General features: G+C 72.3%; 61 protein-coding genes and 1 pseudogene. 38 read left to right on the top strand and 24 right to left on the bottom strand.

Annotated elements, in window-relative coordinates:
* Window positions 1–91: 91 nt before the first annotated feature.
* From ACWED2_RS35740 to ACWED2_RS35765, 6 genes are read right to left on the bottom strand one after another with little or no spacing between them, the layout of a single operon-like run.
* Window positions 92–1,462, bottom strand: coding sequence for an ATP-binding protein (locus ACWED2_RS35740; protein WP_449694941.1), 1,371 nt, complete (start codon window positions 1,460–1,462; stop codon window positions 92–94).
* On the bottom strand, window positions 1,459–2,145 hold the full coding sequence (locus ACWED2_RS35745) for a response regulator (protein WP_449694942.1): 687 nt from the start codon (window positions 2,143–2,145) through the stop codon (window positions 1,459–1,461). Before ACWED2_RS35745 ends, ACWED2_RS35740 begins: the two co-directional genes overlap by 4 nt.
* Window positions 2,146–2,193: 48 nt before the next feature.
* The gene (locus ACWED2_RS35750) at window positions 2,194–2,391 is read right to left on the bottom strand and encodes a hypothetical protein (protein WP_449694943.1); all 198 of its coding nucleotides are present in this window, start codon (window positions 2,389–2,391) and stop codon (window positions 2,194–2,196) included.
* Window positions 2,388–2,786: a hypothetical protein gene (locus ACWED2_RS35755; RefSeq protein ID WP_449694944.1), complete on the bottom strand. Its 399-nt coding sequence runs from the start codon at window positions 2,784–2,786 to the stop codon at window positions 2,388–2,390. The genes ACWED2_RS35750 and ACWED2_RS35755 overlap by 4 nt, the downstream gene beginning before the upstream one ends.
* On the bottom strand, window positions 2,741–4,600 hold the full coding sequence (locus tag ACWED2_RS35760; RefSeq protein ID WP_449694945.1) for a CocE/NonD family hydrolase: 1,860 nt from the start codon (window positions 4,598–4,600) through the stop codon (window positions 2,741–2,743). Before ACWED2_RS35760 ends, ACWED2_RS35755 begins: the two co-directional genes overlap by 46 nt.
* Before the next feature lie 12 nt (window positions 4,601–4,612).
* Entirely contained in the window at window positions 4,613–5,143 is a 531-nt protein-coding gene (locus ACWED2_RS35765; protein ID WP_449694946.1) for a TetR/AcrR family transcriptional regulator, read from the bottom strand.
* A gap of 23 nt (window positions 5,144–5,166) precedes the next feature.
* Between ACWED2_RS35765 and ACWED2_RS35770 the strand changes: the two genes are divergently transcribed.
* The 3 genes from ACWED2_RS35770 (at window position 5,167) to ACWED2_RS35780 (ending at window position 6,785) form a co-directional block, all read left to right on the top strand.
* Complete coding sequence (locus ACWED2_RS35770) at window positions 5,167–5,592, top strand: SRPBCC family protein (RefSeq protein ID WP_449694947.1); 426 nt, start codon at window positions 5,167–5,169, stop codon at window positions 5,590–5,592.
* 38 nt (window positions 5,593–5,630) lie between these two features.
* Window positions 5,631–6,002, top strand: coding sequence for a winged helix-turn-helix transcriptional regulator (locus ACWED2_RS35775; protein WP_449694948.1), 372 nt, complete (start codon window positions 5,631–5,633; stop codon window positions 6,000–6,002).
* A gap of 75 nt (window positions 6,003–6,077) precedes the next feature.
* Window positions 6,078–6,785: a M50 family metallopeptidase gene (locus tag ACWED2_RS35780; RefSeq protein WP_449694949.1), complete on the top strand. Its 708-nt coding sequence runs from the start codon at window positions 6,078–6,080 to the stop codon at window positions 6,783–6,785.
* Here ACWED2_RS35780 and ACWED2_RS35785 read toward each other — a convergent pair.
* Both ACWED2_RS35785 and ACWED2_RS35790 read right to left on the bottom strand, forming a co-directional pair.
* Window positions 6,782–7,432, bottom strand: a complete 651-nt coding sequence (locus ACWED2_RS35785; RefSeq protein WP_449694950.1) for a response regulator — start codon at window positions 7,430–7,432, stop codon at window positions 6,782–6,784. The genes ACWED2_RS35780 and ACWED2_RS35785 overlap by 4 nt on opposite strands.
* Window positions 7,407–8,642: a sensor histidine kinase gene (locus ACWED2_RS35790; RefSeq protein ID WP_449694951.1), complete on the bottom strand. Its 1,236-nt coding sequence runs from the start codon at window positions 8,640–8,642 to the stop codon at window positions 7,407–7,409. Before ACWED2_RS35790 ends, ACWED2_RS35785 begins: the two co-directional genes overlap by 26 nt.
* A gap of 167 nt (window positions 8,643–8,809) precedes the next feature.
* Between ACWED2_RS35790 and ACWED2_RS35795 the strand changes: the two genes are divergently transcribed.
* Window positions 8,810–9,460, top strand: coding sequence for a GOLPH3/VPS74 family protein (locus tag ACWED2_RS35795; protein WP_449694952.1), 651 nt, complete (start codon window positions 8,810–8,812; stop codon window positions 9,458–9,460).
* A gap of 139 nt (window positions 9,461–9,599) precedes the next feature.
* Here ACWED2_RS35795 and ACWED2_RS35800 read toward each other — a convergent pair whose 3' ends face one another.
* Window positions 9,600–10,196 carry a TetR/AcrR family transcriptional regulator gene (locus ACWED2_RS35800; RefSeq protein ID WP_449694953.1) on the bottom strand — a complete coding sequence of 199 codons (597 nt, stop codon included), beginning with the start codon at window positions 10,194–10,196 and terminating at the stop codon, window positions 9,600–9,602.
* A 92-nt stretch (window positions 10,197–10,288) separates the two neighbouring features.
* On the opposite strand from ACWED2_RS35800, the gene ACWED2_RS35805 reads away from it, so the two are divergent.
* The 5 genes from ACWED2_RS35805 (at window position 10,289) to ACWED2_RS35825 (ending at window position 14,861) form a co-directional block, all read left to right on the top strand.
* The gene (locus tag ACWED2_RS35805; RefSeq protein WP_449694954.1) at window positions 10,289–10,786 is read left to right on the top strand and encodes a PH domain-containing protein; all 498 of its coding nucleotides are present in this window, start codon (window positions 10,289–10,291) and stop codon (window positions 10,784–10,786) included.
* Between the two features lie 26 nt (window positions 10,787–10,812).
* Window positions 10,813–12,321, top strand: a complete 1,509-nt coding sequence (locus ACWED2_RS35810; protein ID WP_449695036.1) for a PH domain-containing protein — start codon at window positions 10,813–10,815, stop codon at window positions 12,319–12,321.
* 10 nt (window positions 12,322–12,331) lie between these two features.
* Entirely contained in the window at window positions 12,332–13,096 is a 765-nt protein-coding gene (locus ACWED2_RS35815) for an isocitrate lyase/PEP mutase family protein (protein WP_449694955.1), read from the top strand.
* 42 nt (window positions 13,097–13,138) lie between these two features.
* A complete protein-coding gene (locus ACWED2_RS35820) occupies window positions 13,139–14,152 on the top strand; it encodes an aminotransferase class V-fold PLP-dependent enzyme (protein ID WP_449694956.1) in 1,014 nt (337 codons plus the stop codon).
* Window positions 14,153–14,264: 112 nt separating this feature from the next.
* Entirely contained in the window at window positions 14,265–14,861 is a 597-nt protein-coding gene (locus ACWED2_RS35825; protein WP_449695037.1) for a hypothetical protein, read from the top strand.
* A 36-nt stretch (window positions 14,862–14,897) separates the two neighbouring features.
* Here ACWED2_RS35825 and ACWED2_RS35830 read toward each other — a convergent pair whose 3' ends face one another.
* Window positions 14,898–15,833: a ferritin-like domain-containing protein gene (locus ACWED2_RS35830; RefSeq protein ID WP_449694957.1), complete on the bottom strand. Its 936-nt coding sequence runs from the start codon at window positions 15,831–15,833 to the stop codon at window positions 14,898–14,900.
* 118 nt (window positions 15,834–15,951) lie between these two features.
* On the opposite strand from ACWED2_RS35830, the gene rimP reads away from it, so the two are divergent.
* The 8 genes from rimP to ACWED2_RS35870 all read left to right on the top strand — a co-directional run bounded on the left by rimP (window position 15,952) and on the right by ACWED2_RS35870 (window position 23,172).
* Window positions 15,952–16,485: a ribosome maturation factor RimP gene (gene rimP / locus ACWED2_RS35835; RefSeq protein WP_449694958.1), complete on the top strand. Its 534-nt coding sequence runs from the start codon at window positions 15,952–15,954 to the stop codon at window positions 16,483–16,485.
* A complete protein-coding gene (nusA, locus tag ACWED2_RS35840) occupies window positions 16,482–17,528 on the top strand; it encodes a transcription termination factor NusA (RefSeq protein WP_043785288.1) in 1,047 nt (348 codons plus the stop codon). The genes rimP and nusA overlap by 4 nt, the downstream gene beginning before the upstream one ends.
* Before the next feature lie 77 nt (window positions 17,529–17,605).
* Entirely contained in the window at window positions 17,606–17,935 is a 330-nt protein-coding gene (locus ACWED2_RS35845) for a YlxR family protein (RefSeq protein ID WP_449694959.1), read from the top strand.
* 78 nt (window positions 17,936–18,013) lie between these two features.
* Complete coding sequence (infB, locus tag ACWED2_RS35850) at window positions 18,014–21,016, top strand: translation initiation factor IF-2 (RefSeq protein ID WP_449695038.1); 3,003 nt, start codon at window positions 18,014–18,016, stop codon at window positions 21,014–21,016.
* A gap of 72 nt (window positions 21,017–21,088) precedes the next feature.
* Window positions 21,089–21,382, top strand: a complete 294-nt coding sequence (locus tag ACWED2_RS35855) for a DUF503 domain-containing protein (RefSeq protein ID WP_003083991.1) — start codon at window positions 21,089–21,091, stop codon at window positions 21,380–21,382.
* Window positions 21,383–21,403: 21 nt separating this feature from the next.
* Complete coding sequence (gene rbfA, locus ACWED2_RS35860) at window positions 21,404–21,886, top strand: 30S ribosome-binding factor RbfA (protein WP_449694960.1); 483 nt, start codon at window positions 21,404–21,406, stop codon at window positions 21,884–21,886.
* A gap of 3 nt (window positions 21,887–21,889) precedes the next feature.
* Window positions 21,890–22,708: an alpha/beta hydrolase gene (locus tag ACWED2_RS35865; RefSeq protein WP_449694961.1), complete on the top strand. Its 819-nt coding sequence runs from the start codon at window positions 21,890–21,892 to the stop codon at window positions 22,706–22,708.
* Window positions 22,705–23,172: a hypothetical protein gene (locus ACWED2_RS35870; RefSeq protein WP_449694962.1), complete on the top strand. Its 468-nt coding sequence runs from the start codon at window positions 22,705–22,707 to the stop codon at window positions 23,170–23,172. The genes ACWED2_RS35865 and ACWED2_RS35870 overlap by 4 nt, the downstream gene beginning before the upstream one ends.
* Here ACWED2_RS35870 and ACWED2_RS35875 read toward each other — a convergent pair.
* The 3 genes from ACWED2_RS35875 to ACWED2_RS35885 are packed head-to-tail and all read right to left on the bottom strand — an operon-like array spanning window position 23,169 to window position 25,445.
* The gene (locus ACWED2_RS35875; RefSeq protein WP_449694963.1) at window positions 23,169–24,263 is read right to left on the bottom strand and encodes a hypothetical protein; all 1,095 of its coding nucleotides are present in this window, start codon (window positions 24,261–24,263) and stop codon (window positions 23,169–23,171) included. The two genes, ACWED2_RS35870 and ACWED2_RS35875, sit on opposite strands and share 4 nt — an antisense overlap.
* A 25-nt stretch (window positions 24,264–24,288) precedes the next feature.
* Window positions 24,289–24,906 carry a class I SAM-dependent methyltransferase gene (locus tag ACWED2_RS35880; RefSeq protein WP_449694964.1) on the bottom strand — a complete coding sequence of 206 codons (618 nt, stop codon included), beginning with the start codon at window positions 24,904–24,906 and terminating at the stop codon, window positions 24,289–24,291.
* Complete coding sequence (locus ACWED2_RS35885; protein WP_449694965.1) at window positions 24,903–25,445, bottom strand: TetR/AcrR family transcriptional regulator; 543 nt, start codon at window positions 25,443–25,445, stop codon at window positions 24,903–24,905. The genes ACWED2_RS35880 and ACWED2_RS35885 overlap by 4 nt, the downstream gene beginning before the upstream one ends.
* A 155-nt stretch (window positions 25,446–25,600) precedes the next feature.
* Between ACWED2_RS35885 and ACWED2_RS35890 the strand changes: the two genes are divergently transcribed.
* Both ACWED2_RS35890 and ACWED2_RS35895 read left to right on the top strand, forming a co-directional pair.
* Complete coding sequence (locus ACWED2_RS35890) at window positions 25,601–25,831, top strand: hypothetical protein (RefSeq protein ID WP_449694966.1); 231 nt, start codon at window positions 25,601–25,603, stop codon at window positions 25,829–25,831.
* A 17-nt stretch (window positions 25,832–25,848) separates the two neighbouring features.
* A complete protein-coding gene (locus ACWED2_RS35895) occupies window positions 25,849–26,997 on the top strand; it encodes an SPFH domain-containing protein (RefSeq protein ID WP_449694967.1) in 1,149 nt (382 codons plus the stop codon).
* Window positions 26,998–27,009: 12 nt separating this feature from the next.
* Here the strand turns inward: ACWED2_RS35895 and ACWED2_RS35900 are convergent, their stop codons facing one another.
* The gene (locus ACWED2_RS35900; RefSeq protein WP_449694968.1) at window positions 27,010–28,041 is read right to left on the bottom strand and encodes a TRM11 family SAM-dependent methyltransferase; all 1,032 of its coding nucleotides are present in this window, start codon (window positions 28,039–28,041) and stop codon (window positions 27,010–27,012) included.
* A gap of 25 nt (window positions 28,042–28,066) precedes the next feature.
* Between ACWED2_RS35900 and ACWED2_RS35905 the strand changes: the two genes are divergently transcribed.
* The 3 genes from ACWED2_RS35905 (at window position 28,067) to ACWED2_RS35915 (ending at window position 32,064) form a co-directional block, all read left to right on the top strand.
* Window positions 28,067–29,056: a DHH family phosphoesterase gene (locus tag ACWED2_RS35905; RefSeq protein WP_449694969.1), complete on the top strand. Its 990-nt coding sequence runs from the start codon at window positions 28,067–28,069 to the stop codon at window positions 29,054–29,056.
* Window positions 29,057–29,140: 84 nt separating this feature from the next.
* Entirely contained in the window at window positions 29,141–30,460 is a 1,320-nt protein-coding gene (locus tag ACWED2_RS35910; RefSeq protein WP_449695039.1) for an MATE family efflux transporter, read from the top strand.
* Between the two features lie 281 nt (window positions 30,461–30,741).
* Window positions 30,742–32,064, top strand: coding sequence for an MFS transporter (locus ACWED2_RS35915; RefSeq protein ID WP_449694970.1), 1,323 nt, complete (start codon window positions 30,742–30,744; stop codon window positions 32,062–32,064).
* Here ACWED2_RS35915 and ACWED2_RS35920 read toward each other — a convergent pair whose 3' ends face one another.
* Both ACWED2_RS35920 and ACWED2_RS35925 read right to left on the bottom strand, forming a co-directional pair.
* Window positions 32,065–32,445, bottom strand: a complete 381-nt coding sequence (locus tag ACWED2_RS35920) for a VOC family protein (RefSeq protein ID WP_449694971.1) — start codon at window positions 32,443–32,445, stop codon at window positions 32,065–32,067. It abuts the gene before it with no gap.
* A gap of 19 nt (window positions 32,446–32,464) precedes the next feature.
* Complete coding sequence (locus ACWED2_RS35925) at window positions 32,465–32,929, bottom strand: GNAT family N-acetyltransferase (protein WP_449694972.1); 465 nt, start codon at window positions 32,927–32,929, stop codon at window positions 32,465–32,467.
* A 224-nt stretch (window positions 32,930–33,153) separates the two neighbouring features.
* On the opposite strand from ACWED2_RS35925, the gene truB reads away from it, so the two are divergent.
* The 11 genes from truB (at window position 33,154) to ACWED2_RS35980 (ending at window position 42,802) form a co-directional block, all read left to right on the top strand.
* The gene (truB, locus tag ACWED2_RS35930; protein ID WP_449694973.1) at window positions 33,154–34,059 is read left to right on the top strand and encodes a tRNA pseudouridine(55) synthase TruB; all 906 of its coding nucleotides are present in this window, start codon (window positions 33,154–33,156) and stop codon (window positions 34,057–34,059) included.
* Window positions 34,060–34,086: 27 nt separating this feature from the next.
* Window positions 34,087–35,070: a bifunctional riboflavin kinase/FAD synthetase gene (locus ACWED2_RS35935; protein ID WP_449694974.1), complete on the top strand. Its 984-nt coding sequence runs from the start codon at window positions 34,087–34,089 to the stop codon at window positions 35,068–35,070.
* Between the two features lie 79 nt (window positions 35,071–35,149).
* Window positions 35,150–35,623 (top strand): helix-turn-helix transcriptional regulator, encoded by a 474-nt coding sequence (locus ACWED2_RS35940; RefSeq protein ID WP_310972580.1) that lies wholly within the window; start codon window positions 35,150–35,152, stop codon window positions 35,621–35,623.
* The gene (thpR, locus tag ACWED2_RS35945; RefSeq protein WP_449694975.1) at window positions 35,623–36,132 is read left to right on the top strand and encodes an RNA 2',3'-cyclic phosphodiesterase; all 510 of its coding nucleotides are present in this window, start codon (window positions 35,623–35,625) and stop codon (window positions 36,130–36,132) included. Before ACWED2_RS35940 ends, thpR begins: the two co-directional genes overlap by 1 nt.
* Window positions 36,133–36,278: 146 nt before the next feature.
* Window positions 36,279–36,548, top strand: a complete 270-nt coding sequence (rpsO, locus tag ACWED2_RS35950) for a 30S ribosomal protein S15 (protein ID WP_003084034.1) — start codon at window positions 36,279–36,281, stop codon at window positions 36,546–36,548.
* Between the two features lie 219 nt (window positions 36,549–36,767).
* Window positions 36,768–39,020, top strand: a complete 2,253-nt coding sequence (locus ACWED2_RS35955) for a polyribonucleotide nucleotidyltransferase (RefSeq protein ID WP_449694976.1) — start codon at window positions 36,768–36,770, stop codon at window positions 39,018–39,020.
* A 134-nt stretch (window positions 39,021–39,154) separates the two neighbouring features.
* Window positions 39,155–40,519 (top strand): M16 family metallopeptidase, encoded by a 1,365-nt coding sequence (locus tag ACWED2_RS35960; RefSeq protein WP_449694977.1) that lies wholly within the window; start codon window positions 39,155–39,157, stop codon window positions 40,517–40,519.
* Entirely contained in the window at window positions 40,516–41,256 is a 741-nt protein-coding gene (dapB, locus tag ACWED2_RS35965) for a 4-hydroxy-tetrahydrodipicolinate reductase (protein WP_449694978.1), read from the top strand. Before ACWED2_RS35960 ends, dapB begins: the two co-directional genes overlap by 4 nt.
* Window positions 41,253–41,699, top strand: coding sequence for a tetratricopeptide repeat protein (locus ACWED2_RS35970; protein WP_449694979.1), 447 nt, complete (start codon window positions 41,253–41,255; stop codon window positions 41,697–41,699). The genes dapB and ACWED2_RS35970 overlap by 4 nt, the downstream gene beginning before the upstream one ends.
* Window positions 41,700–41,773: 74 nt before the next feature.
* Window positions 41,774–42,607 (top strand): helix-turn-helix domain-containing protein, encoded by an 834-nt coding sequence (locus tag ACWED2_RS35975; protein WP_449694980.1) that lies wholly within the window; start codon window positions 41,774–41,776, stop codon window positions 42,605–42,607.
* Window positions 42,608–42,619: 12 nt separating this feature from the next.
* Window positions 42,620–42,802, top strand: coding sequence for a DUF397 domain-containing protein (locus tag ACWED2_RS35980; protein WP_449694981.1), 183 nt, complete (start codon window positions 42,620–42,622; stop codon window positions 42,800–42,802).
* Here the strand turns inward: ACWED2_RS35980 and ACWED2_RS35985 are convergent.
* A complete protein-coding gene (locus tag ACWED2_RS35985; RefSeq protein ID WP_449694982.1) occupies window positions 42,767–43,285 on the bottom strand; it encodes a hypothetical protein in 519 nt (172 codons plus the stop codon). The genes ACWED2_RS35980 and ACWED2_RS35985 overlap by 36 nt on opposite strands.
* Window positions 43,286–43,458: 173 nt before the next feature.
* Between ACWED2_RS35985 and ACWED2_RS35990 the strand changes: the two are divergent.
* Window positions 43,459–43,833: pseudogene (locus ACWED2_RS35990) on the top strand (GtrA family protein); the annotation flags it as partial.
* A 66-nt stretch (window positions 43,834–43,899) separates the two neighbouring features.
* Here the strand turns inward: ACWED2_RS35990 and ACWED2_RS35995 are convergent.
* On the bottom strand, window positions 43,900–44,457 hold the full coding sequence (locus tag ACWED2_RS35995) for an N-acetyltransferase family protein (protein WP_449694983.1): 558 nt from the start codon (window positions 44,455–44,457) through the stop codon (window positions 43,900–43,902).
* Between the two features lie 59 nt (window positions 44,458–44,516).
* Between ACWED2_RS35995 and ACWED2_RS36000 the strand changes: the two genes are divergently transcribed.
* Window positions 44,517–45,731, top strand: coding sequence for a winged helix-turn-helix domain-containing protein (locus ACWED2_RS36000; RefSeq protein ID WP_449694984.1), 1,215 nt, complete (start codon window positions 44,517–44,519; stop codon window positions 45,729–45,731).
* A 90-nt stretch (window positions 45,732–45,821) separates the two neighbouring features.
* On the opposite strand, the gene ACWED2_RS36005 is transcribed toward ACWED2_RS36000, so the two are convergent.
* Window positions 45,822–48,635 carry a BTAD domain-containing putative transcriptional regulator gene (locus ACWED2_RS36005; protein ID WP_449694985.1) on the bottom strand — a complete coding sequence of 938 codons (2,814 nt, stop codon included), beginning with the start codon at window positions 48,633–48,635 and terminating at the stop codon, window positions 45,822–45,824.
* Between the two features lie 88 nt (window positions 48,636–48,723).
* On the opposite strand from ACWED2_RS36005, the gene ACWED2_RS36010 reads away from it, so the two are divergent.
* From ACWED2_RS36010 to ACWED2_RS36020, 3 genes are read left to right on the top strand one after another with little or no spacing between them, the layout of a single operon-like run.
* A complete protein-coding gene (locus ACWED2_RS36010; protein ID WP_449694986.1) occupies window positions 48,724–49,110 on the top strand; it encodes a hypothetical protein in 387 nt (128 codons plus the stop codon).
* Window positions 49,111–49,138: 28 nt separating this feature from the next.
* Entirely contained in the window at window positions 49,139–49,609 is a 471-nt protein-coding gene (locus tag ACWED2_RS36015) for a peptidoglycan-binding domain-containing protein (protein WP_449694987.1), read from the top strand.
* 20 nt (window positions 49,610–49,629) lie between these two features.
* Window positions 49,630–50,067 (top strand): hypothetical protein, encoded by a 438-nt coding sequence (locus ACWED2_RS36020; RefSeq protein WP_449694988.1) that lies wholly within the window; start codon window positions 49,630–49,632, stop codon window positions 50,065–50,067.
* A 45-nt stretch (window positions 50,068–50,112) separates the two neighbouring features.
* Here the strand turns inward: ACWED2_RS36020 and ACWED2_RS36025 are convergent, their stop codons facing one another.
* The 5 genes from ACWED2_RS36025 to ACWED2_RS36045 are packed head-to-tail and all read right to left on the bottom strand — an operon-like array spanning window position 50,113 to window position 54,651.
* Window positions 50,113–50,559: a zf-HC2 domain-containing protein gene (locus ACWED2_RS36025; RefSeq protein ID WP_449694989.1), complete on the bottom strand. Its 447-nt coding sequence runs from the start codon at window positions 50,557–50,559 to the stop codon at window positions 50,113–50,115.
* The gene (locus ACWED2_RS36030; protein WP_449695040.1) at window positions 50,556–51,143 is read right to left on the bottom strand and encodes a sigma-70 family RNA polymerase sigma factor; all 588 of its coding nucleotides are present in this window, start codon (window positions 51,141–51,143) and stop codon (window positions 50,556–50,558) included. Before ACWED2_RS36030 ends, ACWED2_RS36025 begins: the two co-directional genes overlap by 4 nt.
* Window positions 51,082–51,861 (bottom strand): enoyl-CoA hydratase/isomerase family protein, encoded by a 780-nt coding sequence (locus tag ACWED2_RS36035; protein ID WP_449694990.1) that lies wholly within the window; start codon window positions 51,859–51,861, stop codon window positions 51,082–51,084. Before ACWED2_RS36035 ends, ACWED2_RS36030 begins: the two co-directional genes overlap by 62 nt.
* Before the next feature lie 10 nt (window positions 51,862–51,871).
* Window positions 51,872–53,119, bottom strand: a complete 1,248-nt coding sequence (locus tag ACWED2_RS36040; RefSeq protein WP_449694991.1) for a hypothetical protein — start codon at window positions 53,117–53,119, stop codon at window positions 51,872–51,874.
* Entirely contained in the window at window positions 53,116–54,651 is a 1,536-nt protein-coding gene (locus ACWED2_RS36045) for an amino acid adenylation domain-containing protein (RefSeq protein ID WP_449694992.1), read from the bottom strand. Before ACWED2_RS36045 ends, ACWED2_RS36040 begins: the two co-directional genes overlap by 4 nt.
* Between the last annotated feature and the right edge of the window lie 69 nt (window positions 54,652–54,720).

Here is a 54,720-nt window from a genome sequence, read left to right on the forward strand (position 1 = left end):
CGCCATCTGGCACAACTGGACCACCGGCCTGACCAGCAAACGCTCACTCATCGCCTACGACCACTAACACCAACTTCACGGAATCACTCATCTAGATGGACGACACGGTGGCCAAGGGGAAGGTCATTGTGAAGGCGGCGCCGCCTTCGGGGGCCGGGCCGGCGGTCAGCGTTCCGCCCATGCGGGTGACCAGCGCGTGGACCAGGGCCAGCCCGATGCCCGACCCGACCGGGCGGTGGTCGCGGTACTTCGCGTTCAGGACGCCGCGCTCGAACGCCACCGGGTAGTCCTCCGGGGCCAGGCCCGGGCCGCCGTCGCGGACCGACAGGGAAGCCGAGACCCCGTCGGAAGAGAGCGAAAACACCATCGGGGCACCGGCGGGGGTGACGCGCAGGGCGTTCTCCGCCAGCCCGTCGACCACCTGACGCAGCCGGCGCGCGTCCGCCAGCACCAGGACTGGCGAAGGAGGCGCCGACACGGCGAGAGAAACGTCCTCCCGGGCGCACCGCAGCTGCCACACCTCCGCGCAGTCGCGCACCAACGCGGCCAGGTCCAGCGGAGCCATGTCCAGCCGGAACTCGTCCGCGCCCAGGCGGGCCAGCTCCAGCAGGTCCTCGACCAGCCGCGAAAGCCGCGCCGCTTCCCGCTGGATCGTCTCGCCCGCGCGCACCGCGTCGGCACCGGACGCGACGCCGTCCGCGATCGCCTCGGCGAAGCCCGTCACCGCCGTCAGCGGGGTCCGCAGCTCGTGCGACACCGACAGCAGGAACTCCCGCTGCCGCGCCTCGCTCACGGCCAGCGCGTCGGCCAGCGAGTTCAGCGATCCGGCCACCTCCGCCACCTCGCGTGGCCCCTGCACCGGCACCCGCACGTCACGACGCCCCGCCCGCAGCGATCCGGCGGCCAGCGCGGCCCGGCGCAGCGGACGGCCCAGCAGCCGCCCGGAGACGAAGCCCGCCAGAGCCGCCACCAGCAGCCCGATGCCCAGCGCCAGCAGGATGTTGCGCACCAGGGCCCGTTGCGTCGCTTGGGCGTTCCGCGCCGGCAGGACCAGCGCGAACGCCGCCCCGCGCGTGCCGACCACCCGCGTCTCGACCAGGTACTGCGCCCCGGCCACGGTGACCCGCCCCGAATGATCCGCCGCCAGCCCCAGCTTCCCCGCGGCCTGAACCGCGAAACCTTCCCCGAGCGCCTGCCCGCCCGCCCGGCGGACCACCACCGAGATCCCCTGCCCGCGCACGACGTCGGCCACCTTGCCGGCCCCCAGCCGGTTGCCGATGCCCGTTTCGTCCAGTTGCGACGCCACGACGTCGGCCTGCGCGGACAGCGACGACTGCAGCACGTTGTCCGCCGTGGTCCGGATCAGGCGGGACGCGACCAGTCCCGCCACGATCACCGCGACGCCCGCGACGGCCAGGCACACCAGCGTGATCCGCCCGGCCAGCGAGCCCCGGAACTTCATGCCGGGTCCGCCGCGTACCCGATGCCCCGCACCGTCCGGATCGGACTCGACGCGCCGAGTTTCGCCCGCAGCTGAGCCACGTGGACGTCCACCGTGCGCGTCCCCGCCGCCGCGGCGTACCCCCAGACGGCACTCAGCAGCTGGTCGCGCGAAAGCACCTGCCCCGGGTGCCGGAGCAGGTGCGTGAGGAGGTCGAACTCCGTCGACGTCAGGGAGATCTCGGCGTCGCCCGCCCAGGCGCGGCGGCTGGTGAGATCCACCCGTGCGCCGCCGACGGTCAGCACCGACGCGGCCGGCGTCGTCCCCGACGCGCGGCGCAGCACGGTCCGGACCCGGGCCGCCAGCTCGCGTGGGCTGAACGGCTTGGTGAGGTAGTCGTCCGCGCCGATCTCCAGGCCGAGCAGGCGGTCGAGCTCGTCGTCGCGGGCGGTGACGAACAGCACCGGCGTCCAGTCCCCGGCCGCGCGCAGCGCCTTGCAGATCTCGATACCGTCCATTCCGGACAGTCCGATGTCGAGCACGATCGCCACCGGCTTGAGCCGCCGGACCGCTTCGAGGGCCCGGCCGCCGTCGGCCTCGACGTGCACGCCGAAGCCGTCGCGCTTGAGGTAGAGCGCCGCCAGTTCGGCGATCGCGGCCTCGTCCTCGACCACGAGGACGAGGCCGCGTCCCGGTGACCCCATGCCTGCTCCCGTCTCCGCCGCCGTGTTCAGAGGGGAGACGCTAGCCGGTCAGGGCGAGCCATCGCTGTTCATGTCGGATTCGATGCCGTTCAGCGTCGACTCGATCCCGCTCAGCTCGCCGGTCGGTGACACCGACGACGGCGCGCTGCCGGAAGGCGAACCCATCAGGTTGTCCCGGCACGCCGAGCAGCCGAGCGCGATGAGCGCGGCGGCCCCGACCGCCGCCGCGACCCTCGCGCCCCTCACTTGGCCGGCTTGCAGTGCGCGGACGCGAAGGCGTCGAGCTTCTGCTTGGCCGCGTCCAGCTCGCCGATCCGCCCCTGCCGCTTGGTGGCGCGCTGGTCCAGCTGGTCGGCGCGGGCGGTGTGCCCGGCGGCCCGCTGGTCGGCCGCCCGTGCCTTGAGGTTGGCGACCGAGCCCTTGACCTCGGCGCCGCCGTTGATCCGCTTCTTCAGGTTGTCGGCCCGCTTCTGCAGCTTCGGCACCCAGTCCGAGCAGACCTGCTGCGACTCCTCGGGGCTCAGCGTGATCGGGGCCACCGGCGTCGGCGTCTCGGCCGAAGCCAGCGGCGCCGCCACCAGCAGGCAGGCCGCGCTCACCCCGCCCGCCAGCGCCAGCCGCGTCCAGGTGGTTCCTCGCATCGTTTCTCCTCGTCTCCGTTCGGGGTACGAGGAGAACTTTGGCCGGGCGGTGTTCGGAGGGCGTCCGCCCAGTGTTCGGGCTTTGTAAGGCCGACGGTGACCGACGTCCGCGCGAGGTCGAACGTCACCGTGTCACCGAAGCTCGGCAGCGCCGGGTCGAACAGCAGCCCGTCGGTGCCGCCGAGGAGCAGCCCGAGCCGGTGGCCCGCAGGGACGACGTGGTCGAGCGCGGTGAGGGCGAACGTCATCGTGTACGGCCGGCCGGGGACGAGCGGCTCGCCGTGCCGCAGCGACGCGTGGTGCCCGAGGTCGGCCCAGCCGGCGGTGACGATCCGGTGGTCGACGCCGACGACGTCGGCGGCGGTGTCGAGGAAGCACGCGCTGTCGACGTCACTGCTGGAGCCCCAGCACGACCGCGTCGCGAGGTTCTTGACGCCGCTGCCGTACATCGCGGTGTTGCGCGTCTCGGCCGGGCCGTAGTCGACGAGTGCCACGCCGAGCCGGGCGGCGGTCTTGTCGGACGACGCGGTGATCGTCACCGACGGCGACCCGGCGATCCGCAGCGGCGAGGTCAGCGGCGCCCCGGTGAACCGCGCGGCCGATACCCCGGCCGCCCACTGTTCGCGCGTGACGGCCGGGTCGTCGACGACGCTCGCCGTGCCGGACCCGGTCGCTCCCAGCGTCCCGCCGGCCGACGGGCGGAACGTCGCCGGGAGCGTGGCGGGCGGCCAGCTCCGGTCGTCGGTCCACCGGTCCGGTGCGGTTTCCAGGTGCACGGCGGGCTCGCGCTCGACGCCGTTGTGCCGCCCGAGCAGCCAGCGGTCGAACCAGCGGTGCAGCGTCTCGACCCACTGCGCCCGCTGCAGGTCGAAGGGGTCGGTGTGGCCGGCCTGGCTCAGCCACGCCTTGCGCGGGACACCCGCCCGGCCCAGCGCGTCCCAGTAGCGGGCGAACTGGTTCGGTGCCACGACCCAGTCCCCGAAGCCCTGTGCGATGAGCACGCTCGCCTGGCCGGCGCGCGGGACGTAGTTCACGCTATGCCAATAGGCGTTGTAGTCGCCGTTCGTGCCCGCACGCGCCTGCAGGTCCGCTTCGAACGGCTTGCACAGCTCGGCGGCGCGCTCGTTGTAAGTGAAGGACGAGCCGGTGTTCTCCGGCGTGGCCAGGGGAGCGCCGTTGGCGATGAGCTGGGCGTAGTTGTCCGCGACGCCTTCGACCGGCACGATCGTCTTCAGCCCGGGAATGCGCGAAGCGGCCATCCCGATCGCGGTCGCGCCGTCCTGCGACTTGCCGATCGCGCCGACGTCTCCGGTGGCCCAATCGGCTTTCACCGCATGACCGCCGTCGGGCGCGTCGAAGGCCGTCGCCCGGCCGCCCAGCCAGTTCACGACCGCGTTGCCGGAGGCGACGTCGTCGAAGCAGCCGGACGAGCGGTTCGTCCCGCCGACGTCGGCCAGCACGACGGCGTACCCGCGCGGCACGAAGTAGTTGTCCAGGAACAGCGGGAACTGCTGCGGCGTGCCGTCCGGCGCATACGTCTTCTTCTGCATTTCGTTGCCGCGGCCGCAGCACGCGTAGTACGGGCTGACGTCGAGGATCACCGGGACTCGCTCGCGCGTGTCGGGCCGGATGATGTCGGCGGCGACGCGGTCGAGCTTGCCGTCACGGTCGTTGTCGGTGCCGGTCTCGACCCACGCCGTCTCGCGGATCGCGTCCGCGTACGAATAGACCGGACGGCTTTCCGCGGCCACGGCCTGGGGTGCGAGCCCCGCCGTCGTGAGCAAAGCGGCCAAGAACCCCAGGATCAGTCGCATCGAGCCAGGGGATCACGGTTTTTCGTAGAGCGCCAGGAACTGCTCCATGGCGGCGTCGACGGCTCCGCGGTCGCCGGTCGTGACGAGGTCGAGCAGCAGCCCGCGGGCGACGGCGAGCCCGAGCCGGGCGTGGGCCGGCCGCTCGGCCTCCGGGACGCCGAGCTGGGCGAGCCGGGCCTCGATGGGGCCGAGCCAGCCGTCGATCACGCCGTCGAGGAACTCCGCGGTGCCCGGGGTGCCGCCGAGCGCCCGGCCGTAGAGCTGGAAGAACAGCTTTTCGTTGGCGCGCAGGTCGTCGTCGGTGAGACGGCGCCAGAACTCCGCCGGATCGAGGCCGGCCAGCGCGGCTCGCTGCCGGGCCTCGACCTCCCGCGCCACCGCCGTGAGCAGGCCTTCCTTCGACCCGAAGTGGTAGATGAGCATGCGGTGGCTGGTGCCGAGCTCGGCGGCCAGCGCCCGCAGGCTCCGGTCGGCCCCGCCGTGGTGGGCGATCCGGTCGATCGCCGCGTCGAGCAGCTTGGCGCGCGGGCTTGCGTCAATCATGTACCAGATGGTACACGTACCAAATGGTACAGAGTATTTCGGTCCACGCCCGGACGGCGGCTCCGGCCGACGCCGTGTACGCGCTGCTGCGGGACGGCGCGAGCTGGCCCACCTGGTCGCCGCTGGGGTCGTTCGAGCTGGTCCGCGAGGGAGAAGGGGAGCGCGAGGGGCTCGGCGCGATCCGGTTGTTCAAGACCAACGGCGTCCGCTCGTACGAGAAGATCGTCGCGCTGGAGCCCGGCCGCCGGTTCGGCTACGCCCTGGAACGCGGCTTGCCGCTGCGGGACTACGTCGCCTACGTCGACCTTTCGCCCCGCGACGGCGGCACCGACATCCACTGGCACTCGACGTTCACGCCGAAGATCCCCGGCACGGGCTGGTTCTACCGGTGGTTCCTCGGCTCCTTCATCAAGCGGGTGGCCGCCGGATTGGCCGGTGCCGCTGCCTGATCGGCGTGTTACTCTCCCGGGGAGAGTGAGGAGACGCCGTGGGGCCCGATCCGTACGACCGCAACTGCCCGACCCGCCAGCTGCTCGACCGGATCGGCGACCAGTGGACGGTGCTGATCGTCGGCGCCCTCTCGGGCGGCCCGCTGCGGTTCACCGAGATCGGCCGCCGGGTCGACGGCATTTCCCAGAAGGTGCTGACGCAGACGCTGCGCAGCCTGGTCCGCGACGGCATCCTCACCCGCACCGCGTACCCGACGATCCCGCCGAAGGTCGAGTACGAGCTGACGCCGCTGGGCCGCAACCTGTCCGAGCCCCTGGAAATGCTGGACCGCTGGGCCCGGCAGCACATGTCCTCGGTCCAGGAGGCCCGGGACGCCTACGACGCGGAGCACACCCCCGCGTCCGCGTAGCCGTCCAGTGGACAGCTCCTGGACAATCCGTCCCGGTACGGGTTCGTCCGTCCCGCCCGCAGGGACACTGTCGCGGTGCTCAACGAGACCGTGCCCCCTCCGGGCTGGGGCGTCGTTGCTCTCACCGCGTTGTTCGCCTTCGCGGTGTCGCTGACGTCGGTCGTCACGCCGCCCAGTGGGCGGCGGAGCCTCCTGCGCAACGCCAACCTCCTGGCCACGCTGTTCCACGAAGGCGGCCACGCCCTGGTTGCGCTGCTGGTGGGCGGGAACGTCTCGCACGTCAAGATCGACAGCGCCGAAGGCGGCACCACGTGGTCGGGCGGCCATACGGGCCTGGGCAGCGTCCTGGTCTCCGCCGCGGGCTATGCGATGCCGCCACTGGCCGGTCTGGGGGCGGCCGTGCTGCTGCACCAGGGCCGGGTGACGGCGGTGCTCGTGCTGACCCTCGCCGCGCTGGTGTTCATCCTGCTGCTCGCCAGGGACCCGCGCACCTTCATCATGATCGTCGTGGTGGGTGCGGTCGTGTACTCGGCTCTGCGCTATGCCCCCGGCTGGTTGCGCACCGGCGTCGCCTACGCCGAAGCCTGGCTGCTGCTGACCGGTGAGATCGCCGGCGTGCGGGTCCTCGTCACGATCCGTCGCGCGAAAGGGTTCCGCGGCCACACGGACGACGCCGCCCTGCTGGCCAAGCAGACCAAGATGCCGTCGCCGCTGTGGATCGGCGGCTGGTTCCTGCTCAACGGCTGGGCGATCTGGCACGCCGCCCCGCTCCTGTTTCCCTAGCGGGCCACCAGACCCGCCTCGTGGGCGAGCAGCCCGGCCTGCGTCCGGTTCGCGCAGTCCAGCTTGACGAGCATCCGCGAGACGTAGCTCTTCACCGTCGCCTCGGCCAGGTGCAGCTTCGCCGCGATGTCCGCATTGGACAGTCCGGAACCCAGGCAGGCCAGCACGTCCCGCTCCCGTTCGGTGAGACCCGCGATGCGCCGGCGCGCGTCTTCACCGCGTTCGCGGCTGTCCGCCGACAGCGCCACCAGCCGGCGCGCGGCCGACGGCGACAGCACCGTGTGGCCGTCCGCCGCCACGCGGACCAGGCCGATCAGGTCCTCCGGGGGCGTCGACTTCACCAGGAAGCCCGCGGCGCCCGCGCGCAGGGCCCGGATCACGTAGGTGTCCGCGTCGAACGTCGTCAGCGCCACCACCGCGGGCGGATCCGGCAACGCCGTGATGCGCGCGATCGCCGTCAACCCGTCGACACCCGGCATCCGCAGGTCCATCAGCACCACGCGCGGCCGGTGCCGGACCACGGCTTCGACGGCTTCGGCGCCGTCGCCGGCCTGGGCGACGACCTCGATGTCGGCCGCCGAACCGAGGATCGTGCGCAGGTGCGCGCACACCATCGGCTCGTCATCGACCACGAGCACCGGGATCACAGTGCGTGCCTTCCGCCGTCGGGACGTAGGCGGGCAGTATCGCACCGACCCGGAACCCGCCGCCGGGTCGCGGCCCCGCGTCGAAGCGCCCGCCGACCAGTTCGACGCGCTGCCGCAGGCCGGCCAGCCCGGCGCCGGAACCGCTGCCCGCCAGCGCCGGGTCGGGCGGGCGCGCGGCCGCCGTGCTGGCCACCGAGACGTCCAGACCACCCGGGTGGTAACGCAGGGACACCGTCGCCGACGCACCCGGCGCGTGCTTGCGCACGTTCGTCAGCGCCTCCTGCACGAGCCGGTACGCGGTGCGCGCGACGGTCGGCGACACCTGGCCCGGGTCGCCGTCCACCACGAGGTCGGTCACCACCCCGACCGACCGGGACTCACTCACCAGCCGCGCCGGGTCGCCGGGCGCCTCCGGGCTGAGCGTCCGCGGCCCGGTCTCGGTGCCGTTGCGCAGGACGCCGACCAGGTCGCGCAGTTCGTCGAGGGCCAGCGCGCCTTCCCGGCGGATGTCCTCGGCCGCCGCCCGCGCGGCCGGGTCGGCCGACGTCACGCCGAGCGCTCCGGCGTGCAGCACCATCAGGCTGAGCCGGTGGGTGACGACGTCGTGCATCTCGCCGGCGAGCCGCCGCCGTTCCGCGGCCCGCGCCTGCTCGGCCAGGAGGTGCTGCTCGCGCTCGGCGCGTTCCGCCCGGTCGCGCAGGGACTGGAGAAGCTGCTTGCGGGCTTCGAAGTACAGCGAGGCCAGCGCCGGCAGCGCGGTGTTGAGCAGGCCGAACGGCGTGGTCGCCCAGCTCGGCGTCCACGGCCGCGCGGCGACCACGGCCAGGACGCCGGCCACCCACAGCACGGTCCTCTTGTCCAGCACCCGGGCCGCCTGGGACAGGATCACCGGGGTGATCGTCGGAACCGTCGTCAGGGCGAGGGGATCGGGCGGCACGAGCAGGCCGGGCGCGAAGGTGTCGGATGCGAGCATCGCGAACGCCGCCGCGGTGACGAACGCGCACACCGCGCCGGGGAACCGGAACAGCAGCACCAGGGAGAGGTCGCCGGCGATCTGCAGCACCAGCCCCGCGTACGGCCCGAGCGCACCGGTCGTCCGGTCGCCGAGCGCGTAGAAGAGGACGTTCATCCCGGCGAACGCGAGGGCCGCGAAGATCAGCCAGCGGGCGTCGGAGCGGCTCGGCCACAACGGCCCCCGGGCGGTGGTCACGCGGTCACGGTAACCGCTGCGCCGGGCCGCCGCCCCGGATGCGCAACTTTGGTTGTGCCCGGTCCTGCCGGTGCGCAACGTTCGTCGCCGCGATCACCCCCGTCGTCCGGTTTCGCTCGCGTGGTGGCCGGCGGTGGACTGGGAACCCCACGACGGACGGATGTGAGATGAGCGAGCTGTCCCTGCCCGCCCGGGCCTACCTGCTGGCGTGCGACACCGCGCGCGACCGGCTGCCGGACCGCGAGCGCGTGGCGCTGCTGGTCCGCGCGGCGGCGCTGACGGACCTGGTGCTGCGCGGCCGGGTCGCCGACGACGGTGGCCGTCCGGCGGTGGCCGGCGCCGGCGGCACCGGCCACCTGGTGCTCGACGACCTGCTCGCCGAGCTCACCGCGGACCCGCACCGGAAGTGGCGCGCCTGGGTGCGCCGCGGTGCCCGCGGGACGCTGCAGTCCCTGGAGGCCCAGCTCGACGCGGCGGGCGTGATCGCGGTGCGGACGTCCCGGGTGCTGGGGCTGTTCCCGCGCCGCCGTCCGGAGGTCCGCGAGCCCGCGACGGCGGCCGCGCTCCGCGACGAGGTGCGGGCGGCCGTGCGGAGTGACGCGCCGGTGTCCGCGGACGTCGCGGCGTTGACGTCGCTGGCCGCGGCGGTCGAGCTGGCGGCGGTGCTCTCTCGGGGTGAGCGCCGCCGTCACCGCGACCGGCTCGCCCGGCTGGAGGAGCAGGCTGGCGCCGCGGTCCCGGCCCTGCACAAGGTGACCCGCGAACTCCGCGCCGCCCGCACGGCCCGCGTCGCCGCGGCCTCCGGCGGCGGAGGCTGACGTCGTGTCGACCCTCCAAACACGCGTGTCGACCCCGGGATCACGCGTGCCGACCCTTCCCGCCCGTGCGCTTCGGGTCCGGAGGGTCGACACGCGTGATCGGGAAGCCGACACGCGTGATCGGCGGGACGACACGAGGTCAGGGGGTGAAGAGGCGGTCGAGGTAGTAGTCCACGGTGGCGATCGCCTCGGCCGGGGTGCGGTGGCCCATCAGGATTTCCGAGCCCTGGGAGTCCGCGATCGCCCAGAGCAGGGCGGCCTCGGTCGCCGGGTCGGCCGAGGCGGGGATGTCGCCCGCCTCCTGGGCCTGGCGAACCTGGCCGGCGAAGAAGTCGAGGAGTTCCGGCATACCCTCGCCGAACGCCTTCGCCATCGCGGGATCCGCCACCGCGCGGATGAAGTACGCGACGCCGATGAGGAAGTCGGCCTCGCTGTCCGGGTCGCGCGGCAGGATCTCCACGAGGCACGCGCGGAGGATCGACCGCGGTGTCGGCGGGCCGGCGGCCAGCACCTTCGCGGTGATCCGCTCGCTGCGGAGCTTGTGCCGGTGCTCGAGGGCGTACCGCAGCATTTCGTCCTTGGTCTTGAAGTAGTGCTGCACCGAGCCCATGGACATGCCCGCCTCGGCCGCGACCTGGCGCAGGCTCACGCCTTCCAGCCCGGCGCGCGTGGTCAGCCGTTGCAGCGCCTCGGCGATCTGCACCCGGCGCTGCTCGTGGTCCACCTGTTTCGGCAAGTCCGCTCCCGTTGTCATGCGATCGCATTGCGAAAAGCGGGGCTCCGCGGTTACGATGCGATCGCATTGTAAAACAACTTGGGGGGTGTCCGGTGGAGACCGGAAAACTGCGGCTGCGGCCGCCGCGCCACGCGCTCGACCGCCGCGCGATCGCCTGGTGGCGCACGCAAGGAGCGCTGGTGTTCGGGCCCGTGGTGCTCGTCCTCGCGGTCCTCGGCCTGCTGATCCCGCCGGCCGCGTTCTGGCTGCTGGCCCCGGCCGCGGTGGTCGCCGTCCTCGGGGTCGCCTGGTGCGCGGTGCTGCCGGTGTGGTGGTTCGGCCTGCACCGCTGGGAAGTGACCGACACGGCGGTGTACGTGCGCTCGGGATTCCTGTGGCAGGAATGGCGGGTGGCGCCGCTGTCGCGCGTCCAGACGGTCGACACCCTGCGCGGCCCGCTCCAGCAGCGCTTCGGCCTCGCGACGGTCACGGTGACGACGGCCTCGGCCCGCGGCGCGGTGCGGCTCACCGGCCTCGACGCGCAGGTCGCGGCGGACGTGGCGGAGCGGCTGACCGAGCGCACGGACGCGACGCCCGGGGACGCGACATGACCGGCGAGCACGGCTCCGCGGCGGGAATGTCCGCGCGCGGCGGCGGTCGCGCGCCCGGCGAAACGCCCGCCCGGGCCGTCGCGGAGGCGGCCGGCTGGCGGCGCCTGGACCGGCGCACGCTCGGCGTCACCGCGATCCTGATGGCCGGCGTCGCCGTCTCCGCCGGCACCCCGATCGCCATCGGCACCCGGTCCCTCTGGCTCCTCCCGGCCGCCGCGCTCCTCGTCGGCGCGGGCGTGCTCGCCGAATACGTCCGCTGGCGGCACACCCGCTTCCGCTGCACGGCCGAACGCCTCGAGATCGAGTTCCGCTTCGCCGTCCACACGCGCAAATCCCTGCCCCGCGAACGCATCCGCACCGCCGACCTGACGGCCAACCCGCTGCACCGCGCGTTCGGCGTCGCGGCGCTGGCCATCGGCACCGGGCAGCGGGACCGGATCACCCTTTCCCCGCTCGCCAGGGCGGACGCCGAAGCCCTGCGCGCCGAGCTCCTGCACCGGATCCCGGGACCGTCCACCCAAGACGGTCCACTCGCGACACTGGACCCGCGCTGGATCCGTTACGCCCCGGTCTCTTTCGTCGCCCCGGCGCTCGGCCTGGCCGCCTTCGGGTCGCTGTTCAAGGTCGCGGACTGGTTCGGCGCCGGCGGTGGCCTGCTGCGGTGGCTCTTGCACTTCTTCGGCGAGCTGCCCCTCGCCGCGAGCATCCTGCTCTTGCTGGCCCTCGCGCTGGTCGTCGGCGTGGCCGGAGCCATGGGCCTCTTCGCCGAAATGTGGTGGCACTACCGGCTGGACCGCGAACCCCGCGGCACCCTGCGCGTCCGCCGCGGGCTGCTGACCACCCGGTCGATCACCGTCGAGGAACGGCGCCTGCGCGGCGTGGAGCTGGTCGAGCCGCTCGGCGCCCGGCTCGCCGGGGCCGCCCGCGTGGACGCCATCGCCACCGGCATGCAGCAGGACGACGACGAGACCGAGGCCAAGACGCTCTTGCCCGCGGCCCCGAAAGCCGTCGCGCACGACGTCGCGGCGCGGGTGCTGGGCGAGCGCATCGAAGCCGTCGAGCTGGCGCCGCACCCGGTGGCGGCCCGTGGACGACGGCTGCGGTGGGCCCTGCTCACGGCGCTCGCGCCGGTGCTGGTCCTGCTCCTGCTCGGCGTGCTGCTCACCGACGTCCTGCTCGTGCTCGCCGCCGCCCTCGCCGTCGTCGCGCTGCCGGTGGCGGTCCTGCTCGCCCTGGACGCCTACCGCGGCCTCGGCCACGGCGTGCGCGGCCGCTACCTGGTGACGCGCGCCGGCTCGGTCCGGCGGAGCACGGCCGTGCTGACGCGGGAGGGCGTCATCGGCTGGACCGTGAAGCAGTCGGTGTTCCAGCGCCGTCGCGGGCTGGCGACGTTCACCGCGACCACCGCGGCGGGCGCCGGCGCCTACGCGATCCGCGACGCCGACGCGGCCGAAGGGCTCGCGTTCGCGGTCGAGGCCGTCCCGGGCGTGCTGGCGCAGTTCGCTTCGGCGCCCGCCGAAGCGTCACGGACCTAGGTTCGGGGGCATGGACGAATTCCGTGCCCTGCACGTCCCCGGATCCCCGCTGCTGCTGCCGAACGCGTGGGAGTTCGGCGTCGGCGCCTTCCTCGCCGCGCAGGGCTTCCGCGCCCTGGGCACGACCAGCCTCGGCGTCTCGGCGGCGGCGGGGGAGCCGGACGGCGCCCCGTCGACGCGCGCCGCGACCGTCGCACTGGCGACCCGCCTCGCGCGGCTGGACGCGCTCGTCAGCGCCGACATCGCCGACGGCTTCGGCGCGGACCCGGCCGCGGTCGCCGATCTCGCGGCCGAGCTGGCCGGCGCGGGCGTGGTGGGCGTCAACCTCGAAGACGGCCGCGCCGACGGCTCGCTCGCCGCGGTCGACGCCCAGTGCGCCCTGCTCACGGCGGTCAAGGACCGGGTGCCCGGCCTGTTCCTCAACGCCCGGACCGACACGCACTGGGCCGGCGACCGCTCGCTCGCCGAAGCCGAGCGGCGGGTGCGGGCGTACGCGGCGGCGGGCGCGGACGGCGTCTTCGTGCCCGGCCTGGCCGAGCCGGCCGACGTCGAGCGGATCGTCGCCGTCGGCGTGCCGCTCAACCTGCTGTTCCTGCCCGGCACGGTGACCGTGGCCGGGCTGGCGGAGCTGGGCGTCGCGCGGGTCAGCCTGGGTTCGCTGCCGTACCGGATGGCGCTCGCCGCCGCGGCCGGAACCGCGCTGGCCGTGCGCGATGGTCGTGACCTGCCGCTGACGCCGCCGTCCTACGCCGACGTCACGGCGCTGCTGCGGTAAATCGGGTGAACCGGCCCGGCCCGATCTGCTTGGCTCGGGAACATGCGTGCCTTCGGAACCGATTTCGCCGCCCCGCCCGGATACCTGAACACGCCCAGCGTCGGCATCCCGCCCGCGCCGGTGGCCGTGGCCGTGGCCGAGTCGGTGGAACGGTGGCGGACCGGGGCGACCCGGCCGGGGGAGTTCGACGAGTACGTCTCGCGGGCGCGGGCCGGGTTCGCGCGGCTGGCCGGGGTCGAAGCCGGGCGCGTGGCGAGCGGCGCGTCGGTCTCGCAGCTCGTCGCCAACGTCGCCGCGGCCCTGCCCGCCGGCACGCGCGTGCTCGCCGCGGAAGGCGACTTCACCAGCGTGACGTTCCCCTTCGCGGCGAACCCCGGTGTCACGGTGACCGAGGTGCCCCTGGACCTGCTGCCGTCGCGGGTCGAGGGCCACGACGTCGTCGCGGTGAGCGTCGTCCAGTCCGCCGACGGCCGGATCGTGGACCTGCCGGCACTGCGGGCCGCGGCCGAAGCCGCCGGGGCGGCGGTGCTGCTCGACGCGACCCAGGCGGTCGGCTGGCTGCCGCTGGACCTCGGCTGGGCGGACTGGGTGGCCGGGGCGGGCTACAAGTGGCTCTGTTCGCCGCGCGGCAGCGCGTGGCTCGCGGTGCGGCCGGACGCGCAGGAGCGCACCCGCGCGGTCGCGGCGAACTGGTACGCGGGGGAGGACCCGTGGGCCACCGTCTACGGCCTCCCGCTGCGCCTGGCCGCCGACGCCCGCGCGTTCGACCTCTCCCCGGTCTGGCTGGCCCAGGTCGGCTCGGCGGTGGCCCTGGAGTACTTCGCCGGCCTCGACCTCGCCCAGGTCCGGGCGCACAACACCGGCCTCGCCGACACGCTGCTGGAGAAGCTCGGGCTGCCGCCGCGCGGCACCGCGATCGTGGCGCTCGACGCGGACCCGGAGCGGGTGGCCGCGGCGGGGATCGTCTCGAGCGTCCGCGGCGGCCGGGTGCGGGTCGGCTTCCACCTCTACAACACGCTTGACGACGTCGAACGCGTCTTACCCGCATTCGAGTGAACCTCCGGCGGCGGGTGAACTACCGTATGACCCCGTGGTTGGTGCGCATTTCACCCCAGGCCCGTCCGACACGGCCCCGATCGGCGCGGTACCCCCGCAGCCCCGCCCGCCCGTGCCGGGGCCGCCGGCCCGCGACACCCGGTCCCTGCTGCTCAAGGGCGCCGGGCTGGTCGCGATCGCGGTCGTCTCCGGGCTGCTGTGGTTCCTGATCCGGCACGACTCGACCCCGGACGGGCCGGTCGCGCAGCCGCCGGCGCAGAACACCGGGCAGTTCAAGTTCACCAAGGTCGCCGGGCCGGAGAAGTCCGACGACTGCGTCGCGAAGTCCTACACCAAGACCAAGGAGTTCTTCCAGGACAACCCGTGCCAGTCGCTGGTCCGTGCGCTGTACACGACGGAGTCGGGCGGGGCGAAGGCACTGGTGTCCGTGGTGGTGGTCGGCATGCCGGACTCGGCGAAGGCGAAGGCGCTCAAGGCGCTGACCGAGAAGGACGGCACCGGCAACGTCACCGACATGGTGAAGGACAAGACGTACACCGCCGCCGGTGCCCCGAGCGTGAGCAGCACTGACGCGGCGTACGCGTCGAAGGTGGAAGGCACGAACACGACGATCGTGCTGGCCGACTTCTACGCCAAGCACCAGGACAAGGACCTGATCGAGAAGATCGCCGACGACGCTCTCCGCCTCTCGGCCGACCTCCACCCCTGACCCGGGCGCCCGCTGCCGGACGCCCGGGCCGGCAGCTCAGCTCGACTGGCCGGGCATCGCGATCGCCACCGGCTTCTCGCCGGCCTCGGCGCGCCAGGGGGTGCCTCGCCGCGAAGCCGCGACCAGCGCGTGCAACGCCGTGGTGCGCAACCCCGCGTCGTCGGTGTGGTCGATCACCGCGAGCCACGCCGACGCGCAGTCCGCTTCGGCCGTCGCCACCACCTGGGACGCCGACTTCGCGTCCGTCACCGGGTTCTTCGGCACGTACGCCGCTTCCGGCGCCACCGGGGTCGCCCCGGCCGCCGCGAGCGTCGTCTGCAGGAAATCGCGGCGCAGGGCGTGCTCGGCCGCGCCGCTCTTCTCCGCGTCGCCGAATTCGCCCGGCAGGAACGCGCTGACCAGGCCGTACACCCACACCGCGGCGTGCTCGGCCGCCAGTGCCGCCTGCAGCGGGTCCACCGCCTCCTTCGGCACCGCACCGGCCGGGGCGGTGCCCACCTTCGGGGCGTCCTCGCCCGGCCCCAGCGCCGGGGCGGTGCGCTGCAGCGCCGCGCAGCCCGCCGCCACCGCCGCGACCAGCCCGGCGCGGTAGCGCGGCAGCCCGCCGACGAGGTCCTCGGCCTGCTTGCGCGCCGCCGCCAGCCGCTCCTTCAGCCCGCCCAGCGCCGCGGGCGCGGGCGGGGCCGGTGACGGCGTCGGCTTGGGCCGGTTCAGCCGGTCCACTTCGGACTTGAGGGCGGCCGCGTGTGCCGCGCGCGCGTCGGCCAGCTGGCCGGCGGCGTCGGCGTCCGCGCCCTTGGCCAGTGCCCGCGCCGCGTCGGCGTCCGCCTGGGCGGCGGCCAGCAGCGGCTGCAGCGGGTCGGGGCTTTCGTCGTAGCCGGGCCCGCAGGCGGCGAGGGGGACGGCCAGTGCGGCCAGCGCCCCCGCGCGGAGGGCGCCGCGGCGGGTCAGCTCGGTCGGTCTTCCGGTCACGCCGCCCCATCCTGCCAGGCCCCGGGGCGCCCCCGCCGCTCGCGCGGGGTGAGCGGGCGACCGGATAAGCTGGTCCACCACCGACCCGACCACCCAGCCCGAGCAAGGAGACCCCCACGTGCCAGGAGAACTCGCCAGCCGGCTTCAGCCGATAGTGGCCGAAGCCGTCACCGCCGCGGGTTTCGACCTCGACTCGTTCGAGGTGCAGCAGGCCGGCCGGCGCCAGCTGGTCAAGGTCGTCGTCGACTCCGACGACGGGGTCGGGCTGGACGAGATCGCCGAGATCAGCCGCAAGGTTTCGGCGACCCTCGACGAGAACGAGCACGTGCTCGCGAGCGCGTACACGCTGGAGGTCACCTCGCCGGGCCTCGACCGCCCGCTCACCCAGCCGAGGCACTGGCGGCGCGCGCGGTTCCGCCTGGTGAAGATCAGCCCGGCGGAGGGGGCGCCCTTCGTCGGCCGGGTCGGTCACGCGGGCGAGGCCGCCGCCCGCGTCCTGGCCGGCGGCAAGCTCCGCGACGTCCGCTACGCCGACGTGGCGAAGGCGGTCGTGGAGATCGAGTTCAAGCAGCCGCCCGCCGAGGACCTGAAACTGCTCGAAGACGACGCGTCCGGCATGATCGCAGCCGAGACGGAGAAGGGGTCGAAGTGAACGTCGACATCGCCGCGCTGCGGGCGATCGAACGGGACAAGGACATCCCCTTCGAAACGGTGATCGAGGCCATCGAGACGGCCTTGCTCACCGCGTACAAGCACACCGAGGGCCACCAGCCGCACGCCCGCATCGACATCGACCGCAAGACGGGCCTGGTGCGCGTGCTCGCGCACACGCTGACCCACGACGGCCAGGTCGACGAGGAGTGGGACGACACCCCGGAGGGCTTCGGCCGGATCGCCGCCACCACCGCGCGCCAGGTCATCCTGCAGCGGCTGCGCGACGCCGAGCACGAGAAGACCTTCGGCGAGTTCTCCACCAAGGAGGGCGAGATCGTCGCCGGCGTGATCCAGCGCGACGCCCGCGCGAACGCCCGCGGCATGGTCGTCGTCCAGGTGGGTGACACCGAGGGCGTGCTGCCGTCCGGCGAGCAGGTCGCCGGGGAGTCCTACGAGCACGGCAGCCGGATCAAGGCGTACGTGGTCACGGTCTCGCGCAGCAACCGCGGCCCGCAGATCACGCTCTCGCGCTCGCACCCGAACCTGGTGCGCAAGCTGTTCGCGCTGGAGGTGCCGGAGATCGCCGACGGGACGGTCGAGATCGCCGCCGTGGCGCGCGAGCCGGGGCACCGCACGAAGATCGCGGTCAAGTCCACCGTGCCGGGCGTCAACGCCAAGGGCGCCTGCATCGGCCCGGTCGGCGCGCGCGTGCGCAACGTGATGAGCGAGCTGGCCGGCGAGAAGATCGACATCATCGACTACTCCGAGGATCCCGCCCGGTTCGTCGGGAATGCGCTGTCGCCCGCGAAGGTTGTTTCGGTACGAGTCGTGGACGAGCGGGCGAAGACCGCCCGCGTCGTGGTGCCGGACTTCCAGCTGTCGCTGGCGATCGGCAAGGAGGGCCAGAACGCCCGCCTCGCCGCCCGCCTGACCGGCTGGCGGATCGACATCCGCAGCGACGCCGCACCGGCGGACGACGAGGGTGATCAAGACCACGCCCGTCCGCCGCGGCCCGCCGCGACAACCGGTTCGGCTGAGTGAAGGTCGAAGCGCTAGACTCAGGAGTGGTTCGAAGCCCGCGGCGGGTAGCCGAGCGCCAGCCCCACCGGAATTCCCCGGTGCGGACTTGTGTCGGCTGCAAGCGGCGGGCATTGATCGGTGAGCTGCTGCGCGTGGTCGCGGTGGCCGGGCGGGTGGTCGTCGACGAGCGTCGGCGGCTGCCGGGCCGGGGGGCTTGGCTGCACCCCGACCCGGACTGCCTGGCCAAGGCCGAACGGCGGCGGGCCTTCCCGAGAGCCCTGCGGGCTCCCGGGGCGCTCGACGTCCGCGAGGTCCGCGAGCACGTCGGGCCCACGGAGGCACCACGAACCACGCACCACGAGCCCGGGACGTCCCCGGGGTCGCGAGGGACCAAGGAAGCAGGTCGACCCGTCATGAGTCAGCCGTGAAGCTGAAGCCATGAGCGTCAGACAATAAGGACGAGGTCAGCGGGTTCTCCGCCTGGCCTCCCCTAGATGAGGAGAGTTGTGCCAGGCAAGGCCCGCGTACACGAGCTCGCGAAGGAGCTCGGCATCACCAGCAAGGACGTGCTCGCGAAGTTGAAGGAACAGGGCGAGTTCGTCAAGTCCGCGTCGTCCACGGTCGAGGCGCCCGTCGCCCGTCGTCTCCGCGACGCGTATGCGCCCAAGGGCGCCAAGAAGCCCACCCCCGGCCCGTCGGCGCGCCCCGGTCCGCCGGCCGCCAAGCCCGGTCCCGCCGCCCCGAAGCCCCCCGCGCCTGCCCAGCAGGCTCCGGCGGCCCAGGCGGCGCCCGCTCCGGCTGTGTCGGCTACGTCGGCCCCGGCCGCACCCCAGCAGCAGGCGCCCGCGGCGTCGAAGCCGGCCACCCCGGGGCAGCGCCCCGGCCCGCGGCCCGGCCCGCGTCCGGCCACGCCCGCACCCCAGCAGCAGGTCCCGGCCGCCAAGGCCGAGGCTCCGGCCGCTCCGAAGCAGGACACCCCGGCCGCGCCCCCTTCGGGCGGCACCGGCTCGGTCGTCCCGCCGAAGCCGCAGGGCCCCAAGCCCGGCGGTCCCAAGCCCGGCCCGCGCACCCCGCGCGTCGGCAACAACCCGTTCGGCGTCGGTTCCGGCGCTCCGGCCCCGCGTCCGCAGGCTCCGCGCCCCGGCGGCGGCCAGGGCGGCGACAACCGGCCCCCGCGTCCCGGCGGTGGCGCCGGCGGTGACCGTCCGGCCCCGCGGCCGGGTGGTGGCGCCGGTGGCAACCGGCCGAGCCCGGGCAACATGCCCCCGCGCCCGAACCCCGGCATGATGCCGGGCCGCACGCAGCGTCCCGCCGGTCCCGGTGGCGGCGCCCGCGGTGGCCCCGGTGGCGGTGCCCGTGGCGGCCCCGGTGGCGGCGGTCGTCCCGGTGGTGGCGGCGGCGGTTTCCGCGGCGGTCCCGGTGGCGGTGGCGGCGGCGGTGGCTTCCGCGGCGGTCCCGGTGGCGGCGGCGGTGGCGGCGGCTTCCGCCCGGGTGGCGGCGGTCCCGGTGGGGGCGGCGCCCCGGCCGGTGGCGGCGGCTTCCGCGGTGGCGGCGGCGGTCGTGGCGGCCCCGGTGGCCGTGGCGGTACCGCGGGTGCCTTCGGGCGTCCCGGTGGTCCCTCGCGCAAGGGCCGCAAGTCGAAGCGGCAGAAGCGCCAGGAGTACATGGACAACATGCAGGCGCCCAGCGTCGGCGGCGTCCGCCTGCCCAAGGGCAGTGGCGAGACGATCCGGCTGCCGCGCGGTGCCTCGCTGACCGACTTCGCCGAGAAGATCGACGCCAACCCGGCTTCGCTGGTGCAGGTGCTCTTCCACCTCGGCGAGATGGTCACCGCGACGCAGTCCGTGTCCGACGACATCCTCGAGCTGCTCGGCGGCGAAATGAACTACAACGTTCAGGTCGTCAGCCCCGAGGAGGAGGACCGCGAGCTCCTGGAGACCTTCGACATCACGTATGGCGAAGACTCCGGCGAGGAAGAGGACCTGCAGGTCCGGCCGCCCGTCGTGACCATCATGGGTCACGTCGACCACGGTAAGACCCGCCTGCTCGACACGATCCGGAAGACGAAGGTCCGCGAGAGCGAGGCCGGCGGCATCACGCAGCACATCGGTGCGTACCAGATCGAGACCGAGCTCGACGGCAACCCGCGTCTGATCACCTTCATCGACACCCCGGGTCACGAGGCGTTCACCGCCATGCGTGCCCGTGGTGCGAACTCGACCGACATCGCGGTGATCGTGGTGGCGGCCGACGACGGTGTGATGCCGCAGACGGTCGAGGCGATCAACCACGCGCAGGCCGCCAAGGCCCCGATCGTGGTCGCGATCAACAAGATCGACAAGGAAGGCGCGAACCCGGACAAGATCCGGCAGCAGCTGACCGAGTACGGCCTGGTCGCCGAGGAGTACGGCGGCGACACGATGTTCGTCGAGATCTCCGCGCGGCAGAACATCAACATCGACGGCCTGCTCGAGGCGATCCTGCTGACCGCGGACGCCGCTCTGGACCTCCGGGCCAACCCGGACATGGAGGCCCAGGGTGTCGCGATCGAGGCGCACCTCGACCGCGGCCGCGGCCCGGTGGCCACCGTCCTGGTCCAGCGCGGCACGCTGCGCGTCGGTGACTCGGTCGTGGCGGGTGACGCCTACGGCCGCGTCCGCCGGATGGTCGACGAGCACAACGTCGACGTCACCGAGGCGCTGCCGTCGCGGCCCGTCCAGGTCATCGGCTTCACGTCGGTGCCCGGCGCGGGTGACACCTTCCTGGTGGTCGACGAGGACCGCGTCGCCCGGCAGATCGCCGAGCGCCGGTCGGCTCGCACGCGCAACGCGCTCAACGCGTCGCGCCGCAAGCGGGTCAGCCTCGAGGACCTCGACTCCGCCTTGAAGGAGACGAACAGCCTCAACCTGATCATCAAGGGTGACAACTCGGGTACGGTCGAGGCCCTCGAAGCCTCGCTGCTCCAGCTGGACGTCGGCGACGAGGTCGAGCTGAACGTGGTCCACCGCGGTGTCGGTGGCGTGACCGAGTCGGACATCGACCTGGCGACCGCGTCCGACGCGATCGTCCTCGGGTTCAACGTCCGCGCCCAGGGCAAGGCGACCGAGCGGGCCACCCGCGAGGGCGTCGACGTCCGGTACTACACGGTCATCTACCAGGCGATCGACGAGATCGAGCAGGCCCTCAAGGGCATGCTCAAGCCGGAGTACGAAGAGGTCGAGCTGGGCCGCGCCGAGGTCCGCGAGGTCTTCAAGTCCTCCAAGATCGGCACGATCGCGGGTTGCCTGGTCATGTCCGGCGAGATCCGGCGCAACGCCCGGGCCCGTCTTCTCCGCGACGGCACCGTCGTGGCGGAGAACCTGCCGATCAGCTCGCTGCGGCGGTTCAAGGACGACGTGGTCGAGGTCCGCGAGGGCTATGAGTGCGGTCTGACGCTCGGTTCGTACGGCGACATCAAGGTCGACGACATCATCGAGACGTACGAGCAGCGCGAGAAGCCGCGTTCCTGATGTTCGGTGCCGGGTGCGTGCGGGAAATCCGCACGCACCCGGCGCTTCCCTACTACACCACCAAAACTGCCTATGTTCGTCGGAGCTCTCGAGCTCGACATCCTGCTCGGCGACGTCCATTCGCTGAAGCAGAAGCGATCCGTGGTCCGTCCGGTGCTGGCCGAGGTGCGCAAGCGCTTCGCCGTGTCGGTGGCCGAAGCCGGGCACACCGACCTGCACCGCCGGACCCTCATCGGGGTGGCCGTGGTCGCCGAAGGTGGCGAGCACGTCCGGGACGTGCTCGACTCGTGTGAGCGGTACGTGGCGAGCCGGCCGGAGTTCGAACTGCTTTCCGCGCGCCGGCGGCTGCTCGGCCCAGACGATTAGATCTTTTCCTAGGAGAACGACATGGCCGATCCTGCTCGGGCTCGCAAGCTCGCCAAGCGGATCTCGCAGATCGTCGCGTCGGCGATCGAACACGAGGTCAAGGACGCCCGGCTGGACTACGTGACCATCACGGACACGAAGGTCACGGGCGACCTGCACGACGCCACGGTGTACTACACGGTGCTCGGCGAGAAGCTGGACTCCGTCCCGGACTTCGCCGGTGCGGCGGCCGCGCTCGAATCGGCGCGCGGAATGCTCCGCACCAAGGTCGGGCAGGGCACCGGCGTCCGCTACACGCCGACGCTGACCTTCGTCGCCGACACGATTCCGGAGGAGTCGAAGCGGATCGAGGACCTGCTCGCGAAGGCCCGTGAGGCCGACGCGGAGGTGGCGCGCCGGGCAACCGGCGCCCAGCACGCGGGTGAAGCCGATCCGTACAAGGCCCCTCGCGAGACCGAAGACGCCGAAGACGACGAGTTCGCGGAGGAGGAGAGCCGGGGCTGACCCGTGCTCTCCCGCCGCGGCCTGCTCGCCGGCAGCGCACTCGCGCTGCTGGCGGGCTGCTCGTCTTCCGGGCCTCCTCCCGGACCACCCCCGGTACCGATGCCGACCCGCCCGGCGGCACCGCGCGACCCCGTGACGGTGCAGCGCGTGCCCTCGGCGGCCCGCGGTACCGACGTCGACCTGGTCCTGATCACCCCCGAAGGCGTCCCGGCCTCGGGCCTCCCGGTCTGCCTGGCGCTGCACGGCCGCGGTGCCCAGGCGCGAACGTTCCTTTCTCTGGGCGTCCCGGCGGTACTGACGGCGGCCGTCCGCGCCGGAACCCCGCCGTTCGCCGTCGCGGCCCTCGACGGCGACCACTATTGGGTGAAAACCGACGGTCCCGACGACCCGCAGCGCATGCTCACCGACGAGGTCCCCGGCTGGCTCGCCGCCCGCGACCTGCGTCCGCCGTCGGCGGTGTTCGGCATTTCGATGGGTGGCTTCGGCGCCCTGCGGTTCGCCCGCGCCCACCCGGACCTGAAGGCGGTGGCGACGGCGAGCGCGGCGCTGTTCGTGAGCTGGCCGGACGCCCGCAGCCGCAAGGTGTTCGCGGACGAAATGAACTGGCGCGCGGAGGAACCGCTGCTGCACACTGCCGATCTACGCCCCGCGGGCCTCGGCGTGTGGTGTGGCGAGTCGGACCCGTTCCTGGGCGCCGACCGTCGGCTGGTGAAGGCGGTTTCGCCGGAAGTCTCCCGGTTCACCCCGGGCGGGCACGACGACGAATACTGGCGAGGCGTACTGCCGGAGATCGTGAAGTTCGTGGGGGAGCGTCTGTCGTGACCGAGGTGTCGAAGGCCGTCTGGACCGACGCCGACTTCGCGCGGATGGGCTGGCACGACTGCCGCATCCACGCGCTCGGCTTCCTCGAAGACGACGACCCGCCGCCGGGCCGGCTCCTGCTGGACCTGGACTACATCGTCCGCTGGGTCGAGCCCGCCCGGCGCGAGAAGCACTTCACGTTCTGGATCTCCCCGGCGACCCTGGTGTTCGACGAGGCCTGGGACGTCACCGGCGACATCGGCCCGCTGCACAGCAGCCTGGAGATCGCGGACCTCCACCGCCTCGACCCCCCGGACGACCAGCCGTATCCGCTGTGGCACCTGGAGGGGCACGAGTTCGACCTGAAGCTCCGGGCGAGCGGTTTCCGGCAGTACCTCCGCAGCTCGCCCCGGCACGTGCCCCGGCAGGTCCTCACGATGGCCGAACGCGGCGGCCTCGGCTTCGCCGAGCAGGCGTTCGCCTAGGCCACCATCGCGAACGCGCCGTAGTACTCGCCCTCCTGCGTCCGGGTGCCGCTGCGGTCGGGACTGACCTCCGCGCCCACCCAGCCCTGGAACGTCCCCGAGTCGTCGATCACCTGCAGCAGCGGCCGCACGTGGCTGTTGAGCAGGTAGCACCCGTCGTAGGACAGGCACTCGCACCAGAACTCGTAGCTGTTGCGCCGGCCGCCGAAGTCGCCGGTCAGGTAGTAGAACCGGCGGTCGCCGCTGTCGGCGAGCTTCTGCACGCAAGCCGCGTAGCCGGGGGTGGCCGGTGTCCCGCAGCAGGACGCCGCGTCGCAGCCCGCGTTCTTCTGCACGTACCCGAGGCACGAACCGTCCGTGCAGGCGTTCCAGGCCGGGCCCACGGTGAAGCTGCCCGCCGCCCCGCGCGCCACGGTGGTGATCTTCTTGTTGTTCCAGCTCTGTGCCTCGTACTTGTACGAGCGCTGCGTGGCGCGGATGCTGCTCATCGACGCCTTGCTGGTCTGGGCCAGCGAGGCGTTGCTGCCATACGCGTAGCCGCCGGTGATCGAGTACGTGTCGTCGACCAGCTCCATCCGGCCCAGGCCGGGGTGCAGCTCGGAGACCGCCCAGGTCTCGCCGAGGTTCACCGCGGTCGTCGAGCCGTTGATCGTGCTGCTCGTCCAGGTGATCGTCACCCGTCCGGACGCCGAGTCGTAGGCGTAGGTGCCGGTGAAGTGGCCGTTCGGGTCGCCGGTGAACCCTGGCGCGGTTTTGATCGCGCAGTTGTTGCGGGGATTGGTGCCCGGCTGGAACTCACCGCAGTAGTAGACGTCCCCGCTGTTCACCGGAACGGGGTAATCGCGCTGGCTCCACGTCCAGAAGTTGTGCTGGACGGTGTTGTCGGCCTGGTTGAACACCAGGTAGCCCAGCCGCAGGTAGTTGCTGCCGACGGCCTCGGTGAACCCGGCGACGCTGACCACCCAGTTCTGCTTGCCCAGCGGCGGCGGCGCGGCGTGCGCGGCGGACGCGCCGAGCAGCAGCGTCGAGGCGAGCGCCGAAAGGATGACTGTCACGAACACGCCGAACCGGCGGAAAACCCCCATCTGCATGAGGTGAGCGTAACTGATCAACGCCTTATTTCGAAGCGAACAAGATCGCCTGCGCCACCTCGGCGCCGGGATCGAGCAGCCATTCCGCGTCCACGGTGAACCCGGCGTCCCGCACCCGCCGGGCCAGCCACCACGGCTGCCGCAGGTGGACGTGCACCCGCATCGGGTGGCCGCCGTAGCCCTGGGTCTTGAGCCGGGTGCCGACGCCGACGTGGTAGCCGATCACCAGCAGCCCGCCCGGCCGCAGCACGCGGTGGAAGTGCCCCAGCGCCACCGGCACCGCCTCGTCGGGGACGTGGATCAGCGACCAGGACGCCAGCACGCCCGCGACCGACGCGTCCGGCAGCGCGAGGTCCGTCATCGAACCGACCTCGAACCGCAGCTCCGGGTGCGCCCGGCGGGCGAGGTCGACCATCCCCGGCGAAAGGTCGACGCCGGACGCGTCGACGCCCAGCGAAGCCAGGTACGCCGTGAAGTGCCCGGGGCCGCAGCCGACGTCCACCGCCGGCCCGTCGACCTGCGCCGCGAACAGCGTCAGCGCGGCCTTGAGGTACGGCTGCTTTTCGAGCGCGTCGGAGACGAACTCGGCGTAGCTCGACGCCACGGTGTCGTACGACTCGGCGGTGTCCGAGAGCCAGCTCATCGCGCGCGCAGGCCGTCGAGGACCATGCCGAGCGCGCGCCGCCAGTCCGGGGTCGCGGTCGCCGCCGCGAACACGATCGGCAGGTCGGTCCCCCGGAAATCCGTCCGCAGTGCCCCGGCCTCCTGGGCCCGCGAGATGAGCCGGTGCATCCGCGAACCGTTGGCCTCTTTGGCTTTCTCCAGCCCCGACCCCGGGCCGAACGTCCGCGAGCACACTTCGGTGAAGCCGCGGTCGGAGACCTGCATCAGCACCGAACGTTCGAGGAACAGGACGAATCCGTCCCACGGGTCCTCGCACGCGAGGGCCTCGTCCAGCACGGCTTCCGCCTCTTCCAGGACCGGCAGGAACGCGGCTTCGACGAGGTCCGCCCGCGTCGGGAACCGGTTGTAGAGGGTGCCGATGGCGACCTCGGCGCGCCGCGCGATTTCGTCGAGCGGGGCGTCGACCCCCTTGGCGCCGAACACTTCCCGCGCCGCCGCGACCAGCGCTTCCCGGTTGCGCCGGGCGTCCGCGCGCAGGGGACGTCGCTCGACGCTCACGCCGCGAAGTATAGCCGCGTACGCCCGAGCGGCCCGCCTGGTTGCCTTCTGATCGGAACCTCACAGTGCCCGCCGCGGGGGTCCGGCGGGAGCACAATGGGGTGCAGCGGGGTCAACCCCGCACCGAGACGGCCACCGAGGGGAGGTCGGCACCCGTGCACTCCGACCTTTCCCCGTCCGGCCGCACCGGAGTCCTCCTGGTCGGCACCCGCGGGCAGCGGGGCCCCGGGGAGGTGCTGATCAGGATCAGGGGCGGCCTGGAAACCTTCCTTGCCTGGTCCGACACGGAGCTGCCGAAGGGCACGACCGTCCTGGTCGTGGACACCCGGGGACGGCGCACGGTCGACGTCGTGGCGTGGGACGCCTCGGATCCCGTTCCTGAGTGATTTCCAAAGGACAGCCGATGTTCGGTTATCGCGTGCCCGCTCCCAACGAGGCGATGCTGATCTCCGGGGGCAAGAGCGGCAAGGGCGCGTCGCCGTTCCGGGTCGTCACCGGCCACGGTGCGTTCGTCATGCCCGTCTTCCGGAAAGTCCGGTTCCTCACCCTCGCCATGTGCGAGGCGGAAGTGACCGAAGTGTGCGTGACCAAGCAGGCCATCGCCCTGACCGTCCGGGCGGTGATCGCGTTCAAGGTCGGCAACGACACCGAGAGCATCGTCAACGCCGGCCAGCGGTTCCTCTCCGACCAGGACCAGATGTCCGTGCTGACCGGCCGGATCTTCGCCGGGCACCTGCGGTCCATCATCGGGTCGATGACCGTCGAGGAGATCATCACCGAGCGGCAGAAGCTCGCCACCGAGGTGCTGGACGGCTCGGCGGTCGAGATGGCCAAGATCGGCCTCACCGTCGACGCCCTGCAGATCCAGTCGATCGACGACATGAAGCTCGGCTACATCGCCGCGATGGCCGCGCCGCACAACGCCGCCATCCAGCGGGACGCGCAGATCGCGCAGGCCGTGGCGAACCAGACCGCGGCCGAAGCCGAGCAGAAGTCGCAGCGGACGCAGGCCGAGTACGCCCGGCAGACGTCGATCGTGCAGGCGCAGTACCGCGCCGAGGTCGAGGCGGCGCAGGCCGAGGCCGCCCAGGCGGGCCCGCTCGCGCAGGCGAAGGCCCAGCAGGAGGTCATCGACGCGCGCACCGAGCTGGCCCAGCGCGAAGCCGAGCTCCGGCAGCAGCAGCTCGTGGCCGAGGTGATCAAGCCCGCCGACGCCGAGGCCGAGCGGATCCGCATCCTGGCCGTCGCCGAGGCGGAGAAGATGCGCATCCAGGCGGAGGCGGCCGCGTCGCACAACCGGGTCGCGCTCGACCGGATGCTCATCGACCAGCTGCCGCAGATCGTCAAGGAAGCCGGGCGGGGGCTGTCCGGGGCGAACGTCAACATCCTCAACGGCGCCGACGGCCTCGGGGAGATGGCCGCCGGGCTGGTCGGCCAGGGACTGTCCATCTTGGACTCGGTGAAGCGCGGCCTGAGCACCCCTCCGTCGCCGTCGCCCGCGGCCGTGCCGGAAGCGAACGGGCAGGTGACCAAGCCCGAGCTCACCGCATAGCGTTTTGTCGACTCAGGAGGCCGGCTTCACCGCGACGACCAGGTCACGCAGGATGGCCTGGTCGACGCGGTGGGCGAACTCCTCCCACGGCCCGCCCTCGCGGACGTCCAGCCCGGCCTTCCGGAGCACCTCGACCAGTTCTTCCCGCGGCAGCACGGTCGTGTTCCACGAAATGCCGAGCGCGCCGCCGGGCTTCAGCACCCGCGTCCACACGGGAACGGCGGCCGCGAGCAGGTCGCGCGGGCTGCGTTGCAGACCCGCCTCGCGGTGGCTGCCGTGCTGCACGCCGTACGGGGCGTCGGTGACGATCACGTCGCAGGAGTTCGCCCGCAGCACCTCGTCGGTGGTCAGCGTGTCGGCGTTGAAGTAGGTGAGCTTGCGCGTGTCGCCCGCTTTGTACGCTTCCTTGTCCAGCGCGTACTCGATGTCGAGCCGCCGGCCGAGCCGCACCTTGTTGCGCCGCAGCTGACCCGACTCCGCGGTGTGCTTCACGCGCTTGTTGCGCAGCCAGGTCTTGATGAACGCCTCGTACGCCTCGAAGTCCTTGGCGTCGACGTCCAGGCCGGTCGCGTGCACGCCGTACATCATCGCCTGGTTCAGCGTGGTGCCGCGGCCGCACAGCGGGTCGAGCAGGTACTTCGGCTTGCCCGAGAACGGGTCCGCGGTCGCCAGCAGCGTCACGTTCACCAGCAGCTTGGTGAACAGCTCGTTCGTCTTGCCCGCGTACTTCTGGATGGTCAGCAGGTCCGAATCGGCCTTGGCCAGCGGTGTCACGGGCACCGGACGGAGGACGCCGTCACCCAGCTCGAACAGGGCGTACAGCGACGAGACGTTCGACAGGAGCGCGAGGTCGCCCTCGCCGAGGGGCGCGGAGCTGGTGAAGCGCACGTAGCCGACGCCGCCGAGCTCGACCTCCTCGATCGCGGACAGCTCGGCCGCCAGGCCCGCGCCGAACACCGCCAGCTCGGCGCGCAGCAGCGCGGGGGAGGAGGCGGCGTAGACCCGGTTGGCCGACGGGTAGACCAGCATCGCGTACTCAGGCATCCCGCAGAGCGTAGCGTGACGCACCGTGACCCCTACTTCGGCGCAGGACATCCGGGACGCGGCGGCACTGCTCGCGGCGGCAACCGACGTGACGATCCTCGGCCACGTGCGGCCGGACGCGGACGCGCTGGGCAGCGCGCTCGCCCTCGGCCGGGCACTGCTCCGGCGCGGCGCCTCCGTGCGCGTGTCGTTCGGTGAGCCCGACGAGGCCCCGGAGACCCTCCGCTGGCTCGACGAGGACGGCCTGCTGACGCACCCGGACGCCCTCCCGGACGCCGACGGCCTGCTCGTCTGCGTGGACACGCCGACGCCGAAGCGGCTGGGCCGGCTCGCCGGGCGCGTCGAGCTCGCCGGGGCGGTGCTGGTGATCGACCACCACGCGACGAACACGTTCTACGGCACCTGCCACGTCGTCGACGAGAGCGCCGAGGCCAGCGCGGTCCTCGTGTACCGCGTCCTGGAGGCGCTGGGCACCGAGCTGGACGAGCCGATCGCGCGCGGGCTCTACGCGGGGATCGTCACCGACACCAGCGGGTTCCGCCGGGCGAGCCCGGAGACGCACCGGATGGCGGCCCGGCTGCTGGAAGCGGGCGCCGACCCGGAAGCGATCGTGCGCCGGATCGTCGACGAGCGGCCGTTCGCCTGGCTGCCGATGCTGTCGTCGGTGCTGCGCGACGCCCGGCTGGAGCCGGATGCCGCGCAGGGCCGGGGTTTCGTGCACGCGGTGGTTTCCCTCGACGCGGCGCGCACGGTCCGCGGCGAGGAGGTCGAGTCGGTCATCGACGTCGTCCGCTCGGTGCGCGAGGCGGCCGTCGCGGCGGTGCTCAAACAGGACCCGGCGCAGCCGGGGCAGTGGCAGATTTCGTTGCGCAGCATCGGGATCGACGTCTCGGCGGTGGCGGCGGAGTTCGGCGGCGGCGGGCACCGGCAGGCCGCGGGCTGCACCGTCACGGGCTCGGCTTCGGACGTCATCGCCGGCCTGCGGGAGGCTTTGGAGCGGGCCCCGCTGCTGTGAGCCGCGTCGGATGGCGGGGCCGGAAAGTTCCCGGGTTCCCGCCGGTCAGGACCGTGGGTGGCGGCGGTTAGAGTCCGGTTCGTGGTGAACGTGGAGGAGATCGAGCGGGTTCCGGCGAAGCGCGTGCTGGGGCTGGCCCTGCCCGCACTGGGGGTGCTGGCCGCCGAGCCGCTGTACGTGCTGGTCGACACCGCGGTGATCGGTCACCTCGACGCCCTGTCGCTGGCCGGGCTCGCGCTCGGCGGTGTCGTGCTGGCCCAGGTGTCGAGCCAGCTGACGTTCCTGTCCTACGGCACGACGTCCCGCACCGCCCGGCTGCACGGCGCCGGCCGCCGGGCCGACGCGGTGCGCGAAGGCGTGCAGGCGACGTGGCTGGCGGTGTTCGTCGGGCTCGTCGTGCTGGCCGCGGGGCAGCTGCTGGCCTGGCCGATCGCCCGGGTGCTTTCGGGGAGCGACGAGATCGCTTCCGCCGCGGTGTCGTGGCTGCGGATCGCCCTGTTCGGGGCGCCGCTGATCCTGGTCACCATGGCCGGCAACGGCTGGATGCGCGGGGTGCAGGACGCCGCGAGGCCGTTGCGGTACGTGCTGGCGGGCAACGGGATCTCGGCCGTGCTGTGCCCGGTGCTCGTCTACTGGGCGGGGCTGGGGCTGGAGGGTTCGGCGATCGCGAACGTCGTCGCGCAGGTGATCTCGGCGTCGCTGTTCATCCTGGCGCTGGTCCGCGAGAAGGTGGGGTTGCGGCCGGACTTCAAGGTGATGCGTGCCCAGCTCGGCCTGGGCCGCGACCTGGTGCTGCGCAGCCTGGCGTTCCAGGCGTGCTTCGTCTCGGCGGCGGCCGTCGCGGCCCGGACGTCGACCGAGGCGGTCGGGGCGCACCAGGTGGTGCTGCAGCTGTGGACGTTCCTGGCGCTGGTGCTGGACTCGGTGGCGATCGCCGCGCAGTCGCTGGTCGGGGCCGCGCTGGGGGCGAACTCGGCCCGGCAGGCGCGCGGGGTGGCGTCGCAGATCACCGGGTACGGGCTGCTGATGGGGTGCTTCCTGGGCATGCTGTTCGCGGCGCTGTCGTGGGTGCTGCCGCACGCGTTCACGTCCGACCCGGGCGTGCTGGCGGAGATCCCGCACGCGTGGTGGTTCTTCGTCGCCCTGCAGCCGATCGCCGGCGTGGTCTTCGCCCTGGACGGCGTGCTCCTGGGCGCGGGCGACGCGGCCTTCCTCCGCAACGCGACACTCGGCAGCGCGGCCCTGGGTTTCCTCCCCCTGATCTGGGCGTCCCTCGCCTTCGGCTGGGGCTTGACGGGCATCTGGACCGGCCTCTCGTTGTTCATGCTCCTCCGCCTGGCCGCGGTCCTGGCCCGCTGGCGCTCCGGAAACTGGGCGATCCCCGGCGCCACCCGCCCCACCTGACCCGTACCCGGACGGTCGGTTCACGTACCCAGGGGGTCGGCCTGCGTACCTGGAGCGTCGGCCCGCGAACCGACCCTCCAGGTACGTGAACCGACCGTCCAGGTACGCAGGCCGACCGCCCGGGTACGCAGGCCGACCCTCTGAGCACGGGTGATGGGGGTTACCTGTGGGGAAAACCACCCGGGTCGTGGCTATGGTTCGAGGTTGCTTAGGCGATACAAGTAGTGGGGACGGCAGTGCAGGCGTCCGGACGAACGAACGCTGAAACCCTGGAGGAACCCGTGCCCGCCACCGGCCGTGCCACCGCCCGGTCCTGGCTGATCTGGCTCGCCGCCGTCACCGTGTACCTCCTCGCCGTCTTCCACCGGACGTCCTTCGGGGTCGCCGGGCTGCAGGCCGCCGAGCGCTTCGGCGTCGGCGCGGCCGCACTCGGCACGTTCACCGTCCTGCAGGTCGGTGTCTACGCCGCGATGCAGATCCCGACCGGCGTCCTGGTCGACCGCTACGGCCCCCGCCGCGTCCTCACCGCCGCCGTCCTGGTCCTCGGCGCCGGCCAGCTCCTGCTCGGCCTCGCTCACTCCTACGGCCTCGGCCTGGTCGCCCGCGGTGTCCTCGGCCTCGGCGACGCCCTCACCTTCGTCAGCGTCCTGCGCCTGGTCGCGGCCCACTTCCCGGGGCGCCAGTACGCGCTGCTGACGTCGTTCACCGCCGCCGTCGGCTACATCGGCAACCTGGCCGCCACCGTCCCGCTCGCCCTGGTCCTCGACGGCGCCGGCTGGACCCCCACGTTCCTCGCGGTCGGCGCCGTCACGGTCCTCTACACGGTCGTCGTCGCCCTCCGCGTCCGCGACGTCCCGGCCGGCGAACAGCCGCCGGTCCGCGAAAAAGTGCGTCCCCGCGAGCTCGCCGGCCAGGTCGCCGAAGCCTGGCGGACGCCGGGCACGCGCCTGGGCTTCTGGGTCCACTTCAGCACGATGTTCGCCCCGAACGCCCTGACGCTGCTGTGGGGCGTCCCCTGGCTGGTGCAGGGCCAAGGCCAGTCGAAGGCGACGGCGAGCGCGCTGCTCACCGTGTTCGTGTTCGGCTCGATGGCGGGCGGCCCGGCGCTCGGCGGCCTGATCGGACGCCGCCCGTCGCTGCGGATGCCGCTGGTCGGCGGGTACATCGGCGGAGCCGTGCTGGTCTGGGCGGTGCTGCTGGGCTGGCCGGGCCAGGTGCCCCTGCCGGTCCTGGTGCCCGCGTTCGCCTTCCTCGCCCTCGGCGGGCCGGCGTCGATGATCGGCTTCGCGCTGGCCCGCGACTACAACCCGCTCAGCCGCGTCGGCACGGCGACCGGCGTGGTCAACGTCGGCGGCTTCGTGGCCACGACGATCGCCGCGCTCGGCGTCGGCGTGCTGCTGCAGACCACCGGCGGGAACTTCCGCGTCGCCCTGCTGGCGATCGTCGCCATCCTGGCGCTCGGGACGTTCCGCCTGCTCGTGTGGTGGCGCCGGACCCGCACCCACCTGTTCCTCGCCGAAGCCCGTGGCGAGGAGCTGCCGGTGCGCATCACCCGCCGCCGCTGGGACGCGGCCCTGCCGGAGACGCCGGTCGTCGCCGCCTGATCACCCGCGCCGGGGCACCAGCCAGCACAGGCAGAAGGGGTGCCCGGCCGGGTCGGCGTACACCTGGAAGTCGTCCCCGGACGTGCTGCCGGCCGCGGCCTTCAGCACCGTGGCGCCGAGCGCCATGACCTCTTCGTGCGCTTCGGCGAAGTCCTCGACCCACAGGTCGAGGTGCACCTGCTGCTTCGACGGCCCGTCCGGCCACGTCGGCGGCACGTGGTCGGGCGCGAGCTGGACGCCGATCCGCGGCGCCCCGGCCACCAGCACCATGTGCCAGTCGCCGTCCTCGCTCACCTCCCCACCGAGGACCCCGGCCCAGAACCGGCTCTCGGCGGCGAGATCGGCCGCGTCGAAGGTGACGACCTGGTGGTTGATCCGCATGGACCCCAGTCTGCCGGAGTCACCGCCGGACCGGCGCCTGCAGCAGCTCCGGCGCCACGGCGAACCCGCGCCGCTCGTAGGCGGGTACGGCCCGCGGCGACGAGTGCACGGTGACCCGCTCCAGCCCCAGCTCCGCGGCGAGCCGCAGGACGCCGTCGATCAGCTGCCCGCCGAGGCCGCCGTCGCGCGCTTCCGGCACGACGTACACGCTCTGCACGTCCCCGGCGGCCCGCGACGGCGCCGACGGCGTCGGCACCCGCGGGGTGATCGCCAGGAACGCCATCCCGAGCACCCGGCCGGCCCGCACCAGGACGAGGCAGCGGTGGGTGGCCGCGTTCTCCCGCGCCCAGGCGGCGAACTCCCGCACGAACGCGTCGCGGCCCGCATCGGGCAGGCCGTCCCGCTCGGCCACCCAGCGCCACCGGAGCCCGGCGACCGTTTCCAGCTCGGCGGGCCGGGCGGCCCGCACTTCGATCTTCGTCACACCCCCATCCTGGCCGCCCACCCCAAGCGCCCCGAGGCCGCCTTGGGCGCTTGAACCGGGCCCGCATGACCGGCGCCCGCAGCCACCGCGAAACTCGCTGCCGATCACCCACCCCGCACCCGGGCCACCTCGCCGATCGCCGCCGCCGGAAGCGGAAAGGCGCCGGTCGGGCGGGGAAGTGACCGTCATCCGATCCACGACGGGCGGCCGCTAGGGTTTGCCGCGTGTCGAGCCCGAAACCGCCCCGCCGCCCCGCCCCGCCTCCCGGTCTGCTCATCGTCGACAAGCCCGCCGGCATGACGTCGCACGACGTCGTCGCGCGCGCCCGGCGGATCATGGGGACCCGCAAGGTCGGGCACGCCGGCACGCTCGACCCGATGGCGACCGGCGTGCTGGTGCTCGGCATCGAGCGCGCCACCAAGCTGCTCGGCCACCTCGCCCTGGACCGCAAGACCTACCTGGCCACCCTCAGCCTCGGCAGCAGCACCACCACCGACGACGCCGAGGGCGAAGTCCTCACCCAAGCGCAAACCACGAACATCCAAGACGAAGACATCGCCCAAGGCGTCGAGAAGCTCACCGGCGACATCCAGCAGGTGCCCAGCGCGGTCAGCGCGGTCAAGATCGACGGCAAGCGCGCCTACGCCCGCGTCCGCGCCGGCGAGGACGTCGTCATCCCGGCCCGCCCGGTCACCGTCCACCGCTTCGACGTCCTCGCCGTCCGCCACGAGGAGGATCACGTCGAGGTCGACGCCGTCGTCGAGTGCTCCTCCGGCACCTACGTCCGCGCGCTGGCCCGCGACCTCGGCGCGGACCTCGGCGTCGGCGGTCACCTGAAGGCCCTCCGGCGCACCACCGTCGGCCCCTTCACCCTGGCCAAGGCGAGGACGCTCGACCAGCTCGAAGAGCAGCCCGAACTGAGCCTCGACCTCGACGCCGCCGTCGCCGCCGCGTTCCCGCGCCGCGACCTCGACGCCGCCACGGCGAAGGCGGTCCGCCACGGCCAGCGCATCCCGGCGGCCGGTGTCGAGGGCACCTACGGGCTCTTCGGTCCCGACGGCCGGGTGCTCGCCCTGGCCGCCGACGAACAGGGCGTGTCCCGCGCGGTGGTCGTGTTGCTGCCCGCCTAGGGTGGGCTCGAGAGACGGGAGTGCGACGTGCTTCGGTGGCGTGGGCTGGGGGACCTTCCCGGTGGCTGGGGCCGGTGCGTGGTCACCATCGGCGTGTTCGACGGTGTCCACCGCGGGCATCAGGAGCTGATCAGCCGGACGGTGGCGGCGGCGGCCGAGCGCGGCCTGCCGAGCGTGATGCTGACGTTCGACCCGCACCCGTCGGAGGTGCTGCGCCCGGGCAGCCACCCGGCGCAGCTGACGACGCTGCGGCGCAAGGCCGAGATCGTCGAGGGCCTCGGCGTCGACGTCTTCTGCGTGCTGCCGTTCACCCTGGAGCTGTCCCGGCTGCAGCCGGAGGAGTTCGTGCACGAGGTGCTGGTCGACCGGCTGCACGCGGCCGCGGTGATCGTCGGCGACAACTTCACCTTCGGCGCCAAGGCGGCCGGCGACGTCGCGATGCTCCGCACCCTCGGCCGCCGGTTCGGCTTCGCCGCGTTCGGCGCCGAGCTGCAGGGCAAGGACCTGTCCGAAGCGGACCAGACGGCGATCACCTTCTCGAGCACGTACGTCCGGTCGTGCATCGACGCCGGTGACGTGGTCGCGGCCGCCGAAGCGCTCGGCCGCCCGCACCGCCTCGAAGGCATCGTCGTCCGCGGCGACGGCCGGGGCCACGAGCTCGGCTACCCGACGGCGAACCTGTCGACCCCGCGCTTCGCCGCGGTCCCGGCCGACGGCGTCTACAGCGCGTGGTTCACCCGTTCGGCCGACCCGGCGCGCCGGCTGCGCGCCGCCGTCTCGGTGGGCACCAACCCGACCTTCTCCGGCCGCGAGCGGACCGTCGAGGCGTTCGTCCTCGACGTCGACGAGGACTTCTACGGCCAGCACGTGGCCATCGACTTCGTGGCGCGGCTGCGTGACCAGGTGCGGTTCGCCGACTCGGCCGGGCTCGTCGCGCAGATCGACGACGACGTGGTCGAGACCAGGAAGGCACTCGAACTGCCCCCGGACGCCCTGACCGGGGACGAATAGGGGATTCCGCGTCCACACACGGGGCCGCGATGGCAAGATGCTCACGGACGGTGTGCGCGAACAGGGGAGCGGGAGACTGGTGGAGGACCACAAGATCGTCCAGCGGAACATCGCGTTGCAGCGCGAGTGGTACGGGGAGCCGCTCGGCGACCGCGTGCGCCGGCTCGTCGTCGCGTTCGACGTTTCGCAGGCGTTCCTGGCGGAGGTCCTCGGGATCAGCGCCCCCATGCTCAGCCAGGTGATGAGCGGGCGGCGGGCGAAGATCGGCAACCCGGTCGTGCTGGCCAGGATGATCATGCTCGAGCGCAAGATCCTGGTGCCCGAGGTCGCGGCGGGCAACCGCGACGCGATGCTGGCCGCGATGGAGGACGTCCGCGACTCCCGGCCCACCGTCGGCCGCGACAACATCCCGGTGGTCAACGAAGACCAGAAGGTGCTTGCCTACCTGCGCGACCTGGCCGAGGACGAGGACCTGGGCGAGGCCGCCAAGCGCCTCGACGACGACTTCCCGGCGATCGCCGACCTGCTCCGCCGGGCGGGCAACGGCGCCTGATGCCGGTTCTGTTCAGCGCCCTGCTCCCGCCGGAAGACGTCGTCACGGCCATCGCCGAGGCCCTCGGCGAGACCGGCGACGGCCTCCGCTGGGAGCCGCCCGAGCGCTGGCACATCACCCTCGCGTACTACGGCCAGGACGACGTCGAGTCCCGCGCCGCCTGGCTGGGCGGGCGGCTGGCCGGCCGCGGCCCGGTCGACGTCGGGCTGGAAAAGGCCGCGACGTTCCCCGGGGTGCTGTGGTTGACTGTCGCCGGAACGGAGTTGAAGCCGCTCGCGCACGCCGCGGGCGCCGACGCCGAACCGAGGCCCTACCGGGCCCACCTGACGCTCGCGCGGTTCCCCCGGGAAGAACCCGGGCTCGCCGCGCGTTGGACTTCAACGCTGGCCGGCTTCACGAGCCGGCGCTGGCAGGCCGGCGAGGTCGCGCTGATGAGCAGTGAGCGCGAGCCGGGCAGCGCCCGGCCCCGCTACCGGGTCGTCCGCCGCTTCGAACTGGGCCGCGGCTGAAGACACGCGCCTGAAGGCGCAGTTCAGCGGGCTGGTAACCTCAACGATCGGGTCCGGCTGCAGTCCGTGGCGGCCGTGACCGTCTTCCCGGCGTGCATCCGGCGTCCGGGGCCGCACGGCACTGATTATTTCGAGGAGCAACACAAGTGGCGCTGTCCACCGAAGAGAAGAAGTCGATCCTGGCCGAGTACGGCGTGCACGACTCGGACACCGGATCCCCCGAGGCCCAGGTGGCGCTGCTCACCAAGCGCATCGTCGGCCTCACCGAGCACCTCAAGGCTCACAAGCACGACCACCACTCCCGTCGCGGGCTCCTGCTGCTGGTCGGCCGTCGCCGCCGGCTGCTGAACTACGTGATGAAGGTGGACATCGAGCGTTACCGTGCGCTGATCCAGCGCCTCGGCCTGCGCCGATAGCTTTACCCGAGGGGGAGTGACCACAGGTCGCTCCCCCTCGCCACAAAACGGCGCGAGCGCGCACGAGGGTCCGTCCGCCGGTCCTCGGTAGTGGTTCCCGGGAAGTCTCCCGGGGGCTTCGATCGAAGACCGGCCTCATTCCTCGAGCGTCCTCAGGCGAAACGGGTCCCAGGGTGGGAGACTCGCGCCAGTAGAAGGAACCAAAGAGGAGAACTGTCTATGACCGACTCCACCGGAGTCACCGTGCACGAGACCGAAGCCGTCATCGACAACGGCCGGTTCGGCACCCGCACCGTCCGCTTCGAAACCGGCCGCCTGGCCCGCCAGGCCGCCGGCGCCGTGGTCGCGTACCTCGACGAAGAGACCATGCTGCTCTCGGCGACGACCGCGTCGAAGCACCCGAAGGAGCACTTCGACTTCTTCCCGCTGACCGTGGACGTCGAAGAGCGCATGTACGCCGCGGGCCGCATCCCCGGCGCGTTCTTCCGCCGCGAGGGCCGCCCGTCGACCGACGCGATCCTCACCGCCCGCCTGATCGACCGCCCGCTGCGCCCGTCGTTCGCCGACGGCCTCCGCAACGAGATCCAGGTCGTCATCACCGTCCAGAGCCTCAACCCGGACGACCCGTACGACGTGCTGGCCATCAACGCCGCCTCGGCGTCGACCCAGATCGCCGGCCTGCCGTTCTCCGGCCCGGTCGGCGGCGTGCGCGTCGCCCTGATCGAGGACCAGTGGGTCGCGTTCCCGACCTGGACCCAGCTGGAGAAGGCCACCTTCAACATGGTGGTCGCCGGCCGCATCGTCGGTGATGACGTCGCGATCATGATGGTCGAGGCCGAAGGCACCGAGCACACGCTCGATCTGATCGCCGCGGGCGGCAAGGCGCCGGACGAGACCTCGGTCGCCGAGGGCCTCGAGGCCGCCAAGCCGTTCATCAAGGTCCTGTGCGAGGCGCAGCAGCGCCTGGCCGCCGACGCCGCCAAGCCGACCGGCGAGTTCCCGGTCTACCCGGCCTACCAGCCGGACGTGTACGAGGCCGTCGCCGCCATCGCGACCGACGACCTGGCCCGCGCGCTGCAGATCGCCGGCAAGCAGGATCGCGACGCCGCGACCGACGAGGTCAAGGCCGCCGTGATCGAGAAGGTCGGCCTGGGCGAGGGCGAAGCCTTCGAAGGCCGCGACAAGGAGATCGGCGGGGCGTTCAAGGCCCTGACGAAGAAGATCATGCGCCAGCGCGTCCTCACGGAGAAGATCCGCATGGACGGCCGTGGCCTCACCGACATCCGGTCGCTCTCGGCCGAGGTCGCCGTGATCCCGCGGGCGCACGGTTCGGCGCTGTTCGAGCGCGGCGAAACCCAGATCCTGGGTGTCACCACGCTGAACATGCTGCGCATGGAGCAGCAGATCGACTCCCTCTCCCCGGAGACGACGAAGCGCTACCTGCACCACTACAACTTCCCGCCTTTCTCCACCGGTGAGACCGGCCGCGTCGGTTCGCCGAAGCGCCGCGAAATCGGCCACGGCATGCTCGCCGAGCGCGCCCTGGTCCCGGTGCTGCCGAAGCGCGACGAGTTCCCGTACGCGATTCGCCAGGTCTCCGAGGCGCTGGGCTCCAACGGCTCGACGTCGATGGGCTCGGTCTGCGCGTCCACCATGGCGCTGTACAACGCCGGCGTGCCGCTGAAGGCCCCGGTCGCGGGCATCGCGATGGGCCTGGTCTCCGACGAGGTCGACGGCGAGACGCGCTATGTGGCGCTGACCGACATCCTCGGTGCCGAGGACGCCCTGGGCGACATGGACTTCAAGGTCGCCGGCACCAAGGACATCATCACCGCGCTGCAGCTCGACACGAAGCTCGACGGCATCCCGTCGGAGGTCCTCGCGGCCGCGCTGAAGCAGGCGAAGGACGCCCGCAGCACCATCCTCGAGGTCATCGCCGAGGCGATCGACGGCCCGGACGAGATGAGCCCGTTCGCGCCGCGCGTCACCTCCGTGAAGATCCCGGTCGACAAGATCGGCGAGGTCATCGGCCCGAAGGGCAAGATGATCAACTCGATCACCGAGGAGACCGGCGCCGACATCTCCATCGAGGACGACGGCACGATCTACGTGGGCGCGGCCGACGGCCCGTCGGCGGAGGCGGCGATCGACAAGATCAACGCCATCGCCAACCCGCAGCTGCCCAAGGTCGGCGAGCGCTTCCTCGGCACCGTGGTGAAGACGGCCGCGTTCGGCGCGTTCGTCTCGCTGCTGCCGGGCAAGGACGGCCTGGTGCACATCTCGAAGCTGGGCAACGGCAAGCGGATCGCCAAGGTCGAGGACGTGGTCAACGTGGGCGACAAGCTCCGCGTCGAGATCGCCGACATCGACAACCGCGGCAAGATCAGCCTGATCGTGGTCAAGGACGAGGACGCCAAGCCCGCCGAGGGCGGCGAGAAGCCGGCCGACGCCGAGAAGGCCGACGCCAAGTAGCACGCAAGTTCCGTCGAAGGCCTCCTGGCCCGCTCGGTGCAAGTTGTCGTGAGTGGTAATTAGGGTTCTAACCCGAATTACCACTCACGAGGCCGGCGGCAGGGGGCCTTCGCGGCATCGTGAGTAAGGAACCCATGGCACGGCAGGTTTCCGGGCACGAGCAGCCCGTCGGCACCACCCGCACGCTGGAGTCCACTTCGGACGGTGCGGTCGTCAAGCGCAGCGTCCTGCCCGGCGGCCTGCGCGTGATCACCGAGCACGTCCCGGCGTCGCGCTCGGCCACGGTCGGGCTGTGGGTCGCCATCGGCTCCCGCGACGAGCCGGCCGCCGTCGCCGGTGCCGCGCACTACCTCGAGCACCTGCTGTTCAAGGGCACCAAGCACCGCGACGCCACGCAGATCGCCGAGGAGATCGACGCCGTCGGCGGCGAGTTCAACGCCTTCACGGCGAAGGAGCACACCTGCTACTACGCGCAGGTCCTCGACGCCGACCTCCCGCTCGCCATCGACCTGGTCACCGACGTCGTGTTCGACGCGCTGTGCACCGACCGCGACATGGACATGGAGCGCAGCGTCGTCCTCGAAGAGATCTCGATGCGCGACGACGACCCCGAGGACCTGCTGCACGAGACGTTCGTGACGGCCATCCTCGGCGACCACCCGCTCGGCCGCCCGGTGCTCGGCACCGAGAAGTCGATCATCGGGATGTCGCCGGCCGCGCTGCGGAACTTCTACAAGCGCCGCTACACGCTGCCGCGGATGGTCCTGTCGGTGGCCGGGAACATCGACCACAACCAGGTGCTGCGGCTGGTCCGCAAGGCGCTCGGCGAGCGCCTGGCCGGCACCGCGACCCCGATCGCGCCGCGTGAGGGCCGCGCCCGGATCAAGACCGTGCCGAAGCTGGCCCTGCACACCGACGACACCGAGCAGGCACACGTCATGCTCGGCCTGCGGTCGCTGTCGCGCCACGACGACCGTCGCTTCGCGCTGTCGGTGCTCAACGCGGCCCTCGGCGGCGGGATGAGCTCCCGGCTGTTCCAGGAGATCCGCGAGCAGCGCGGGCTGGCGTACCAGGTGTACTCGTCGGTCGCGAGCTACGCCGACACCGGGCACATGGCCGTGTACGCGGGCTGCCAGCCGGAGAAGCTCGGCGACGTCGCCGGCGTCATCCGCGAGGTGCTCGACAAGGTCGGCGTCGACGGCCTGACCGACGCCGAGGTGGCCCGCGCCAAGGGCCAGCTGCGCGGCGGGCTGGTGCTGGGCCTGGAGGACACGTCGTCGCGGATGTCGCGGATCGGCAAGAACGAGCTCAACTACGGCCGCTACCTGGGCGTCGACGACACGATCGCCCGCATCGACGCGGTCACCACCGAGGACGTCTGTGCGCTCGCTCGCACTTTGTTCGCCCGCCCCGGTGGCGTCTCGGCGGCGGCGGTCGTCGGGCCGTACGCTCACGCCGACGACCTTCCTGACGACCTGCACGAGGTGATCGCTTCATGACCATCAACGTCGGTGTGCTCGGCGCCCGCGGCCGGATGGGCGCGACGGTGGTGAACGCCGTCGAAGGCGCTTCGGACATGAAGCTCGTGGCGGCGCTCGACGCGGGCGACGACTTCGCGGCGCTGGCCGACGCCCAGGTCGTCGTCGACTTCACCCACCCCGACGCCGTCATGGGCAACCTGGAGTACCTGGTCGAGCACGACATCCACGCGGTCGTCGGCACCACCGGCTTCAGCGAAGAGCGGCTGGCCGATCTGCGGGCGCTGCTGGCGCCGAAGCCCTCGCTGGGCGTGCTGATCGCGCCGAACTTCGCCCTTGGCGCGGTTCTCGCGATGCGGTTCGCGGCCCAGGCGGCGAAGTTCTACGCCTCGGCCGAGATCATCGAGCTGCACCACAACCGCAAGGCCGACGCGCCTTCGGGCACCGCGGCGCACACGGCCCGGATGATCGCGGCCGCGCGTGCGGAAGCGGGTGTGGCCCCGGGCCCGGACGCGACGACGGCCGAGCTCGACGGCGCCCGCGGCGCGACGGTCGAGGAGGTCCGCGTGCACTCGGTCCGCCTGCCGGGCCTGGTCGCGCACGAGGAGATCCTGTTCGGCGGCGAGGGGGAGACCCTGACCATTCGTCATGACTCCCTCGACCGGACGTCCTTCATGCCGGGCGTGCTGCTCGGCGTGCGTGAGGTGCTGAAGCGGCCCGGCCTGACGGTCGGCCTGGAAAACGTCCTCGACCTGTGAAGGCCCGCAATGTCGCGCTGCTGCTGACGGCCGCGCTGGTCGTCTACCTGTTCCTGCTCGCGGACCGGGCGTTCGCGCTGTTCAAGACGGGCACGGGCGTCGGCATCGCGCTGGGGGCGGGCGTGCTGCTGCTGCCGGTGCTGGGCATCTGGGTCGTGGTGATGACGTGGCGCAACGGCCTCCAGGTCCAGCGCCTGTCCCGCCGGCTCGACGAGGAGGGCGCGCTCCCGGACGTCTCGGACCTCCCGCGCCGCCCCTCCGGCCGGGTGGATCGTGAAGCGGCCGACGCGTGGTTCGAGGAGCGCCGCGCGGAGGTCCAGGCCGACCAGGAGAACTGGCGGGCCTGGTACAAGCTCGCGTACGCCTACGACATCGCGGGCGACCGGCGCCGGGCGCGGGAGACGATGAAGAAGGCCGTGGAATTGGAAGCCGCCGATCGCTGAGTTGCCCGGGTGTGGCAATTCGCTGACAGTTGTCGTTCGTTCGGGAAATGCGCGGCGTTCGTACTATCGGCCGCATGAAACCGACTTCGTCTTCTCCTGGTTCCCGGGCGTTGTCCGCGTCGCTGCGCGAGGTGCGCGAGGCGCGGAAGTTCGGGTTGCGTGAGCTCGCGCGGGCGCTGGAGGTGGATCCGCGGTTGCTGTCGCAGTGGGAGCTGGGGATCAGGGTGCCGCCGGTGGAGGAGGTGGCGCGGATTCTCGGGTACCTGCGGGTGGATCGGGCGGTGACCAACCGAATCCTGTTTCTCGCGCAGCACGTGAAGGACCCCAACTGGCTGGACTCCAACCCCTCGGATTTGCCAGCCGCACTCACCGGGATCATCGAGTATGAGCGCACCGCCACCAAAATCACCAACTGGGTGCCCGCGATTGTCCCTGGGCTGCTCCAGACCCCGGACTATGCGCGCGCGATCCTGACTGCCGGGGGAATCAGCGAGGAGGAAGTGGATCGGCGGTTGGTGAAGCGCCTGAACCGCCAGAAGATCCTGGCCAGGCGGGAACCGGTCCACCTGCATGCTCTCGTCGGCGAGGTCACCCTCCGGAACTTGGTCGGCAACGAGGACATCATGTCCGACCAATTCGATCACCTCATGCAAGCCGTGCGGCGCCCCAATATCTCGCTGCGCATCGTGCCGTTGGATGCCGGATATCACCCCGGGATGATCGGGTCCTTCATCCTCTACGAGTTCGGCGACCGGCCTGCCATCGTGCATCTGGAGCACCACCATGCCAGCGGATTCCTGCCAGAAAGTGATGGTGGCGGCCCGTACCGGGCGCTGGCTAGGGTGATCACCGGTAAAGCTCTCACCGAGGAGGCCTCGCTCGCCCTTCTGCGGGAGGTCGCCCGATAGCTAGGAGGCACCGTGTTCACCTGGCGCAAGTCGAGCTACAGCGGCACCGAAACCGATTGTGTCGAGGTTCTCCTCGCCGAGACCGTCGGCGTGCGGGATACCAAGGCACGTCACCTCGGGCAGCTCACCGTGTCGCGCTCTGCCTGGTCCGCCCTGATCTCAGTGGTGCAGCCAGCCCGCGAACACCGCGGGTGAAGCCGCTATCAAACTGAAGCGGATCCACCTTCCGGCGAGCCCGGTCGTCAAGAACATCACCAGGCGCATCCGCACCAGCCCGGCCAGCACGCTCGTCGCCATGAACGGGGGGAGCCCGACCAGGGAGCTCACCCCGTACGTCCCGGCCATCCAGTGCGGGTGCCGGTGGCAGCGCTCGCGCAGCCGCTCGACCCAGCCGCGGATCCGCTTGGTCCGCAGTTGCCAGCGCACGCGCCGGGGCGTCAGCGGGCGTTCCCGGTGGAGCCGGTCGTGCAGCGGCTTCGGCAGCTTGATCGTCCCGCGCGCGGCCAGGTAGTACAGCGTCTTCCCGGCGATCTGCCCGACCGCCACCGCCGCCCCGAGCCAGAGCCAGTGCAGCCCCGGCTGGCTGGCGCACAGCCCGATCAGGAAGATTTCGGCGTTCACCAGCGGCACGATGGCCGAACCGAACGCGACGCCCAGCGTCAGCAGGATCCAGCTCATCGTGTCACCTCCGGAAATCGCTCGCGTTCTTCCAAGTTATCAGTCCGAAATCTCCGCGCACTGGGGTTGACCCCACCTTTCGGCCGGTGGCCCGCACCAGAAGATCACCTGCCGGACGGCTTCCCGTCACCCTCCGCCGGAACACTGACGGGGTGGCCGCCGAGCAACCCCGTATGCCCGCTGACCGATTCGGCGCTCTCTGCCAGGCCGTCGTGCGCGTACTGCCACTGGGTCTGTCGCGGATCGTGGCGCCGACGTTTCTGGGCTTCTGCCTGATCAACGGGTGCACGTTCGGCGTCGACCTCGGGCTGCTGACCGTCTTCCACGGTGTGCTCGGCTGGCCGGTGTGGCTGGCGATCACGGTGGCCTACGTCTGCGCGTTCGGGCTGAGCTTCGTGCTGAACCGGACGTTCAACTTCCATTCGCACGCCGCGGTCGGAATCCAACTCGGGCTTTACACAGTTGCGATCGGTGTCAATTATGCCGCGTTTCTGCTGGGTGTGGGGGCGGGGCTGACGGCGCTGGGCGTCGAATACCACGTCTCGCGGCTGCTCGCGGGCGCGTGCGAAGGCGTGTTCATGTACGCCGTGATGCGGTGGGTGATCTTCCGGGACTCAGGCGAGCTCGAGGTCGAGGGTGCCGGTCAGGCGGACCTCGCGGAGCATCCGGTCGCCGGTGTCGAGGGTGCGGACGGTGCCGTCGGGGTTCCAGCCGGCCCGGCGGTAGAAGCCGAGGGTGGCGTGGTCGCCCTGGGCGACCCAGGCGATGCCGCGGGTGGCGCCGTCGGCCCGCAGGCCCGCGGCGGCCGTCGCGAGTAGCCGCCCGGCGTGCCCGCGGCGGCCCCACCGCGGCTCGACGAGCAGGGTGGCGATCAGCCCGGTCGTCTCGGCGTCCTCGGGCAGGCTCCCGTCGGCGTGGGCGACCTCGTCTTCGGGCGCGCGGCCCGCGACGCAGAAGCCGACGGTGAACTCGCCCTCGGTGGCGACGTACACCAGGCTGCCGGGGTGGTCGATGGTTTCGGTCCAGGTGCCGGCGAGGTCGGTGGCGTCCAGCTGGGCCAGCGCGTTCTTGCCCAGGAGGTCCTCGTAGGCGGCGTGCCAGGTGTCGCGTTGGATGCGGGCGATCTCCGCGGCGTCGGACAGGTCGGCGGGACGGACGGCGGCGTCGCTCATGGTGCGTGAATCTATCGGTCGCGGTTTTTGTCGGTGGTGGGTGGCACCATGAGCTCACCATGCAAACGATCAGCGTCTCGACGGCCCGGAAGACGTTCCTGGCCGCACAGGGCTTCACCGACCCGCGTCCGTCCGGCGTGCCTTCGCGGCAGCACCTGAAACGGGTGCTTTCGCGAGTCCGGCTGCTGCAGCTGGACTCGGTGAACGTGGCGGTCCGGGCCCACTACATGCCGGTGTTCTCGCGGCTGGGCGCGTACGACCCGGCCATGCTCGACGAAGCGGCGTGGGCGCACTCGGCGCGTCGTCCGCGGCTGCTGGTGGAGACGTGGGCCCATGAGGCAAGCCTGCTCCCGATCGAAGACTGGCCCTTGATCCGCTCGGGCGCCAAGCGCGACGGCTGGTGGCGGCACTACGGGCCGTTGATCGAGAAGTCGCCGGGCCTGGTCGACGAGATCCTCTCGGTGGTCAAGGAGCTGGGCCCGATCGGCGCGGGCGGCATCGAGCGCGCGGTGGCGGCGGACGCCCAGCGCCGCGGGCCGGGCTCGTGGTGGGAGCGGTCGGAGGTCAAGCGGGTCTGCGAGTACCTGTTCGGCATCGGCCAGCTGACCACGGGCACCCGGCGTTCCTTCGAGCGCCTCTACGACCTCACCGAGCGGGTGGTCCCGCCGGAGATCCTGTCCCGCTCGGTGACCGCGGAAGAGGGCGCGCGGGGCCTGATCTCGCGTTCGGCGCAGGCGCTGGGGGTGGCGACGGAGACGGACCTGCGCGACTACTATCGCCTCGGCCCCGGCCCGGCCCGCCAGGCGGTGGCGGAGCTGGTGGAGTCGGGCGAGCTGGAGCCGGTCGCGGTCCGCGGCTGGAAGCAGGTGGCGTACCGGCACGCGTCGGCCCGCACGCCGCGGAACGTCGCCGGCCGGGCGTTGCTGTGCCCGTTCGACCCGCTGATCTGGGAGCGGGCCCGCACCGAGCGGCTGTTCGGCTTCCACTACCGGATCGAGATCTACGTCCCGGAGCCGAAGCGGGTGTACGGGTATTACGTGTTCCCGTTCCTCCTCGACGGATCACTGGTGGCCCGGGTGGACCTCAAGTCCGACCGCGCGGCCGGGGTCCTGCGGGTGCAGGGGGCCTTCGCGGAGGAAGGGGCCGACGTGGCCCGGGTCCTGCCGGAACTGGCCGCAGAGCTGCGGCACATGGCGGAGTGGCTCGGCCTCTCCGGCGTGGCGGTCGGCACCCGCGGCGACCTGGCCCGGCCCCTGGCGAAGCTGGTGCGCTGAAAACGGGCTCGATCCGGCACGCAAGCCGCAGCCGGTCGGTGCACCTCACCGAAGAGAATCCCCGAACGTGAGAGGGCCTGGGCGGCGAAGTCACCCGTCGCCCGGGGTCGTCGAATGGATCTTCTTGATCTGGTCGCGGAGTTCGGCGGTGCCGCGGTGACCGAGACGGTCGTAGGTGGCCAGTGCGGCGTAGAGGTGTTCGAGGGCCGGGCCGGTCTCGGCGAGGGCGAGGTGGATCGAGCCCAGCTTTGCCCGTGCCTCCGCGACCAGCACCTCGTCACCGGTGGCGGCCGCGAGGTGCCGGCCGCGTTCGGCGAGGTCGAGTGCCCGTCCCAGGTCGTCGCACTCGGCGCTGAACGCGGCGAATTCGATCAGGATCTGGGCCTGGTCGCGAAGGTTGGTGTCCCGGCTGCCGGCCTCGAGGGCACGGCGGAAGTGCTGTCGCGCCTCCGGGAACCGGCCGGTGAGGTGGTAGGCCTCGGCCAGGTTGCTGTGGATCATCGTGGTGAAGTGCCCGCTGCCGGCGACGCCCCGCGCTTCCTTCCTCGCCCGGTGCAGGACCCGGATCGCCTCCTCGGGGCGCCGATCGTTCAGATGGACCGCGGCCAGGTTCAACAGCGCGGTCGCCGTGCCCAGCCGGTCGCCGAGGGACCGGCGCAGCTCGTAGGCGCGCCGGCACGCGGCCACGGCGTCGTCCACTTGGCGGAGCAGACCGTAGGCGATGGCCATCCGCCCGACGATGAGGGCTTCTCCCGCGGTGTCGCCGGCCCGGACGGCGGCGTCGGCGGCGCGCCGGTAGATCTCGATCCACCCGGTGCGGGAATAGCGGCGGTACAGCCACCCGTACATGGCCGCGGCGATCTGCCAGGCGAGCCGGGGATGCTCCCGCCCGGCGAAGGCCGCGGCGGCGACGAGGTTTTCCTCCTCCCGGCCGAACCAGTCCAGCGCGGCCGCCTCGTCGGCCGGGGCGATGGGGTGGGTGGTCGACTCGAAGTTGGGCCGCTCCCGGGGGCGGAGCACCCGATCCGCCGCGTTCGCGGCGTCCCGGTACCAGGTCAGGAGGCGGACGGCGGCGTCGTCCCGGTCCGCCGTGGTCGCGTCGGTGACGGCCCGCTCGCGGGCGAAGAGCCGGACCAGGTCGTGCATCGCGTAGCGATCGGCGCCGGAGCTGACCACGAGATGGGTGTCGGTGAGCTGAGCCAGCCGGCGCGCTGCCTGCGGCTGCGGAAGCCCGGCGAGGGCGGCGGCCGCCGGCAAAGAGATGTCGGGCCCGGGAAGAAGGCCCAGCAACGCGTGGAGCCGGCGCACCGGCGGACGCAGATTGGCGTAGGACCGGTCCAGCGCCACCCGCACGGCCGCGTCCGGGTCGTCGGCGACCTGCAACGCGGCCAGCCTGCGGTCGGTGCCCAGTTCGGCGGCGTACCCGGAGACGGACAGGCTTCCGTTCTCGGCCAGCGTCGCCCCGGCGATCCGCACGGCGAGCGGCAACCGGGCGCACAACCGGGTGATCTCGCGCGCTGCCGGGTGCTCGTCGCCGACCCGGCCGGCCCCGGCGATCTCGCTCAGGAGCACGCACGACTCGTGCGTGCTGAGCGAGCCGACCGTGATCCGCCGCGCGCCGTCCACGGCGACCAGCCCGTTCAGGCTGCCTCGGCTGGTCACCAGCGTGAAGCACTTGCCGCCGCCCGGAAGCAGCGGGCGCACCTGGTCCGCGCTCGCGGCGTTGTCGAGGAGCACCATGACGCGCCGGTCGGCCACGAGCGTGCGGTACAACGCGCCGGCCTCGTCCACCGACTTCGGCAGATCCGCGACGGAAACGCCGAGGGCACGGAGCAGCTGCGCCAGCGCGTCGGCAGGCGAGGTCGACGGCAAGTCGGCGAACCCGTTGAGGTTCAGGAAGAGCTGGCCGTCCGGGAAGCACTCCTGCCTGCGGTGCGCCCAGTTCAGGGCCAGGGCGGTCTTGCCGGCGCCGGCCATGCCCGCCAGCACGACGACCGACGCGCGTTGCCGGCCGGCGAGGCCGGAAGTCTCGTCGAGCACGGCGAATTCGCCGGCGCGCCCGACGAACGGCCGCGTCGCCGCGGGCAGCTGGCGCGGCACGGCCCGTTCCGCGGGCTTCGGGCCGCCGGTCACGACCAGGTCGGGGTCCGCCCGCAGGATGGCGTGGTAGAGCTGCTGCAGGGTGCGGCTGGGGTCCGCGCCGAGCCGGTCGGCGAGCGCCGTGCGCGTGTCGTGGTAGACGGTGAGTGCTTCCGCGCCCCGGCCGTCTCGGTAGAGGGCGAGCATCAGTGAGGAGACCAGCGACTCCCGGGTCGGGTACTCGGCCACGAGTTCCGCCAGCGTGGCCGTCGCCTGGCGATGCCGTCCCACGGCGAGATCGGCTTCCGCCAGCGCCTCCCAGGCGGTCAGGCGCAGTTCTTCCAGCCCGGCGCCGAGCTGGTACCTGAGGTCGTCGTCGATCAGGTCGGCGAGGAGCGGGCCGCGCCACAGGTCCACCGCGCCGCGAAGCAAGCACGCCTTCTCTTCGAGGTCGGCCGACGCCAGCCCGCGCGTCACCGCCTCCCGGAACCGGTGGACGTCCACGGTTCCGGGGTCGGTCTCCAGGAGGTAGGCCGACCCCAGCGTCACGATCCGGCAGTCGCCGCCGCCCGCCCGGCCGGGGTCGAGCAGCCGGCGCAGGCGCGACACGTGGGTCTGCAACATCGCTCGGCCGTTCGGCGGCACGAAGTCGCCCCAAAGCACTTCCTCGAGCCGGGCGAAGGAAACCGGTTTGCCGGTTTCGAGCAGCAACACGCCGAGCACCAGGCGTTGCGCGCGGCGCCCGAGCTCGAGGTCCTCGTTCCCCCTGCGGGCGCGCAAGGGACCCAGCAACCGGAACTCCATCAGCTCCCCCCGCCGCATCATGCCCACTCGCGGGTCGTCCGTGTCAAGCCGCCGTCAAGGTGGCCGGAGCAGACTCCGGGGAACGGGTGACAGACCAAGGAGCCAACAGATGTCGCACAGGACAACGAAACCTCTGGCGGTCGCCGTCAGCGGCGCCACCGTTTTGCTCGGGCTGGTGCTCGGCGCCGGAACGGCGGCCGCCGCCACCAGCGGCTGCACCATTCCCGCCGCCAGCATCGGCTGTTCGACCGGCGTGATTCCGGCGAACGCCGCCGAACATGCCGTCGTGATGACGGTCTTCGCGCCGAGCAGCGGAACGACCACCTGCCGCGTGCACGACGCCGGGAACGGCATCGAGGTGGGAATTCTCAGCAACAGCAACCGTTTTCTCGCCAAGTCCAAGACGATCAGGGGGCTCTTCGGCTCCTACTTCCTGAACTGCCTCAAAACGGGGAGCGGCAGTGGGGGCGGTGGCTCGCTGTCCAACGGAACGTGAACGAACGGAAACCGAGGAGGGAAAGCTCATGAGCAAACGCATCGGCCTGCGGGGGCACACCGCCGCCGCCGTCGCCACGGTTCTCGCGGCAATGGCGCTCACGCTGGTGCCGTCCGGCGTCGCGTCCGCGGCGACGCCGTTGTGCACCACCACGATCAACGTGAACCGAGGCGGCAACAACCTCGCCGTGCCCGCGACCGGCAGCGGGAACGTCACCTGCCTCATCGGCCGGACCCAGGCGGCCAATTCCGCCGTCGTGCGCACCCTGCAGTACACGCTGAAGGCCTGCTACCCGAACGTCCACCTGGCGGCCCCCTACGCGAACGAGCTGGTGGGAAGCATCAGCGTCGACGGTGGTTTCGGGCCGCGGACCGAGGCCGCCCTCAAGGGCGTGCAGGGGAACATCGGCACCACCCCGGACGGCGTGTACGGCCCGAACACCCGGAACGCGATGCGGTTCCCCTCGAACGACGTGGCCAACCGCTGCTACCACTACTAGCACCCGTGAAGGAGAGAACGATGACTGCTCGCATCCGCCTGCTCACCGCGGTACTCGTAGTGCTCTTCAGCCTTGCCCCGGGGCAGGCCGGCGCAGCCACCCGGCCCGCCCGGCCCGGCCTGTGCCTGGACAACGCGGTATCCGGGTACGTCACGGGCGGCCCGGCCAACGCGTACCTGCCGTCCGCTTCCGGCACCTACACCACGACCAACCGGTGCCAGGACATCAACTTCAGCAACCGGTCGCAAAGCGGAGACCAAACCTTCCAGGCGCTCATCCGCGTCTGCTTCGTCAGCGCCGGGTACTGCCAGAGCAGCTGGAAGTACTACTACTCGGACGCCGCCACCGACTGGATGGTCATCGCCACCAACGTCAAGGACGGAACCAGGTTCCGGCTCGAATTCCAGTTCTACGAAAACACCTTCGGGTCCAGCTACGGCAACCTGATCGCCTTCTGACCGCTACCACGACCAGTGGGTGGCCGGGGGTGGGCACCGGCAGGGCTACGGTCCTGCCGGCGCCGCCGTACTGCCGGCCGGTAACCCGCCCGAACGGCCCGGACCGGCACTCGTCGCCGGCGCCGACGTGGTCCGGTCGATCCGCGGATCCGGCGAACACCCCTGCGCGAACAACCTCGCCCCGGCCACCGCTCCCGCCAACGCCGCCCCTGCCAGGGCCGCCGCCACGCGGGCCCGGCCACGCCGTCGCGAAGCCCGGACCTCCCGCACCAACCCCGGCACCAGCGAGACCCGCGGCGAAACCGGCTCCAGCAGCTCCACCGACGTCTCCCGCGGCACCACCGACAGGATCCCCGGCATCCCCGCGAACGACGCCACCGCCGCCGCGCAGGAAACGCAGCACGACAAATGCGTCTCGTACTCCCGGCGCTCGCCCGGCGACAGCGCACCGAGCACGTACGCCGCGTCCCAGTCCCGGTACGGATCGCTCAACGCCTGGTCAACCCCCGCTCCTGCAACGCCAGCCGCAGCGCCCGCAGGCCGTAGAACAACCGGGAGCGCACCGTTCCCTCCGGCACCTCCAGCTCCACCGCCAGCTCCGCCACCGACTGCCCCATGTAGTACGCCCGGACGATCACCGTCCGGTGCTCCGGCGTCAGCTGGGTCAGCACGTCCGTGATCACCCACGCGTCCAGCGCCGAGTCGATCGGGTCCGAACGGGACTCCTCCGGCACGAACGGCGACCGCACCTCCCGCCGCGAACGCGCGCTCCGGCGCTCGTCGATCACCACGTTGCGCGCCACCGTGAACAGCCACGCGCGCGATGCCGGCTCACCCTGTTCCAGGATCTCCGGGCTGTTCCACAGCCGCAGCAAGGATTCCTGGACGACGTCCTGCGCGAGCTGGTCGTCGCCGGTCAGCCGCAGGGCGTACCGCCACAGGGCCGGTGCGTGCTCGTCGTGCAGCGCCTGAAGCAGCGCCGTGTGCGTCTCGTTGATGGCGCACCGACCCCGGTCAACGCCCGAAGACCGGTTCGCGTTTGCCGAGGAAGGCCCCGGTACCTTCCCGCATGTCAGGACTCGTGAACGCCGAACGGAACGCCGAGAGCTCCAGCTCCAGGCCGTCGGCCACGGTGCGGCCGCGGCTCGCGTTCACCGCCTCCTTGGCCAGCGCCACCGCGTCGCGCGAGTTCCGCGACACCGCCGCGATCGTCGCGCGGGCCCCGGCGAGCATCGCTTCGCGGCTGTCGAACAGCTCGGTGACCAGCCCGATCCGGTGCGCCTCGGCCGCGTCGACGTGCCGGCCGGTGAAGATCAGCTCGCGCGCGCGGCCGGGACCGACCTGACGCCACAGCCGCACGCAGCCGCCGAAGCCCGGGATCAGCCCGAGCAGCACCTCCGGCTGGCCGAACACCGCCTTCGGCGTCGCGTAGACGAAGTCGCACGCCAGTGCGAGTTCGCAGCCGCCGCCCAGCGCGTAACCGTCCACACAGGCGATCACCGGCACCGGCAAGGCCTCCAGCGCCCGGGTCACCGCCTGGCCGAGCGCCCCGAACTCCGCTCCTCGCGGGGGATCCAGCGCCGCCATCTCGCGGATGTCGGCCCCCGCGACGAACGCCGGCCCCGGCGCGCCGGTGAGGACGACGCCCGCGACCGCCGGATCTCCGCCCAGCGACGCGCACACCTCGAGCAGCTCGGTGAGCACCTGGGACGACAGCGCGTTGCGCGCCCGCGGCCGGTCCACGGTCACGGTCGCCACGGGCGCCTGCAGGTCGACTACGACGGTCCGGTCCATGCTGTCTCCCTCACGAGTCCCAGATCGCGCCGAAGGCCGGAATCCCGCGGGCTTCCAGCGCCTCGACGACGTGCCAAGTTGTCCTCTTGTTCGAAATGCAGATCACGGCTTCCGCGGCGAAGTCCCGGTGGGCGCTCAGGGCCAGTTCGACCAGATCGGGTTTGCCGGCGCTGTCGGTGTCCCACACGACGGCGTCCGGCTGGACGGCGAGGATCTCGTCGACGAGTTCGTCGCCGTAGGTGCGCCGGGGGTGGCGGGTCGACCAGACGAGCCGCGCGGGCGTCTCCCCGGAAAGCAGGTGCGGCAGGCACGGGCCGATCCCGCTGCCGGTGGCCACCCAGACCACCTTGCGGAACAGCTTGTCGATGTTCCCGACCCCGGCCGTCGGGATGCCCTTCACCCACAGGTGCGACGGCAGGTCGTCGATCAGGGCGCCGGTCCAGTCGCCGGCCCGGGACACCGTCAGCCGGAACCCGGAGCGCCCGGGCGCGGGCACGTTGGCGAAGGAATGCCACTCCAGCAACGGGTTGCGGCTCAGCGCCGTCGACGAGCCGGCGAACGGCGTCACGCCGTAGTCGAACGACAGCAGCGCCACGTGCGGCGACGGCCGGGTGATCCGCACCGGCACCCGCCGCAGCCGCAGCCACGGCAGCGCCACGCTCGTGACGACGGCCAGCAGCACCCAGAACGGCCCCGAGCCGACGAACGCGGGCCCGCCCAGCAGCACCGAGTGGACGGTGAACAGCACCAGCAGCGCCCAGCCGCCGAACCGGTGGGAGCGCTCGAACAGGTCGTGCCGCCGCGCCCGCACCGGGGGCAGCGCGAGCACGACCACGACGGCGAGGACCACCGCGATCGCCCAGGTGGTCACCAGCAGGGCCGTCGGCCCGCCGCGGGCGGTCAGCACGCCGGTGAGCACCAGGAACCAGCCGGTGGCGCAGAGCGTGCCGCCGACGTGCAGCCCGCCGAAGTGGTAGACCTTGCCCAGCGTCCACCGCAGCCGCAGCGAACGGCGCACCGGCGCGGCGGTGGCCAGCCGGAACAGCAGGTTGATCACCAGCTGCTGGCGGATCAGCACGGCCAGTGCCAGGTTTCCCAGCACCAGCCAGGTCAGCACGCCGACGTCGAGCGGGCCGGCGGTGGCGGCGACGGCGTTGCCCGCGACCACCGCGGCGGCCAGCCGGTTGTGGTGGGTCCACGGGCGTCGCTTCAGCCGGGCCCGCACGGACTCCGGTGCCGAGGGCAGCGTCGCGGTCATGCCACCGTCTCCGCCGGCTCGCGGCTGTCCAAACGCGACAGCAGGGCGCGCCGGTCGACCTTGCCCCGGTCGGTGAGCGGCAGGTGGTCCACCGGGACGATCATCGCGGGCACGCTGTAGTACGGCAGCGCGGCTTCGGCCGAACGGCGGATCAGCTCGGGCTCGGCCGTCGAAGGGGTCACGAAGCCGACGAGTCCGCCCTCGTAAAGGAGCGTGGCCGCCCGCTCGCAGCCCGGCGCCCGCTCCAGCGTGGCGGTGACCGCGTCCAGCTCGACGCGGAAGCCGCGCACCTTGACCTGGTCGTCGGTGCGGCCGTGGTGCTCCAGTTGCCCGTCGGTGGTCCACCGGACGAGGTCCCGGGTGCGGAACATCCGGTGCGCGCCGCCGAGGAAGGGGTCGGGCCGGTAGCGCTCGGCGGTGAGGGCGTCGTTGCCGGCGTACCCCGCCGTGACGCACGCGCCGCCCGCCCACATCTCGCCGACCTGCCCGATCGGGCACGGTCTCAGCTCGTCGTCGAGCACGTACACCGTGGTGTTCGGCACCGGGCGGCCGATCGTCAGCTTGCCGAGCCGCGGGTCGTAGCGCTGCACGGTGTTGACGATGGTCACCTCGGTGGGGCCGCAGGCGTTGTGGAAGCTCGCGCGCCGCGCCCAGGCGTCGGCCAGCGCGGCCGGGCACCGCTCGCCCGCCACGGCGACGGTCCGCACCCGCGGGCAGGCGCGTGGATCCACTGTGGACAGAACGCCCGGAGTGGCGATGAGGACGTCGGCCTCGCGGGCGGCCGCCTCGATGTCCTTGCCGCGGATCACCAGGCAGCCGCCGTGGGAAAGCGTGCCGAGGATCTCCCAGGCGGCCATGTCGAAGGCGATGTTCAGCAGCTGCGCCACCCGGTCGCCGGGCCGGATGCCGAGCGAGCCCGGGGCGGTCAGCAGGACGTTGGCGAGGTTCGCGTGGGTGACCTGGACGCCGTTGGGGCGCCCGGTCGTCCCGGACGTGAAGATCACCATGGCGGTGCTGCCGCCGCCGGTGACGGGAGCCTCGTGGTGCGGGTGCCCGCCGTCGATGGCGACGACCCGGCCGAGGCCCGCGGGCAGCGCGGCGGCGTGTTCGCGGGTGGTCAGGACGACGTCGATGCCCGCGGTCGCCACGATGTGCCGCAACTGCGGGGCGGGCGTGATCCGGATGTCCTGCGGCACGTACGCCGCGCCGGCGCGCAGCACGGCGAGGATGCCGACCACCATCGGGATCGACCGCGTGAGGAACAGGCCGACGTGCTGCCCCGGCCGCACGCCGAGCCGGGCGAGCGTGGCGGCGAGCGACGCCGAGTCCCGATCGAGTTCGGCGTAGGTGAGCGATTCACCCGAGCGCATCACGGCCACTGCGTCCGGACGGGCCCGCGCCTGCGCCAATACGGCGTCATGAATTCGGCGAAACGGGACTTCGGCGGCCTTTCCGATGCCGAACCGCTGGAACAGCACGCGGTCGGTGGCGGTCAGGCCCTGCTGCGAGGAGGGGCGGATCAGCGCGGTCACTCGGTCACCTTTCGCCAGGCCGGCGCGGTCAACCGATGTGAACGAGACAGCCTGCCGATTTGTTCAAGG

The organism is Amycolatopsis sp. NPDC005003 (genome assembly GCF_053600695.1).

What these genes read in the sequence shown, in the direction of transcription:
- ACWED2_RS35740 (WP_449694941.1), bottom strand. Translation starts at nt 1,462, where the DNA reads ATGAAGTTCCGGGGCTCGCTGGCCGGGCGGATCACGCTGGTGTGCCTG.
- ACWED2_RS35745 (WP_449694942.1), bottom strand. Translation starts at nt 2,145, where the DNA reads ATGGGGTCACCGGGACGCGGCCTCGTCCTCGTGGTCGAGGACGAGGCC.
- ACWED2_RS35755 (WP_449694944.1), bottom strand. Translation starts at nt 2,786, where the DNA reads ATGCGAGGAACCACCTGGACGCGGCTGGCGCTGGCGGGCGGGGTGAGC.
- ACWED2_RS35760 (WP_449694945.1), bottom strand. Translation starts at nt 4,600, where the DNA reads ATGCGACTGATCCTGGGGTTCTTGGCCGCTTTGCTCACGACGGCGGGG.
- ACWED2_RS35765 (WP_449694946.1), bottom strand. Translation starts at nt 5,143, where the DNA reads ATGATTGACGCAAGCCCGCGCGCCAAGCTGCTCGACGCGGCGATCGAC.
- ACWED2_RS35770 (WP_449694947.1), top strand. Translation starts at nt 5,167, where the DNA reads ATGGTACAGAGTATTTCGGTCCACGCCCGGACGGCGGCTCCGGCCGAC.
- ACWED2_RS35795 (WP_449694952.1), top strand. Translation starts at nt 8,810, where the DNA reads ATGAGCGAGCTGTCCCTGCCCGCCCGGGCCTACCTGCTGGCGTGCGAC.
- ACWED2_RS35810 (WP_449695036.1), top strand. Translation starts at nt 10,813, where the DNA reads ATGTCCGCGCGCGGCGGCGGTCGCGCGCCCGGCGAAACGCCCGCCCGG.
- ACWED2_RS35815 (WP_449694955.1), top strand. Translation starts at nt 12,332, where the DNA reads ATGGACGAATTCCGTGCCCTGCACGTCCCCGGATCCCCGCTGCTGCTG.
- ACWED2_RS35820 (WP_449694956.1), top strand. Translation starts at nt 13,139, where the DNA reads ATGCGTGCCTTCGGAACCGATTTCGCCGCCCCGCCCGGATACCTGAAC.
- ACWED2_RS35855 (WP_003083991.1), top strand. Translation starts at nt 21,089, where the DNA reads ATGTTCGTCGGAGCTCTCGAGCTCGACATCCTGCTCGGCGACGTCCAT.
- rbfA (WP_449694960.1), top strand. Translation starts at nt 21,404, where the DNA reads ATGGCCGATCCTGCTCGGGCTCGCAAGCTCGCCAAGCGGATCTCGCAG.
- ACWED2_RS35875 (WP_449694963.1), bottom strand. Translation starts at nt 24,263, where the DNA reads ATGCAGATGGGGGTTTTCCGCCGGTTCGGCGTGTTCGTGACAGTCATC.
- ACWED2_RS35880 (WP_449694964.1), bottom strand. Translation starts at nt 24,906, where the DNA reads ATGAGCTGGCTCTCGGACACCGCCGAGTCGTACGACACCGTGGCGTCG.
- ACWED2_RS35895 (WP_449694967.1), top strand. Translation starts at nt 25,849, where the DNA reads ATGTTCGGTTATCGCGTGCCCGCTCCCAACGAGGCGATGCTGATCTCC.
- ACWED2_RS35900 (WP_449694968.1), bottom strand. Translation starts at nt 28,041, where the DNA reads ATGCCTGAGTACGCGATGCTGGTCTACCCGTCGGCCAACCGGGTCTAC.
- ACWED2_RS35920 (WP_449694971.1), bottom strand. Translation starts at nt 32,445, where the DNA reads ATGCGGATCAACCACCAGGTCGTCACCTTCGACGCGGCCGATCTCGCC.
- thpR (WP_449694975.1), top strand. Translation starts at nt 35,623, where the DNA reads ATGCCGGTTCTGTTCAGCGCCCTGCTCCCGCCGGAAGACGTCGTCACG.
- ACWED2_RS35955 (WP_449694976.1), top strand. Translation starts at nt 36,768, where the DNA reads ATGACCGACTCCACCGGAGTCACCGTGCACGAGACCGAAGCCGTCATC.
- ACWED2_RS35960 (WP_449694977.1), top strand. Translation starts at nt 39,155, where the DNA reads ATGGCACGGCAGGTTTCCGGGCACGAGCAGCCCGTCGGCACCACCCGC.
- dapB (WP_449694978.1), top strand. Translation starts at nt 40,516, where the DNA reads ATGACCATCAACGTCGGTGTGCTCGGCGCCCGCGGCCGGATGGGCGCG.
- ACWED2_RS35975 (WP_449694980.1), top strand. Translation starts at nt 41,774, where the DNA reads ATGAAACCGACTTCGTCTTCTCCTGGTTCCCGGGCGTTGTCCGCGTCG.
- ACWED2_RS35985 (WP_449694982.1), bottom strand. Translation starts at nt 43,285, where the DNA reads ATGAGCTGGATCCTGCTGACGCTGGGCGTCGCGTTCGGTTCGGCCATC.
- ACWED2_RS35995 (WP_449694983.1), bottom strand. Translation starts at nt 44,457, where the DNA reads ATGAGCGACGCCGCCGTCCGTCCCGCCGACCTGTCCGACGCCGCGGAG.
- ACWED2_RS36000 (WP_449694984.1), top strand. Translation starts at nt 44,517, where the DNA reads ATGCAAACGATCAGCGTCTCGACGGCCCGGAAGACGTTCCTGGCCGCA.
- ACWED2_RS36005 (WP_449694985.1), bottom strand. Translation starts at nt 48,635, where the DNA reads ATGATGCGGCGGGGGGAGCTGATGGAGTTCCGGTTGCTGGGTCCCTTG.
- ACWED2_RS36010 (WP_449694986.1), top strand. Translation starts at nt 48,724, where the DNA reads ATGTCGCACAGGACAACGAAACCTCTGGCGGTCGCCGTCAGCGGCGCC.
- ACWED2_RS36015 (WP_449694987.1), top strand. Translation starts at nt 49,139, where the DNA reads ATGAGCAAACGCATCGGCCTGCGGGGGCACACCGCCGCCGCCGTCGCC.
- ACWED2_RS36020 (WP_449694988.1), top strand. Translation starts at nt 49,630, where the DNA reads ATGACTGCTCGCATCCGCCTGCTCACCGCGGTACTCGTAGTGCTCTTC.
- ACWED2_RS36035 (WP_449694990.1), bottom strand. Translation starts at nt 51,861, where the DNA reads ATGGACCGGACCGTCGTAGTCGACCTGCAGGCGCCCGTGGCGACCGTG.
- ACWED2_RS36040 (WP_449694991.1), bottom strand. Translation starts at nt 53,119, where the DNA reads ATGACCGCGACGCTGCCCTCGGCACCGGAGTCCGTGCGGGCCCGGCTG.